This window comes from Allobosea sp. 05L423 (genome assembly GCF_056397745.1).
On the sequence record NZ_JBFTOA010000001.1, the window covers coordinates 442,192 to 496,935 of the forward strand.

The window sequence follows — 54,744 nt, forward strand, 5'->3', positions numbered from 1 at the left end:
GTTCGGTGAGACGCGGCGCGGCTGGCTCGGCGTGCGCATCCAGACCGTCGATGACGCGACCGCCGAAGCGCTCGGCCTGGGCACGGCGCGTGGCGCGCTCGTCGCTGGCGTCGACGACAAGGGCCCGGCCAAGCCCGCCGGGATCGAGACCGGCGACGTCATCGTCAAGTTCGACGGCAAGGACGTGAAGGATTCGCGCGACCTGCCGCGCATCGTCGCGGCGACGCCGGTGGGCAAGGATGTGCCGATCGCAGTGATCCGCAAGGGCAAGGAAGAGGTCAGGACGGTCAAGCTGGGCCGCCTCGAGGATGGCGAGAAGGTCCAGGCGGCGTCGGCGAACAAGCCGGCCGCCGAGGCGCCCAAGCCGGCAGTGACGAGCGCGCTCGGCCTCGAGCTCTCGGCGCAGACCGATGAGCTGCGCAAGCGCTACTCGATCAAGGACGGCCTCAAGGGCGTGCTCATCACCAAGGTCGACGCCAACTCGAACGCCGCCGACAAGCGCATCCTCGTCGGCGAACTGATCGTCGAGGTCGGCCAGGAGCCGGTGAACGCTCCGCAGGACGTGACCAAGCGACTCGACACCCTCAAGAAGGAGGGCAAAAAGTCCGCCCTCCTGCTCGTCTCCAACGGCCAGGGCGAGGTCCGCTTCGTTGCCGTCTCGATGAACTGAGATACCTCGTCGGTCGTCTCTGCCGACATGGCGATCTGCTGGTTGGAAAGGAGCCCTTCACAGGGCTCCTTTTTTGTTGACGTAAGGGCGGTTGACAGATCGATCGGTTGCATTAATCATCTATAGGTTGCATTTCTTGCCTGGATGTGCTGCATGCCCGATGAGCGGCCCCCAGCAGAAACTCCTGTGCCGCCGTCGGAGCCATCGTCTTGGCACCCAGGCGGAAGGGGGACGAGCGCAGCTCAAACAGTTCCAGGCGAAGTCGCCATCTGGAAGCGTATCAAGACGCTTGCCTCGGCGCAGGTGAGCCTCGTGGGCGTCGCCCTTTTTGCGGCAGGCATCGCAATCTGGCAGTACCTGACGTTTCGAGAGGAAGAGCCGGTTACGGCGGCGTCGATTGCTGCGTCGTGGAACAGCAGCATCGCCAAGCTGGGGATCACCCCTGTGTTTCCGCCGGAGGAAGATCTCCATGTCGGCGATGTCTGGGCGGTGATCGAAGATGCCGATGAAAGCCAAGCGATTTTAGGCAAGGCGGTCAGAATCGCGCATATCAGCCTCCGCGAAGACCTGAAGCGGGAGGCAAATCTCAAGCGGCCGACATTCAGCAGAACGGTCGAGCTTGAGAACGGAAAAAAGATCAGGAAACAAAGCAATTATGAGGTCGATGCCGGCGATGTCAGCGATAAAATCAAGCTGTCTCTGGCATTGTTTCCGGGCATTACGATAAATAAATCCGTCAAGGCTTCTAGCCTTATCGATAGTGTCGGTCTGACATTCGGCCTTTCCAGCGGCCGAAACGACGCCGAAGAAATCAAGATCCCGATATCGGAAACCTATGGCGTTTCCGCAGGTATTGCAGCGGCCCGCCTTGATATCTGGTGTAAGGACCCCCCGACGCAGCTATATTGCCGCGATGAATTTCTTCGACGCGTCATGGCGTTCGCTGTCAACGAACGTGTTCTCGCGACAAAGGATGGCGCTTACACGGCCAAGATTCAGCTCAGGCTGGTCAACCGCGTCTTCATGACCCGCGAGATCGAGCATCGCAAAACCCGTGACTTCGCGCTCGGCGCATCCGCCCGCGCTGCAGTTCCGCCTGCTGAGGCCGAACCTGTCGGAGCCGGAGCTGCATCCTCGAGCGAGGCGCGCATCAAAAGCCTCGAGGATCGCGTGTCGGCGCTGCTGAGCGGCGGGCCAGGGGGAACTTACAGCCGGGCCGACAGCAACGAGTTCGCCCTCAAACAGCTTCTGGAGCGACCGGTGGTGTTCGGCTTCAGGGCCGTCTCGACGTCGATCGTACCGTCAACACCTGGAGAGGGACGAAAATGATGATGCGTTTTCTGTCGATCGCGTTGTTGACGATCTCTGCCGGTCCGATGGCGATGGCGGAGGACAAGCCCGCTGCTCCGCGGCCCTGCGAACCGCACCCGGAATGTGTGCTGTCATCGTCCAGACTTGTTCCTGCTGCTCCGAACAGCGGTATCCGCACGCAACAACAGCCGAGCATCGCAACCGACAAGGGGCTGGTCGTTCAAGGCATATCTCCTCTCGATCGGAGCACATTCCGAGTCCCGTCGCTCGGGAAGGGTGGCATTCCGTAATCGTGAGGTCGAGGCGGACCTGGATACGAGGGCAGTCCGGCCCGTGCTTCGCATGTCGTGATTGCAGACCGGCGACGAGGGGAGCGCGCTGGCGCAGGGCGCTGGAACATGGCTAGAGCTTCGCGACGCTGCTCCGGAAATCCGGAAGCGCCGGGAGAGGCCAGATGAAGATCAGCGCGATTCCCTTCGTCACCACGGACTGGTCGACGATCCCGCCCGAGCACCATGCCGGCGACAGCGGGGAAGCGATCTGGCGCGTCCAGTATTTCGGGCCGGAGGAGAACCGTATCCGCGTGCGCATGGTCGAGTACTCGCCCGGCTATGTCGCCGACCACTGGTGCTCCAAGGGCCACATCATCCTGTGCCTGGAGGGCGAGATGGAGACCACGCTCGCGGACGGGCGCGTGATGCCGCTCAGAGCCGGCATGAGCTATCAGGTCGCCGACGGCGCCGAAGCCCATCGCTCGGCGACCAAGACCGGCGCGAAGCTCTTCATCGTCGACTGAGCGGGTTTTCTGACGGGCAGGCCGTCCCGGGCGACCGGAGGGAGAGCCGGGATGACACGCGCTTTCCGATGTGTGGATCAGGCCCGGACGAACTCGCGGCCGGCATAGCCCTGGGCGTAGAGCAGGGCGGTGAGATCGGCATGGTCGAGCCTGGCGTCGGCCGCCGCGGCAACCGCCGGCTTGGCGCGGAAGGCTGCACCCAGCCCGGCTTCGCCGAGCATGGCAAGATCGTTGGCGCCGTCGCCGACAGCCAGCGTCGCTTCAGGCGTCAAGCCGAACCGCGCGCGCAACTCGATGAGGGCGTCGAGCTTGGCCTGCTTGCCGAGGATGGGATCGGCGACCTCGCCGCGCAGGATGCCGCTATCGGCCAGCAGCAGATTGGAGCGATGCTCGTCAAAGCCGATCGTCGCGCTGATCGGGCCGGTAAACACGGTGAAGCCGCCCGAGACGAGGGCGGCGTAGGCGCCGTTGGCGCGCATGGTGCGGACGAGCTCGCGCCCGCCGGGCGTCAGGGTGATGCGGTCGCGGATGATCTCGTCGACGACCGAGAGCGGCACGCCCTTGAGCAGCGCAACGCGCTCGCGCAGTGCCGGTTCGAAATCGATCTCGCCGCGCATCGCCCGTTCGGTGATCGCGGCGACATGCTCCTTGAGCCCGACGACGGCGGCGAGTTCGTCGATGCATTCCTGGCCGATCATGGTCGAATCCATATCGGCGAGAAACAGCGCCTTGCGGCGTGTCGCTACCGGCTGGACGATGACGTCGATCGCGGCGCCTTCCAATGCCGTCCGGATATCGGCTTCGAGCTTGCGCGCGTCGGCGGCTTCCGCGAAGAGGTCGGCGGCGATCGTGCCGTCGAGCGCGGCGGTGCGGACGGCTCCCGGAATGGTGCGGGTGAGGCGGGCGAGAAGGGCCTCGTCGACCAGCGCCTGGCCGTGGGCGGATACGAGTGTGGCGACAAGCATGCGAGGACCAGTGGGACAGGCGGAAGGACAGGTCAGGGCGGTGCTCATCGCAGGTCCGACCGCCAGCGGCAAGTCCGCGCTGGCGATCGAGATCGCGCGCCGCACCGGCGGCACCGTCGTCAACGCGGATTCCATGCAGGTCTATGCCGATCTGCGCATCCTGACGGCACGGCCGGGCGAGGCGGAGGAGGCGATGGTGCCGCACCGCCTGTACGGACATGTCGACGGCGCCGTGAACTATTCCGCGATGCGCTATGCCGAGGATCTGGCGAAGCTGCTGGAGGATCTGCAGGCGCGGGGCTCGCTGCCGATCCTGGTCGGCGGCACGGGGCTCTATTTCAAGGCCGTGACCGAGGGGTTCTCGGCGATGCCGGCGGTTCCCGAGGGCGTGCGGGCCGCGTTTCGCGCTCACGCCGATGGGCTGGATACGTCCGCGCTCCATGCCGAGCTTGCTGCCTGCGATCCGCTGATGGCGGAGCGGCTAAGGCCGACCGACCGGATGCGGGTCATGCGGGCGCTCGAAATCTTCCGCGCGACCGGGCGCTCGCTCGCAAGCTTTCAGGGCGAGCGCGAGCCCGGTCCGCTTGGCGAGGAGGGGCTGCTGCGGCTGTTCATCCATCCGGAGCGGGAGACGGTCCGGCGACAGATCGACCGGCGCTTCGAGTCGATGATCGCGGCAGGTGCGCTCGACGAGGTCGCGCGGCTGAAGGCGCGCGGGCTCGATCCGCTGCTGCCGATCATGCGCGCCCATGGCGTGCCGGGGCTGATTGCCCATCTCGGTGGCGAGATCACGCTGGAGGAGGCGATCAGGCGCGGGCAGGCCGATACGCGCGCCTATGCCAAGCGGCAGGTGACCTGGTTCCGCCATCAGATGACGGGCTGGCGGGCGGTCGCGCCGGCCGCGGCGCTGGAGATCGCTTGCGAGGAGCTGGCGATCTGATCAGGCGGCCGCCACGATGGTCTCCGGCGGAGCCGCCAGGCCCAACCGGTTGCGGCCTTCGTTCTTGGCCCGGTAGAGCGCCTGGTCCGCCCGCGCCGTCAGGGATGCTAGGGCTTCGCCGGGATGACGCGCGGCGATGCCGAGGCTGGCAGTGACGCAGAGCGCCAGCGTCTCCGAAACGGGCATGGAGCGGGTGAGCAGGGTGTCCTGGATCTGGCGTGCGCTCGAAGCAGCGGAGGCCAGGTCGCAGTCCTGCAGCAGGATGGCGAACTCTTCGCCGCCGAAGCGTCCGACGAGATTGTGCTCGTTGCGAAACTGCCCGAGCAGAAGATCGGCGAAGGCGCGGATCACGGCATCGCCGGCCGGATGACCATAGCTGTCGTTGACCTGCTTGAAATGATCGAGATCGACGATGATGAGCGCGACAGCGGAGCCGTCCGCCTCGCTTGCCGCGATGGCGGCATTGGCCTTCTCGGTGAAGGAGCGGCGGTTGAGCAGCGCCGTGAGCGGGTCGGTCTCGGCCAGGCGCCTGAGCTCGCGCTCGCGCTCCTCGCGCTGGCCGATCTCCTCCGAAAGCGCGCGCCGAGTCGCCCGCTCGCGGCCGATCTCCAGCGCGAGCGTGGCGGCCCGCAATTGCAGCGTCTGGTTGGCGACGGTGAGGTCGGTGATGTCGGTGAGGGTCAGCAGCAGCCCGTCCCCCAGCGGGGCGATGGCGATGCGCAGCCAGAGGGTCTTGCCCTGCTGGGTGAAGGAGGTTTCCAGCACGTCGGCGCGCTGGAGGTTCATCGCATAGACGCAGCGCTGCCAGATCGACGGGTCGGAGAGGAAGGGCAGGCTCTCTCGGCCGTCCGTATCCAGGAGATCGACGTCCGGCCGCCCGCTGAGTTCGGCTGCGCGCCGGTTGGCGGTGACGATGACGGTCTGTTCGATTCCACCGATATTGTCGCGGATGGCCCTCAGCGCCACGATGCCGCTCGGCGAGGTTTCCAGCACGGCGTTCAGCAGATCCTCGCGGAACTGCAGCGGCCGGCTGAAGGCGATGACGAAGCGGCGCCCATCCTGCGCGATCGTCGGGAGGAGCAACCGTTCCCAGAGCGCGACGCGCACCGTGCCGCTTGAGCGATGCACGGTGTAGAGCGGCCGGTTTTCGGCCAGAGCCTGGTCAAGGCTGTCGATGGTGAAGCGGGCAACCTGCGGGCGCATGCCGGAGACGCGCTGTCCCAGACGCGTGGCGCCGGAATAGCGTACGATCTCGCGCCCGAAATGCAGCCACCGGTAATCGCCGTCGCCCGTGGGTTCCAAGATCATGAGATCCTTCCCGAACAGGGGCAGGATCTCTTCGGAGAACGCTTCATAGGCGACCGGGCCATCGCCATGGCCGTGCAATGCGAACCGCTGCAGGATCTCTGCGATCTGCGCCGCATGGCTGCGTGCTGCGATATTCTCGCTGTGGACTTCGTAGTACATGTCCGTCCCGGTTCGAGCTCGCGGATACTACGAGGGACGCATTGAGAAATCGTTCCGTAACGGCACCTGATTTTTGTGTGTGCCGCAGATCGGCCGGTAACCATGTTGTTGGCGCTTGACCGACACGACGCTCTCCGCTAGCGTTTCCGCAACTTCCGCTAAGGACCGTGAGCGCGATGCGCAAGCTTATTATCGTAGAGGTGCGCTGGTAGGGGCCGGTTTCACAACCGGGCGTCCCCGACGCCAGCGCACGCCCAGGCCCCTCCGAGGGCCTTTTTTATTGCCTAAATTCCCAGACAGACCAGAAGATCAGCCTCAGGAGAGCGTAATGAGCGAGATGATGACCGGCGCCGAGATGGTCGTCCGCGCGCTTCAGGACCAGGGTGTCGAGCACCTGTTCGGTTATCCGGGCGGCGCCGTACTCCCGATCTACGATGCGATCTTCCAGCAGGACAAGGTCAAGCACGTGCTCGTCCGCCACGAGCAGGGAGCGGTCCATGCCGCCGAGGGCTATGCGCGCTCCGGCGCCGGCAAGGTCGGCTGCGTGCTCGTCACTTCCGGCCCCGGCGCGACCAACGCTGTCACCGGCCTGACCGACGCGCTGCTCGACTCGATCCCGCTCGTCGTCATCACCGGCCAGGTTCCGACGCATCTGATTGGCTCAGACGCCTTCCAGGAATGCGACACGGTCGGCATCACCCGCTCCTGCACCAAGCACAACTATCTGGTGAAGAGCATCCACGATCTGCCGCGCGTGCTGCACGAGGCGTTCTATGTCGCGGCGAATGGTCGTCCGGGCCCGGTCGTCATCGACATCCCTAAGGACATCCAGTTCGCGACCGGCACCTATAGCCGCCCGCGCGACAACCAGCACAAGACCTACCGCCCGGTGGTCAAGGGCGACCTCGCCAAGATCAAGGCGGCGGTCGAGTTGATGGCAGGCGCCAAGAAACCGGTCTTCTATACCGGCGGCGGCGTCATCAATTCCGGCCCGCACGCCTCGGCGCTGCTGCGCGAGCTCGCTCGGCTGACGGGCTTCCCGGTTACCTCGACGCTGATGGGGCTCGGCGCCTTTCCGGCCGCAGACAAGCAGTGGCTCGGCATGCTCGGCATGCACGGCACTTACGAGGCCAATCTGGCGATGCATGACTGCGACGTCATGATCAATATCGGCGCGCGCTTCGACGACCGCATCACCGGCCGGATCGACGGCTTCTCGCCGCGCTCGAAGAAGATCCATATCGACATCGACCCGTCCTCGATCAACAAGACGGTCAAGGCCGATATCGGCATCGTCGGCGATTGCGCCCATGTGCTCGAGGATATGGTGCGGATCTGGCGCGAGAGCAGCCCGCAGGTCGACAAGACCGCGCTCGCCACCTGGTGGACGCAGATCGAAGGCTGGCGCGGTCGCAAGAGCCTCGCCTACAAGCAATCCGATACGATCATCAAGCCGCAATATGCGCTGGAGCGCCTCCATGCGCTGACCAAGGATCGCGACACCTACATCACGACCGAGGTCGGTCAGCACCAGATGTGGGCGGCGCAGTACCTGCAGTTCCAGGAGCCGAACCGCTGGATGACCTCGGGCGGCCTTGGCACGATGGGCTACGGCCTGCCGGCGGCCATTGGCGTGCAGATGAAGCATCCCAAGGCGCTGGTCATCGACGTCGCCGGCGAGGCCTCGATCCTGATGAACATGCAGGAGATGTCGACGGCGGTGCAGTACCGGCTGCCGGTCAAGGTCTTCATCCTCAACAACGAGTATATGGGCATGGTGCGCCAATGGCAGGAACTGCTGCATGGCGGGCGCTATTCGGAGAGCTATTCGCAGTCGCTGCCGGACTTCGTGAAGCTCGCCGAGGCCTATGGCGGCCACGGCATCCGCTGCGACGACCCGGCCAAGCTCGACGCCGCGATCATGGAGATGATCGAGACGCCCGGCCCGGTGATCTTCGACTGCCATGTCGCCAAGGAAGAGAACTGCTTCCCGATGATCCCGTCGGGCAAGGCGCATAACGAGATGATCCTGCCCGATTTCGAAGGCGATACCGGCCAGATCATCGACGCCAAGGGCAAGCAGCTCGTTTGACGAAGCATCGTCATGCTCGGGCTTGACCCGCGCATCTCAGGCCGACGGGGCGTTCCGCCCTCGAAGAGATTCTCGGGCGAAACTTCGCTCCGCCCGAGAATGACGCTGGCGGCATGGCAAAGGAAACGACATGGCTACGATCGGTCTGATCGGCGGAATGAGCTGGGAGTCGACCGCGGTCTACTACCGGCTGCTCAACGAGGGCGTGCGCGCGCGTGCGGGCGGACTGCACTCGGCCGATGTATTGCTGCATTCGGTCGACTTCGCTGGTATCGCCGAGATGCAGGCTCAGGGTGACTGGGCGGCGGCAGGCGCGGCGCTGGCCGAGAGCGCACGCCGGCTGGAGCGCGGCGGCGCTTCCTGCCTCGTGCTCTGCACCAACACCATGCACAAGGTGGCCGACCGGATCACGAGCGCGACCAAGCTGCCCTTCCTGCATCTGGCCGATGTGACGGCGCGGGCGATCCGCGCCACGCCGTCGCGCCGACCGCTGCTGCTGGCGACGCGCTTCACCATGGAACAGAACTTCTATCGCGACCGGCTGAAGGCCTTCGGCGTCGAGGCGCTGGTGCCGCAGCCGCAGGAGCGCGACGAGATTCACCGCGTCATCTATGACGAGCTGTGCCGCGGCCGCGTCGAGCCGGCGTCGCGCGAGTGCTATCGCGCGGTCGTCGAACGCGCGGTGCGGGAGGAGGGCGCCGATGGCGTGATCCTCGGCTGCACGGAGATCACGCTTTTGGTCTCTCAGGCGGATTTCACGGTTCCCGTCTTCGACACCACCGCGCTCCATGTCGCGGCGGCGCTCGATTTCGCCGGCGAAGTGGAGAGCGTGGCCGCATGAAGCTGCTCATCGGCAACAAGTGCTACTCGTCCTGGTCGCTGCGGGCCTGGCTGCTGCTACGCGCCAAGGGGATCGCCTTCACCGAGCAGCTCGTGCCGCTCGACGAGCCCGGTTTCAAGGAGACCGTCTTCGCCGCGGCGCCCGGCAGCGGCGGTACCCTGCCGATGGTGGTCGATGGCGATATCGCCGTCTGGGAGACGCTGGCAATCTGCGAGTATCTCCATGACACGCATCCGCAGGCCGGGATTTGGCCGCGCGACATCGCGGCCCGCGCCCATGCGCGTGCCGTCTCCAGTGAGATGCATGCGGGCTTCATGGCGCTACGCAGTACCTGCCCGATGAATCTGGGCAAGCGCTTTGCGGGCCGCGACCGCGGTCCGGGCGTCGCCCGCGACGTCGAGAGGGTCACCGGGTTGTGGCGGCAGGCGCGCGAGCGCTTCGGTGCTGCTGGCGATGGGCCGTTCCTGTACGGCGCCTTCTCGGCGGCGGATGCGATGTTCGCGCCGGTCGTCACCCGCCTCGATACCTATGGCATCGCCGTCGACCCCGTTTCGCAGGATTACATGCGGGCGATCCTCGCGCTTCCCGCCTATCGCGAGTGGCTTGCCGCCGCGCTGGCCGAGCCCTGGATCGTAACGCAGGACGAGGTGGACGAGCCCGCCCTCGTCGACCTCCGTCTCTCCTGAGCTTTCCCTTTCGCCAATCGTCTGCTCCAACCCGCCTACAGGTCCGTCATGTCGAAGCCCGCCACCCATTATCCGAATGCCCCGAAGGCCCAGCCGAGCGCGCGCCATACCCTGGCGGTGATCGTTGACAACGAACCGGGCGTTCTTGCCCGCATCGCCGGGCTATTCTCGGGGCGCGGGTACAATATCGAGAGCCTCACCGTCTCCGAGACCGAGCATGAGAAACACCTTTCGCGCATCACGGTCGTGACCTCCGGCACCGCCAGCGTCATCGACCAGATCAAGGCGCATCTCGACCGGCTCGTCCCGGTCCACCGCGTCGTCGACCTGACCGAGCAGGGCGAGGCGCTGGAGCGCGAGCTCGCCCTGGTCAAGGTCGTCGGCAAGGGCGAGCACCGCGTCGAGGCGATGCGGCTGGCCTCCGCCTTCGGTGCACGCACGCTCGATGCTTCGCTCACCTCCTTCGTCTTCGAACTCACCGGCTCGACCGAAGAGATCGAGCGCTTCATCAAGCTGATGACCGTGGTGGGACTCACCGAGGTCTCGCGCACCGGCATCGCCGCGATGAGCCGCGGCCCCGAGGCTATGTGAGCATGGCGCTTACGCCAGAGGTTCTCAGCCTGATCGCGCTCGGGCTCGGCCTCGTCGGCTTTGCCTGCCTCGCCATGCCGGTGCTGATGCGCCTGTCCGGCCGGGCGCCGGCCGAACCGATGGGGAGCGGCAGGAGCTTGCGCTCCCCGCTCTGGTGGGCGGGGTTCATTCTGACGATCGCCGCGATCTTCGTGCAGCGGATGGCGAGCCAGCAGGGCGGCTGAGGCTCCTATCCTCACTCTTCGCGGAAACGCGAGGTCATCCCGGATCGCCGCTTCGCGCCGTCCGGGATGACCGTGCTTCGTTTGCAGATCGAGGCTCTAATCAGCCGGCGAAGCCGCCTTCCATCAGGAAGCGCTTTTCCTCCGCCGTCGTGTCGCGCTCCAGCACCTCGTTGCGATGGGGGAAGCGGCCGAAGTCGCGGATGATGTTGCGGTGGACCTCGGCGTATTTCACGCCTTCGGGGTCCTCGGCCGCGGCGCAGAGCGCAATGCAGCGCTCCTGATCGGCCAGCTCTTCGGAATGCATGAAGGGCATGTAGAAGACGCGCCTCTCCGGCGCCTCGTAGGCGTCGTCGAAGCCGCGTGCGATCGCGCGTTCCGCAACGGCGAGGGCCTGCGCATCGGTCGCGAAGGCGCGCGGGCTGCCGCGGAACATGTTGCGCGGGAACTGATCGAGCAGGATCAGCAGCGCGTAGACGCCTTCCGGGGTTTCCTCCCAAGCGTCGAGCTTGCCGGCTGCCGCGGCCTCATGAATGGGCAGGAAGCGCCGGGTGATCTCCGCATCGAAGGCTTCGTCCTTGGCAAACCATTTCTCGGGGCCGGCCTCGCGCCAGAAGGCGAGAATCTCGGGGGCGCTCGGCAGGGTCATGGGCGGTTCCGTTCTTCAGGCGACAGGGCCTCAGAGATAATTCCTCTCCGGCTTGCCGCCAGCCCCGAAAAACGCTTGCCCGCATGCGGCGGCTGCGCTAGACGACTGAACCGTAACGTACGGTACTGGATTTCTCCGAACCCATGACGCAGGCTCAGGCAGAGGCACAAGGCGAGGCGCTGACGGTGCGCCAGCAGGCCGTGCTTGATGCCGTGCTCAGCCTGATGGTGGAGAAGGGCAGCGGATTGACCATGACCGCCGTGGCGCGGCGCGCCAGCTGCTCCAAGGAAACGCTGTACAAGTGGTTCGGCGACCGCGAGGGCTTGCTGACGGCGACGGTGCAGTGGCAAGCCTCAAAGGTGAGGGCAGGCAATTACGACCGGCAGAATCTCGACGCCGGCACCCTGCGCGAGAGCCTGAAGGGCTTCGCTGCGAACTGGCTGGACGTGATTTCAAGCCCGACTTCGATCGCGCTCAACCGCGTCGCCGTCAGCCAGGCGGCGTCCCGCGACGGGAATCTCGGCTCGATCGTGCTGGCCAATGGCCGCTTCGCCATCGGCGAGCGCCTCAAGCCGGTGCTCGATGCCGGCCGCGAAGCGGGTCTCATCGCCTTCGACGATACAGAGACGGCCTTCCGCACCTTCTTCGGTCTCGCGGGCCGCGACGTCCAGATCCGGCTGCTGCTCGGCGATACGCTGACCTTGAGCAGGGCCGAAATCGCGCGCGACGCGGAGCGCGCAACCGAGCAGTTTCTCACCCTCTACGGCACGGCGCAGAACGATCCGGGCCGGAAGACGAACAACGCGTGACAAAGGAGACACCCATGCGCGTCTATTACGATCGTGATGCCGACATCAACCTGATCAAGGGCAAGAAGGTCTGCATCGTCGGCTACGGCTCGCAGGGCCATGCCCATGCGCTGAACCTGCGCGATTCCGGCGTCAAGGACGTCATCATCGCTCTGAAGGCCGGTTCGGCCACGCGCAAGAAGGCTGAGGATGCCGGCTTCAAGGTGATGACGCCGTCCGAGGCGGCCAAGGTGTCGGACATCATGATGATGCTGACCCCCGACGAGCTGCAGGGCGACATCTATCGCGACGAGCTGCACGCCAACATGAAGGAGGGCGCCGCCCTTCTGTTCGCGCACGGTCTCAACGTCCACTTCAACCTGATCGAGCCGCGCAAGGACCTCGACGTGCTGATGGTCGCCCCAAAGGGCCCCGGCCACACCGTCCGCTCCGAGTATCAGCGCGGCGGCGGCGTGCCGACCCTGATCGCGATCCATCAGGACGCCACCGGCAACGCCCATGACCTCGGCCTCTCCTACGCCTCGGCCAATGGCGGCGGCCGCGCCGGCATCATCGAGACCACCTTCAAGGAAGAGTGCGAGACCGACCTGTTCGGCGAGCAGGTCGTGCTCTGCGGCGGCCTGGTCGAGCTGATCAAGGCCGGCTACGAGACGCTGACCGAGGCCGGCTACGCCCCCGAGATGGCCTATTTCGAGTGCCTCCACGAGGTGAAGCTGATCGTGGACCTGATCTACGAAGGCGGCATCGCCAACATGAATTACTCGATCTCGAACACCGCCGAGTACGGCGAGTACGTCACCGGCCCGCGTATCATCACGGCCGAGACCAAGGCGGAGATGAAGCGCGTGCTGACCGACATCCAGTCGGGCAAGTTCACGCGCGACTGGATGCTGGAGAACAAGGTCAACCAGACCTCGTTCAAGGCGACCCGCGCCCGCTACGCCGCCCACCCGATCGAGGAAGTCGGCGCCAAGCTCCGCGACATGATGCCGTGGATCAAGGCCAAGGCTCTCGTCGACAAGTCGAAGAACTGAGCCCTTTCGATCTCCGTCAAGCTCGGGTCGCCGCTCCGCGGCGCCCGGGAATGACGTGAGAGGCACAGGCTTGAGAGTTTGATTCAAGTGGTTGCGGGTTTGATTCCGCTTGTTCTCGTAACTGCTTGATACCGAACGTCTTCGGATCTTTGCGGGCGGCGGCCGGAAGGCTGCCGCCCGCTGCGTTTAGGCGGACGCAGGAACACCGCGGGCCGACAGGAGTTTCACTTCCGGTGCAGGGCCGAAAGGCCAGGGAAACATCATGGGAGACGGTCATGACGGTCGACGTTCGACCCAGAGTGCCCGAACAGGATTTGGAGAGGCTGCGCGGGGGTAACCCGCTGCCACCGTTGCGGGCCGCCGATCACAGCGATGCCCACCCGGCGGTGGAGACGCCCGTCGAGGCGAGGCAGGGTTTCCTGGGGCGGCCGGTCCTGACTGTGCTGGTCGCGGGGCTCGCCTTGGCCGTGATTGCGTGGATCGCGGTCGATCTGCTCGTCTACTGAATTTCTTGCGTGAGACGGATCGTGTTTGCCTGCTGCCTGGGGAGGCTGCGATGGAACTTTTGCGGATCTTCGAAGCGCCGGCCGTGATCCGGACGGTGCTGGCGCTGTCTCTGGCGATGATGCTGGCGATCGTTCTCGGCCTGCTGTAAGCGCCGGCAGAGCCGCGATCGATGCCGAAATCGGCGAAGGCCTCCGGCGCAGGGCGCCGGAGGCCTTTTCGTCGGTCAGAAGGTGACCTTGTCCTTGATCTCGGCCTCGACGTTCGAGGGCAGGGTTCCGCGTTTCACCAGATCGGCGAAATCCTTGAACTTCGCCTTGCCGCGTTCCTCGATGATCTTCTTGGCGCGGACCTCGCCAATGCCCTTGAGGGTGTCGAGCTCGGCGGCGGTCGCCGTGTTGATATTGATCTTTTTGGCCTGGGCAGCCGCGGGCTGGGCGGCGGGTGTCGCCGGCTTGGTTGCGGGGGCTCCCTGCGTTGCCGGGGCGGCGGGCGCCGTGACAGGTGCGGCGGGCTTCGCGGCGGGAGCTGGCTGCGTCACGGTCTGGGCGAAAGCCTGGCCGCCCATGGCGGCGAGCGCGACGAGGGGGAGCAGGAAACGGGACATCGTCATGGCAAGACCTCACTGGGTCGGCCCGGATCATCGCGTTCGACAGGGGCCGGGTCCCTCTGCCGGACGACGCTGGCGGCGCGGGGCCGTTCAGCGCGCCGCGCGGGGCTCGCCGATGATGGTGGCGCGCCGCGATGCGACGATGCGAATAGACGCCTTTCGAATTGAACAGATGCCGAATGCTGCGTTCACCGGGCAGTCAGGTTCGGGGCGCGTTCAGCGGGCGAGAAACTCGCTGACGCGGCCGACGCCGTAGAGCAGCCCGAAGCCCCAGGCGAAGGAGGCACCCCAGTTCGCGAGCTGGAACGCCCAGAACGGCATGGCGACGATGCCCGCCACGATCGCGATCACCGCCCTCAACGGCCCGAAGAAGTGACCGATCAGGATGCTGGCGATGCCCCACTTCTCGAAGAAGGCGTGGCCGCGGTCCAGGAGTTCAGGGTTCTTGGTGAAGGGCCAGTAGTCGTGGACGCGCGGGCCGAGGACGAGCCCGGCCCAGTAGGACACCCAGAAGCCGGCACCGGCGCCGAGCGAAGCCGCCAGCGCCAGCGGGACGAGGTTGAGGCCCGAAGCGCCTGCGACGGCGCCGAAGGTGGTGAAGAATACTGTGGCCGGGACGAGCCAGGAGAGAATCGCGACGCATTCGGCGAAGGCGACCGCGAAGACGATCGGGATCGCCCATTGCTGATTGGCCTGCATGAACTCGACGAGCGCCTTCATGGCTTGTTCGATGTCGGCCATGGCGTTCGGCTCGGCTCCTGCGGGGTCGGGTCGGCTCAGGCATATGGCTGTGTCGGCGGAACGATGCAAGCGACGGGCAGCCGCAGTGCGTGGCGGCGTTGCCTTCCCGGAACGATCGCCTATTAATTTCGGCAATACAGAAAAGCTGCCGGCACGGCGCAAGGCTGCCGACGAGGAAACGGATTTCATGGAGTTGCAGGATCGCCCGCATGCTCATGCGGGGAAAGCGCCGGTTTCGTCGGGGGATCCGGCGGTTGCGCTCGGTGGTGTCGACATCACCTTCCATCTCGCCGATGGCGGTCGCTATCAGGCGGTCAAGGGCATCGATCTCAAGGTCCATCCCGGCGAGTTCGTCTCGATCGTCGGGCCGACAGGCTGCGGCAAGTCCACGCTGCTCAACGCGGCGGCTGGACTGCTCTCGCCCTCGGCCGGCTCGGTCGGCATCTTCGGCAAGCCGCTTGCGGGCCTGAACCGCCGCGCCGGCTATCTCTTCCAGCAGGACGCGCTGATGCCGTGGAAGACGGCACTGGACAACGTCAAGGTCGCGCTGGAGCCGATGGGCGTGCCCGAGCGCGAGGCGGATCAGCGCGCCCGCGAATGGCTGGGCCGCGTGGGCCTGCGGACCTTCGTCGACCGCTATCCGCACATGCTCTCGGGCGGCCAGCGCAAGCGCGTCAGCCTCGCCCAGATGCTGATCCGCAATCCCGAGATCCTGCTGATGGACGAGCCCTTCGGGCCACTCGACGCGCAGACCCGGCAGATCATGGGCAACCTCCTGCTCGATCTCTGGTCGCGCGACCGCAAGGCGCTGATGTTCGTCACCCACGACCTCGAAGAGGCGATCGCGCTCTCCGACCGGGTGGTGGTGATGTCGGCCGGCCCGGCGGCGGGGATCGTCGCCGACTACAAGGTCGACCTGCCGCGCCCGCGCGACATCGCCGACATCCGGCTGGAAAAGGCCTTCCACGAGATCCATCGCGACATCTGGACCTCGCTGCGCGTCGAGGTGCAGAAGGCCTATGCGATGGGCGAGGGACGCGAGCTGGTCGGAGGAGACGCATCATGAAGCGCATGAAGCTCATCTCGCTCCAGATCCTGGTGATGATCGCATTTCTGCTGTTCTGGCATGTCGCGACGACCACGAGCCTGTTCGGCGACGTCAAGACGATCCAGTTCTTCTTCTCGACGCCGGTCGCGGTGCTGACGCGCACTTTCAAGCAGCTCACCAGCGCCGACATCTACTGGCATCTCGGCATCACCCTGACCGAGACGGTGCTCGCCTTTGTCATCGGCTCGCTCGCGGGCATCCTGTTCGGCTTCGCCTTCGCGCGGCGCGAGCTGCTTTCTCAGGTGTTCGACCCCTATATCAAGGCGGCTAATGCGCTGCCGCGCGTCGTGCTGGCGCCGATCTTCGCGCTCTGGTTCGGGCTGGGCATCTGGTCGAAGGTGGCGCTCGGCTTCACGCTCGTCTTCTTCATCGTGTTCTTCAACGTCTACCAGGGCGTGCGCGAGGTCTCGCCGACGATCCTGGCCAATGCGCGCATGCTCGGCATGAACGAGCGCCAGCTCTTCAAGCATGTCTACTGGCCCTCGGCACTGACCTGGATGTTCTCCTCGCTGCACACCTCGGTCGGCTTCGCGCTGGTCGGCGCGGTGGTCGGCGAATATCTCGGCTCCTCGGCGGGGCTCGGCTACAAGATCCATGAGGCGGAGAGCGTCTTCGACGTCACCGGCGTGTTCTCGGGCATGCTGATCCTGGCGATCTTCGTCATCGCCATCGACGCGCTGGTCACGTTGGTCGAGAAGCGGCTGCTGGTCTGGCGGCCGGGGCAGAGCTCGACGACGGTGGCCTGATGGCGGCCGAGGCCGTGGCGGAAACCATGGCTTCCTCAACGTCAGCTCGCTAGGATCGGAGCATCGCGCTCAAGAGTGGGAGGTTCCGGTGGCCGAAACGATCAGCATCGGTGGGCTGCTCCTGGAGTTCCTGCACGACAAGGACGAAACCGAAGGCAGCGTCGACGTCTTTCGGATGACCGTGGCTCCTAAGGGAAAGGTTCCCGTGCCTCACCATCACGAGAGCTGGGACGAGACGGTCTACGGTCTCGACGGAACCTTGACGTTCACGATCGACGGCCGCGACGTCGCCTTGAGGCCCGGTCAGTCGGCCTTCATCCGGCGCGGCGTCATCCACGGCTTCCGGAACGACAGCGACCAGGCGGCGAGTTGCCTCTGCATCCTGTCGCCCGGCGTGCTGGGGCCGGGATATTTTCGTGAGATCGCCGGCTTGCTGGTCGGTGGCGGGCCGCCCGATCCCGCCGCGGTCAGGGAGGTCATGGTCCGTCACGGCCTCGTTCCCGCAGTGCCGGCGGGCTGAGCTACGGACGGCCAGGGCCATGCGGGTCGGCGGGGCGGGCACCCCGCCGCTCCGGCCGGTGGGCTTTTTTGGCTGTTCTACCGGCGCATTTCCGTCAGCGCCCTCTGCAGGGGAGCGGGCGAGACCTGGATCGGCCCTTCGAAGGGTCCGTCCATGTCCACGATCAGGTAGATCGCTCCGCCGATCAGCGCCGCAGCCGCGATGAAGCAGGTCACGACCACGGCGTTCCGCGGGGCGCGGAAGCCGAAGGTCGCGAAGATCAGGACCAGCCAGGCGACGACCATCAGCATCAGCGGCCGCGGCAGCGAACCCTCGGCCTGTTCCACAAGGCTCCAGCGCAGCTCCAGCACCTTGCGATATTGTTCGCGCATGTCGTTCCAGATCGAGAGCTGAGAGGCGCGGTTCGGTTCGAAGGCGCGCAGGCGGGTTCCGACATTCTCGAGCAACCGTTCGGATGTTGTGTCCGACAGCCCGCCTTCAGCAGTCCAATGGCCGTTCGCGGCGCGCTCGGTATAGGCGACAAGCCCCTGGCGGGTTTCGCCGGCCTCCGGGCCATAGAGGAACAACATCCGATCGAGCAGGATCAGCTCGGTGGCGTAGCTGTGAACGTCCCGGTTGACCCCGTCGAATCTGCTCTTCGCCGAGGTGATCATCAGGCCGAGCACCAGAGACGTCATCACGACGAAAATATTTGCGATTAGATGCAAGACCTTCTGCGTGTCGTCCAGCCGTTGATGCTCCGGAAGCCGCTCGTAGGAGAACAGTGCGCCCAGAGAGGCTGCCATCAGGCAGACAAACACGAATATGGCGATGCGCATCTCGTTCACGGTCGGCCCTCGTCTTGCAGATGCAACGGGTAGACATGCGTGGACATGCCAGGCGGCGGCGCTTTGCCGGCTGGCTCGGGATTCTTGCTCCCGCCGTTCAATCTAGCCTATGTTCGACGCAAATGCGCGCCCGTCAGAAGCGCCAGCAGGATCCAAACCGGAGGAACGCCTATGCTCTTGTCCCGCCGCAGCGCGCTGGCTGCGCTTGCTCTTTCGACCGCGCTCGGCGCGGCATCCCATGCGCTCGCCCAGAACGCGGAGAAGCCGAAGCTTACACTCGGCGTTGGCGGCAAGCAGCTGCTCTACTACCTGCCGCTCACCGTCGCGGAGAAGAAGGGCTTCTTCAAGGAGCAGGGGCTCGACGTCGAGATCAACGATTTCGGCGGCGGCGCGAAGTCGCTGCAGGCGCTCGTCGGCGGCTCGGTCGATGTCGTGACCGGCGCCTATGAGCACACCATCCGCATGCAGGCCAAAGGGCAGGACATCCGCGCGGTGATCGAGCTCGGCCGCTTCCCGGCGATCACCATCGCAGTGCGCAAGGACCTCGCCGACAAGGTCAAATCGGCGGCCGATTTCAAGGGACTCAAGATCGGCGTGACGGCGCCGGGCTCCTCGACGGCGCTGACCGCGCAATACGCCATGGTCAAGGCCGGACTGAAGGCGACGGACGCGCCGATCATTGGTGTCGGGGCCGGCGCGAGCGCGGTCGCGGCGATCAAGCAGAAGCAGGTCGACGTGATCTCGCATCTCGATCCGGTGACCTCGAAGCTCGAGGCCGACGGCGACATCGTCTCCTTGATCGACACCCGCACCGAGGCCGGCACCAAGGCGCTGTTCGGCGGCTCGAACCCGGCGGCGGTGCTCTATCTCAAGAACGACTTCGCCGAGAAGAACCCGATCACGACGCAGAAGCTGGTCAACGCCTTCATGAAGTCGCTGAAATGGCTGGAAACCGCGAAGCCTGAAGAGGTTGCCGACCTCGTGCCGGAAGAGTTCCTGCTCGGCGACAAGCCGCTCTACATCCGCGCGGTGAAGAACTCGCAGGAGAGCTATTCGCGCACTGGCATCTCCACGCCCGACGCCATGAAGAGCATGTATGACTCGCTGAAGCTGCTCGACCCGGAGCTGACCAACTCCAATGTCGACCTGTCGAAGACCTTCATCGACAGCTTCGCCAAGAAGGCAGCCTCCGGCTCCTGAGCCATGCATTTGGCTTAGAGCTGTCATTTGATGTCGCGTGCAATCTGCATCCAGTGCATGCTGCGCGGATTCGCGCTGGGGGGATCAGGTGAGCAGCGATACGGCATTTCTGGATGGCGGCGGCGAGATGGCCGCCGCCATCCGCGACTATGACTGGAGCACGACCCCGCTTGGGCCGATCGGCCAGTGGCCGGTGGCCCTGAAGACGGCGGTCGGCATGATGGTCAACTCGCACTTCCCCAAATGCATCGCTTGGGGCGCGGATTTGATCACCATCCACAATGATGCCTTCCGGTCTATCCTCGGCGACAAGCCGCCCGCCCTCGGCCGCTCCTTTCATGAGGTCTGGTCCGAGGTCTGGGAAGAGATCGGCCCGATGACGGCCAAAGCGCTGGCCGGCGAGGCGACCTTCATCGAAGACTTCCCGCTCACCATTAATCGATACGGCCATCCCGAAGAGGTGTGGTTCACCTTCTGCTACAGTCCGATCCGGGACGAGGCCGGCCGGGTTCTCGGCATGATCGACACGGTGATGGAGACGACCGGCAAGATGCTCGCCGAGCGCAACGGCCGCCTGCTCAACGCCGAACTTGCCCACCGCATGAAGAACACGCTCGCGATGATCGCGGCGATCGCCAGCCAGACCTTCCGCTCGGCGGAAACGCTCGAAGAGGCGCAATCAGTCCTGAGCGAGCGCATCGCCACGCTCGGCGAGGCCCATTCGATCCTGACGCAGTCGAGCTGGAGCAGCGCGCCGATCCGCACGGTGGTCGAAGGGGCGCTGGCGCCGCATCGCTCGGGCCTCGGCACGATCCGCATCGAGGGGCCGCTGCTGCGATTGCCGGCCGATCAGGCGATGACGCTGGCCCTCGCGGTCAACGAACTCGCGACAAATGCAGTGAAGTACGGTGCGCTCTCGGTGGAGGCCGGAGAGGTCTCGATCGGCTGGTCGATCGGGCGTCCGCAGAGCGAGGACGCCTTCCGCTTCGAATGGCGTGAAAGCGGTGGCCCTCCCGTCGTGAAGCCGCGCCGCCAGGGTTTTGGCTCGCGGCTGGTGGAGCGCGTCATGTCGCAGAAGTTCCATGGCGAGGTTGAGCTGGACTATCGGCCGGAAGGGCTGCGTTATCTGCTGGCCACCACGATGGTGAATGTCGCGCCGCGCGAGTGACTGTCCCGCAGGCCATGCGCTGCTTTCTGTCCCAGCGATGACAAGGGACCTGCGCTTCGTCGCGGTGGGTCCTTTTCCTTTTTGCACGCCTTTCAACTGCACGCTGGACTTGCCGGGGCGGCGGCGCGACAGTGCGGCGCTGACGTAAGGAGAGGCGACATGACAGGACGCGCCGCCGTCGAAGCCCTGATCCGCGATGCCTACGCTGCCCGCCATCGGGGCGATCTCGATGCCCTGATGGAATACCTCCATCCCGATTGCAGCTACCGGCTCGCCGGCGGACCGCAGGCGGCCGAGGTCTTTGCCGAGCCGGACGGGCATTCCGCCGTGCGCGAGCAGATGGCCGGGCTGATCGCGACCTATGTGTTCCGTAACATCGAAGAGCTGGCGCTGACGGTCGATGGGGACCGGGCGATGCTGCATTGGCGCGCCGATGTCGAGTGCAGGCCGACTGGCCGCACCGGCTCCTTCGAGGTCATGGACATCTTCACCATCGCCGACGGCAAGGTGAAAAGCCTCACCCAGTTCACGGACACGGCCGGCGTGGCCCGGCTGTCGATGCCCCAGCCTTCGCGCTGATCGCGGACATCACCGCTTTCGATTTGCGCCTTGCGCGAGAGCCGTTAGGTTCGCGGGCTCATCGTGAACGGGGTATCGCTTCGGACCATGAATATTCTCTCGATCCAGTCCCATGTCGCCTATGGCCATGTGGGCAACGCCTCGGCGACCTTCCCGATGCAGAGGCTCGGCGTCGAAGTCTGGCCGATCCACACGGTGCAGTTCTCGAATCATACCGGCTACGGCAACTGGAAGGGCCGCGTCTTCGATGGCGGCATGATCGATGAGGTGATGGAGGGCATCGCCGAGCGCGGCGTGCTCGCCAGCTGCGATGGCGTGATCTCCGGTTACATGGGCTCTGCCGATATCGGCCACGCCATCCTGTCCGCAGTCGAAAAGGTGCGGGCAGCGAATCCGAAGGCGCTCTATTGCTGCGACCCGGTGATCGGCGATGTCGGCCGCGGCATCTTCGTGCGCCCCGGCATCCCGGAGTTCATGCGCGAGCAGGCAGTGCCTGCCGCGGATATCGTGACGCCCAACCAGTTCGAGCTGGAGTTGCTGACGGATATCGAGGTGAAGACCGTCGCCGATGCGCACCGCGCCGTCGAGGCTCTGCGCGACGCCGGGCCGAAGGTGGTGATGGTGACCTCGCTCGTGACCGAGGAAACGCCGGCCGGTTCGATCGACCTCATGGCGGCGGACGCCAAGGGGACCTGGCGGGTGCGCACGCCGAAGCTCGACGTCAGCGTCAACGGCGCAGGCGATGCGATCGCGGCGCTGTTCTTCACCCATTACCTGCGCGAGGAATCGGCCGCGGCCGCGCTGTCGAAGGCGTCGTCCTCGATCTACGGGCTGCTGAAGCGCACAAAGGAGGCGGGCTCGCGCGAGATCCTGACCGTGGCGGCGCAGGACGAGTTCGTCACGCCCTCGCAGGTCTTCGAGCCCCAGGCGATCTGACGTCGATGCGGCGGACTTCCCTCAGCCCTCATCCCGAGGAGCGCCGCAAGGCACGTCTCGAAGGATGTCCCAGGAGGTTCAGGAACCATCTGGACCATCCTGCGAGATGCCGCTTCGCGGCTCCTCAGGGTGAGAGCTCGAAGAGTGTCCTTCGATGAGGCTGCGTGTCGGCACCTTCAACGTCGAGAACCTGCTGACGCGCCACCGCTTCGAGCCGGGCGGGCGCACGGAGACGGCGGCAGCGATGTCGCTGTTCCATTTCCCCCGCTCCGACGAGCGCGACGCGGTGGAGCGCTCTCTCGCCGTGGCGCTGGAGGACGACAAGCGCCAGATGACCGCGCTCGCCATCGCCGAGGCGCAGGCCGATCTCTGGATGCTGCAGGAGGTCGACTCGCTCGCGAGTTTGCAGGCCTTCTTCGCCAACTACGTCCATCGCATCGCCGACCATCGCTACGGCCATTTCACGCTGATCGACGGCAACGACCGCCGCAGCATCGACATCGGCTTCGCGGCGCGGCGCGACCTGTTCGGCCCGGGGCAGCTCAAGGTGCGCTCGCACAAGGACCTGACCTTCGCAGAAGCCGGCGTGCATGACCGTGAGCTCGCCAGGCTCGGCATCGGGCCGCATGGCAAGGTCTTCGCGCGCGACTGCCTTGAGGTGGAGCTGACCCTAGGCGGAAGGCGGCTCAGCCTGTTCGGCTGCCACTTCAAGTCGATGAATAACGGCCGCGAGGATGGCCGGGAAATGACGCTGCCCGTCCGCCGCGCCGAGGCGCGGGCGGTGAAATGGCTGATCCAGCAACGCTTCGGCGGCGGCTGGCGCGAGACGAACTGGATCGTACTGGGCGATCTCAACGGCTATCGCTACAGCCTTGGGCCGCGCGCCGAGCGGGCCGACGAGGGCGCGAGCGGCATCGAACCTTTGCTGGACGATTTTGCCGTCGATCCGATGGAGACGTTGCCGGCGCATGAACGCTGGACGCATTTCCGGCGCTACTGGTCTGAGGACCAGGAGAAGCTGATCGACAGCCATATGCCGCTCGACCACATCCTGCTTTCGCCGGCACTGGCGGCGGCCAATCCGCAGCCCGCCATGCAGATGATCCGGAGCGGTCTGCCGTATCGCGTGCCGCTCGATCCGCGTGCGCCTGACCGCTCGATGGCGCGGCTGGCGACCTGCGCCGACCGCTACCCGCGTGTCGGCTGGGACCGTCCGAAGGCTTCCGACCACTGTCCGCTCACGATCGACCTCGAAATTCCCGCAGGGTGACCCCGATGAAACGCCGCTTCGTCACGCTCGACGTCTTCACCACGCGCCGCCATGCCGGCAATCCGCTGGCGGTGGTGCTCCAGTCGGAAGGGCTCGATACGGAGGCGATGCAGGCCATCGCGCGCGAGTTCAATCTGTCGGAGACGGTCTTCGTCTCGCCGCCTGAGAAGCAGGGGCATCGCGCTTCTGTCCGCATCTTCACGCCGGGCGCCGAACTCCCCTTCGCCGGCCATCCGACTGTTGGCACCGCCGTCTGGCTCGCGCTCACCGACCATGCCGCGGGCGCGCCCGCCGATATGCTGGTGCTGGAGGAGACGATCGGGCCGGTTTCCTGCGCCGTCGAGATCACCGGCAGCCATGCCGGGCATGCGATCTTCACCTTGCCGCGTCTGCCGGAGCAGGTGGGGGAGGCGGCGACTGCCGGCGCGATCGCGGCAGCGCTCGGGCTTCAGTCCAGCGATCTCGGCTTTGCAGCGCACAGGCCGACGGTCTTTTCTGCCGGCGTGCCGTTCCTCTGCGTGCCCGTGGCGACGCGGGAGGCCGTGGGCCGCGCAAGGCCGGAGGCCGCGCATTGGCAAGCGGCGATCGGCGCGGGCGGTGCCTTCCTCTACAGCGCCGAGACTGCAGAGGCCGGGAACGCCTTTCATGCCCGAATGTTCTGGCCCGGGACCGGAATCGGTGAGGATCCGGCGACGGGCGGCGCGGTCGCGGCCTTCGCTGGTGCCGTCATGGCCTATGACAAGCCGGATGACGGCGACCATCGCTTCGTCGTCGAACAAGGCTACGAGATGGGCCGGCCTTCGCAGATCGCGCTGGAACTGAGCGTGCGGAACGGCGCACTCGTCTCGGCGCGCATCGGCGGTTCGGCCATCGTGGTCAGCGAGGGCGTGTTGCTGTGAGCGACGGCGTCGAGAACGGCACGATCGTCCGGCTGTCGCAGGTCGATGCCAAGATCGAGTCCTATGACTGGCGTTTTGCGCGCGAGAGCGCCGCAGACATCGAAGCGCATTGGGCCAGGATCAGTGCTGGCAAGCCGGCCATGTTCAACGGTCGCGTCATGCTGCAGCACCGCGCCGCGATCCGCGACGGCGTGTTCGAGGCCGGCTATTTCGAGACCGACTATGCCGCCTTCATGACCTGGCGCGACGTCGGCCATCCCGGCCCGGTGATCCGCAACGGTTTCGCCATGGCGGCGCTTCGGGCCAAGGACGGCGCCTTCCTCTGCGGCAAGATGGGCGAGCACACGGCCAATGCAGGCAAGGTCTATTTCGCCGCCGGCACGCCCGACCGCGAGGATGCCCGCCCCGACGGCAGGCTCGACCTGGCCGGAAGCGTCACGCGCGAGCTCGCGGAGGAGACGGGCCTGCACGTCGAGGAACTCGATGTGGGCGAGGGCTGGACGGCGGTGATCGAGCAGGGGCGCATCGCCTTCATGCGCGAGGTCCACATCGACCTGCCGGCGGAGGCGGCGCGCGTACTAATGCTGGAGCGGATGAAGCATCTCGAAGAGGAGGAACTCTCCGACATCGTGATCGTGCGCGACCTCGCCGAGACGGAAAAGCACGACATGCCGCCCTTCATGCGCCGCTATCTCGCACATATGTTCGGCGGTGCCTGAACTTGTTCGGTCATTCGTAAAGCCCTCATCCTGAGGAGGCCCATAGGGCCGTCTCGAAGGATGCTTCAGGAGGCTCCGGAATCATCTGGAGCATCCTTCGAGACGCCGCTTCGCGGCTCCTCAGGATGAGGGCTGACAATCCAAACGGTTCAGAGCTGCCTTGTCCGCCTGCCTCACGAAAGTGATCCGATGACCTCTACTGAATCCGCTTATCCCGAGGCTCTCGCGCTGCCGGCTGAGAACCCCTTCGCCACGCGCTGGGAAACGCCGTTCCGCCTGCCGCCCTTCGCTGCGATCAAGCCGGAGCACATCCGACCGGCCTTCGACGCGGCGCTCGCCAAGCACAGGGCCGAGATCGCCGCGATCGTCGGCGACAAGGCTGCGCCCGATTTCGCCAATACGATCGAAGCGCTGGAGCGGGCAGGGCGTGCGCTCAGCCGCGTCGGCGGCGTGTTCTACAACCTGACCGGCGCCGACACGAACGAGGCGCTGCAGGCGATCGAGCGCGAGATGTCGCCGATCTCCTCGCGGCACTGGTCGGCGATCATGATGGATGAGGGGCTCTTCGCCCGCGTCGACGCGGTCAATGCCGCGCGCGATATGCTCGGCCTCGATGCCGAGCAGGCGCGCCTGCTGGAGCGGACCTATAAGGGCTTCATCCGCTCGGGTGCGAAGCTGAACCCCGAGGGCAAGAAGCGACTTGCTGCGATCAACGAGCGGCTGGCCGCGCTCGGTACCCAGTTCAGCCAGAACGTGCTGAAGGATGAATCCTCCTATGCCCTGTTCATCGAAGCCGAGGCCGGGCTCGCCGGTCTTCCAGAGTTCCTGAAGGCGGCGATGGCGCGCGCTGCGGCCGATCGCGGCAAGCCGGGCCAGCATGCGGTGACGCTGTCGCGCTCGATCATCGAGCCTTTCCTGACTTTCTCGACCCGCCGCGATCTGCGTGAGGAAGCCTTCATCGCCTGGAGCAAGCGCGGCGAGAATGGCGGCGAGAGCGACAACCGTGCGATCGTCGCGGAGATGGTGACGCTGCGGGCCGAAAAGGCGAAGCTGCTGGGATATCCGACCTTCGCGCATTTCAAGCTCGACGACGCCATGGCGAAGACGCCGGAGCATGTGCGCGGGCTGCTGGAGCTGGTCTGGAAGCCGGCCAAGGCGCGGGCGGCGCGCGAGGCGGCCGATCTCGCGGCGCTCGCCCAGGACGAGGGCGAGAACGGGCCGATCCGCCCCTGGGACTGGCGCCATTATGCCGAGAAGGTCAGGCAGAAGACCTTTGCGCTCGATGAAGCCGTGCTGAAGCCCTATCTGCAGCTCGACCGCGTCAGGCAGGCCGCCTTCGACGTCGCCGGCAAGCTCTTTGGGCTTTCCTTCGCCGAGCAGCCGGAGCTCGCGGGCTATCACCCGGATGTCCGCATTTTCGAGGTGACGGAGACCGGCTCCGGGCGCCATATCGGCCTGTTCATCGGCGACTACTTCGCCCGCTCCTCGAAGCGCTCGGGCGCCTGGATGAGTGCCTTCCGCGGCCAGCGCAAGCTCGACGGCGAGACCCGGCCGATCATCGTCAATGTCTGCAATTTCGCGAAGCCGGCGGAGGGCAAGCCCGCGCTGCTCTCGCTCGACGATGCGCGCACGCTCTTCCACGAGTTCGGCCATGCGCTGCATGGGCTGCTTTCGGACGTGACCTATGGCTCGCTCGCCGGCACGGCAGTGGCGCGCGATTTCGTGGAGCTGCCCTCGCAGCTTTACGAGCACTGGTTCCTGACGCGCGAGGTGATGCGCGAATATTGCCTGCATGCCGAGACGGCCGAGCCGATCCCGGAGGCGCTGATCGACAAGATCGAGAAGGCGCAGACCTTCAACCAGGGCTTCGCCACCGTGGAGTACACCTCCTCGGCGTTGGTCGATCTCGCCTTCCATTCGCTGGAGGAGCCGGCGGAGGTCGATCCGCTCGCCTTCGAGGCGGCGGAACTCGCGCGCATCGGCATGCCCAGTGAGATCATCATGCGCCACCGCACGCCGCACTTCACCCATGTCTTCTCGGGCGACGGCTATTCGGCCGGCTACTACAGCTATCTCTGGTCGGAGGTGATGGACGCCGACGCTTTCAACGCCTTCATCGAGACGGGCGACGTGTTCTCAGCTCAGCTCGCCGAAAAGCTGAAGCGCTACATCTACTCGGCCGGCGACACGCGCGACGCTGCCGAGGCCTATACGCTCTTCCGCGGCCGGTTGCCGACCCCGGATGCGCTGCTCGAGAAGCGGGGGCTGGCCGCCTGAGCGGGAGCATGGCGAACCGCCGCGCTCAGGGCGGAAACGAGCCCTGAGCCTCGGTCTGGACAAGGACGGCACCGCTTTTGTCGAGCGCCTCGATCGTCCAGATATAGCGATGTCTCTGCCCCGTCGGAGGGCAGGGGCCGACATAGCTGATTGCCCCCTGCGCCACTCGCCCCTTGCCGTCATAGGCGACTGTCGAGCCGCCATGCCGGAAATTGGGCGCGTCGTAGTCGCGCATGGCAAAGCGCAGTCTCTCCGTGCCTTTCGGAGCGTTTCGGACCACGAAGGCGGGCGAGATTCCGCCGCAAGCGCCTATTCCCTTCCAGGAAAATGAGGCGGAGAAGGCGAATGCGGATGCCGGGATGCCGAGCCCTAGTACGGCTGCTGCGACGGTGGCAGTGGCTATCAGGCGTTTCATCGGCGTGTTCCCTCAACCGGTCCCGAGCGGCTGTCTCAGCCCGGATAACCGAACCTCGCCTTGGTCGCGTGGAGCTGGCTGATCGCGCCCGCGTCGTTGCCGGCCGCGCAGGTCGAGCGGGCGCGCGAAATCTCGCCGCTGACCCGGTCATGCACGCCCTTGGTGGTGTGGCCGGTGGCAAGATCGTTGTCGATCACCGCCTGGAAGCGCTCGACCTCTCCGGAGCAGCCCGTGCCCGTCGGCATGCGGAAGGTGCTGGGCGTCACGCCCGGCGCAGCCTGTTCCGGCGGCGGGGCGGAGGGCGTGCTGACGGTCGAAGTCTGGCAGGCCGATAGCAGGATGGCGCAGAGTGCAAGGACGGGCAGATGGCGCATCGGAAAGCTCCGCGGAGACAAGACCGCCCGACGATGTCTGATTCTCGGGATCGGTGAAATCGCGCTGTCCGACCGGCCGCCTATTGCGGCATGTTGACGGCGAGATATGGCGCGGTCGCCTTTTCGTTGGGGCCGACGATCGCCGGGACCCGGTTCGTAACCGGCTTGAGACTCTTGAGATAGGCGGCCAGCGCGAAAGCATCGGCATCGGTCAGCTTGCCATAGCCATTGTAGGGCATGGCAGGTGCCAGGACGCGGCCGTCGGGCCGGGTCCCCAGACGGATTGCCTTGACGATGTCAGCCTCCGACCAGGAGCCGAGCCCCGTCTCCTTGTCCGGCGTGAGATTGGGCGGAAAGAAGGTGCCGAGGCCCGGAATGTGAAAGCCCACCTCGGATCCCGCGAGCCGCCGTTGCATATCGGGCTTCCCGAGAAAGATGCCCGGCGTATGGCAGCCGGCGCAATCCATGATGCTCGCGAGGTACTCGCCGCGACGCAGCTTCTCCTGCGACGGTGCCGTTTGCGCCGTGAGCGCCGTGGGCACCGAGAGGCCGATGACGATGAGCGCGCCGAAGATCGTCTGCTGCATGATTGCCCCCTGGCGTCTCGTGCAGTCGTTTCCGCTGCACCGATCTGTTCGAGCAGTTGGACATCGTTTGACGGGATGACGTTAGGGAATGTTCTAGCATTGCTCTCATGTCGGGGAAAGAACCAAAGACCCGACGAGGTCGGGCCTATCCGCGCTCCGGCATGAAGAACGCCAGCACCGTGAACACGGCAGCCGCAGCGGCGGCCAGCCAGATCGCGTCGAGGCCGATACGGCTGTGCGAGAAGGCTCCAACGACGGCGCCGCTGAGCAGGCCGAGCCAGAGCACGAGATGGCGCAGGAAAGCGAGCTTCGGCCCGCCGAGCAGGGCGCCGGCGAGGCGCTGCCCCATCTTCACCAGCGTGCCGGTCATGTAGGTCAGGCCGATCGTGACCTCGCCGTCGCGCTGGAAGACCGAGTTCTCCGCGCCCATCGCCAAGGCGAGCATGCCGGCCGCGGCCGTGCTGAGCCCGATGGTGTCGAGGCTGGCTGCGAAGATCAGCACCGCGGTGACGAAGGCGAGTACCGCCGCCTTCCGCTGTTGCCTGCCGAAATGGCCGATGAGCGACCCGCAGACCACGCCGAGGACGAAAAGGCCGAGGATCGTCGCGGCCAGAACGATGCCGCCGGCATGGCGCCCGGCCAGTTCGATGCCAAGGCGGGTGGTGTTGCCGGTCATGAAGGAGACGAAGAAGCCGCTGAGGCTGATGAAGCCGAGCGCATCGACGAAGCCGGCGAGGCCGGTGAGGCAGAAGGCGAGTCCAATGGCGGGGCGGTCATAGCGCATCATCGGCGCGGGTCTCCGGCAGCACGCGGCCGGCTTCCAGCATGGCGCGACCGCCGGCCGAATCGCACCGCGCCAGCATAATCCACAGATCGTCTCTGTCATTTGATGCGCGCGCATGAGACACATGCTTGCGCTCGGCACCTGCTTTCGGTTACATCCTGTCCCGTCGATTTGAGGAACGCCCGTGGTTTCGACCGCCCGCCATGACCTGACGAAGGACTGCGCCGCTGCGCAGGCCGTCAGCATGTGCGCTCGCGCTCCCCTCGCACGCGCTTCGTTCTCGCTTCTTGGCCTTCTTCTCCTTAGCTGCCCCTGAGGGCCGGCCGGGCATGCTGCCTGGGCGCTCAGGGGAGTGACGAGAACCGCCGACAGCAAACCCAGCGCCCGCCTTTTCCGATCTCGCGGCGCACCGAAACCGGAAGCAGACCATGACCAATCCGACCCAGAACAGCTCCTCCAAAGAGCGCGTGCTGATTTTCGACACCACCTTGCGCGACGGCGAGCAGTGCCCCGGCGCCACCATGACCTTCGAGGAGAAGCTGGAGATCGCCGAGGCGCTCGACGTAATGGGCGTCGACATCATCGAGGCCGGCTTCCCGATCGCCTCCGAAGGCGATTTCGAGGCCGTCTCGGAGATCGCGCGCCGGCTGAAGCGCGCCACGGTCGCCGGCCTCGCCCGCGCCATCAGCGCCGACATCGCCCGTGCCGGCGAGGCGGTGCGCCATGCGGTAAAGCCGCGCATCCACACCTTCGTCTCGACCTCGCCGATCCATCTGGAGCACCAGATGCGCAAGAGCCAGGAGCAGGTGCTGGAGATCATCACCGCGACCGTGACGCAGGCGCGCAACCTGGTCGAGGATGTCGAGTGGTCGGCGATGGACGCCACTCGCACGCCGATCGACTATCTCTGCCGCACGGTCGAGGCCGCTATCAGGGCCGGCGCCACGACGATCAACCTGCCGGATACCGTCGGCTACGCCACGCCTGACGAGTATCGCGCCATGTTCAAGGCGGTGCGCGAGCGCGTACCGAATGCCGACAAGGCGATCTTCTCGGTGCATTGCCACAACGACCTGGGCCTGGCCGTCGCCAATTCGCTGGCCGGCATCGAAGGTGGCGCGCGGCAGGTCGAATGCACCCTCAACGGCATCGGCGAGCGCGCGGGCAATGCCGCGCTGGAAGAGGTGGTGATGGCGCTGCGCGTGCGCGGGGACGTGCTGCCCTACGACACCGGCATCGACGCGACACAATTGATGCGCGCTTCAAAGGCGGTCTCGAGCGCCTGCTCCTTCCCTGTGCAGTACAACAAGGCGATCGTCGGCCGGAACGCCTTCGCCCATGAGAGCGGCATCCACCAGGACGGCATGCTGAAGAACAACACCACCTACGAGATCATGACCCCGGCCTCGGTCGGCGTGACCAAGACCTCGCTGGTGATGGGCAAGCATTCCGGCCGCGCCGCCTTCCGCTCCAAGCTGAAGGAGATGGGCTACGATCTGGGCGACAACCAGCTCGAGGACGCCTTCACCCGGTTCAAGGCGCTGGCCGACCGCAAGAAGCATGTCTACGACGAGGATATCGAGGCGCTGGTCGACGAGAACATCGCCACCGCCCATGACCGCATCAAGCTGGAATCGCTGACCGTGATCGCCGGCACGCGCGGGCCGCAGCGCGCGACCATGAAGCTCGATGTCGAAGGTCGGCACGTCACCGAGGAGGTCGAGGGCAACGGGCCGATCGACGCCATCTTCAATGCGATCAAGACGATCGTGCCGCATGAGGTGACGCTGGAACTCTATGACGTCCATGCCGTGACCGAGGGCACGGACGCCCAGGCCGAGGTGACGGTGCGTCTCTCGCGCGACGGCTCCTCCGTCACCGGCCGCGGCGCCGATCCGGACACACTGGTCGCCTCGGCCAAGGCCTATCTGGTGGCGCTCAACAAGCTGATCGCGCGCGGCGGGCGCCTGCACGCGCAGGCGGCGGAGTAAGTTCAAGAGCGTCGTTCTCGGGCGGTACGAAGTGCCGACCCGAGAATCTCCGGACGCGAAGAATACCGGAGCCTCGCTCCGCTCGAGATGCTCGGGCCAAGCCCGAGCATGACGCGTTCAGGTCCGTGATTCCGGTGGATGACGCCGGCGCGATCTGGCGCTGGCCTGTCTCTTGCCTTCATCTGCTCTTCCGGTGCGGTCGCCCCCCGGCGACCCTGGGGAGCGATCGCGATGGGCTATTTTCCGAACTGGACCCTGAAAACTTCCGGCGCGGTGATGCCGGACGAGCGGCTGCCTACGGGGCAGACGATCATCGCCGGCTTGCAGCATGTCGTCGCCATGTTCGGCTCGACGGTGCTGGCGCCGGTGCTGATGGGCTTCGACCCGAATGTCGCGATCTTCTTCTCGGGCATCGCGACGCTGCTGTTCTTCGTCATCACGCGCGGGCAGCTGCCGAGCTATCTCGGCTCCTCCTTTGCCTTCATCGGCGTGGTCATCGCGGCGACGGGCTATGCCGGCTCCGGTCCCAATCCGAACATCGGCGTGGCGCTCGGCGGCATCATCGCCTGCGGCGCGGTCTATGCGCTGATCGGCCTGATCGTGCAGGGCGTCGGTACGGCCTGGATCGAGAAGCTGCTGCCGCCGGTGGTTACCGGCGCTGTCGTGGCGGCGATCGGCCTCAACCTGACCTCGGTCGCGATCAGCATGATCTCGGCGAGCCCCTACACCAAGTGGATCGCACTGTTCACGGTCGTCGCGGTGGCGCTGGTCGCGGTCTACGGGCGGGGATTGCCGCAGCGCCTGCCCATCCTCATCGGTGGGCTCGCGGCCTACATCCTCTATGCGATCTCGGCCCCGACCTTCGGCGCGCCGCCGATCGATTTCGGCAAGATCGGCGCAGCCTCCTGGTTCGGCCTGCCGCATTTCGTGTCGCCGGTCTTCGACATGAAGGCGATCACGCTGATCGTGCCCGTCGCGATCATCCTGGTCGCGGAGAATCTCGGCCACATCAAGGGCATCTCGGTGATGACCGGGCGCAACTTCGACCACCTGATCGGCCGCGGCTTCCTCGCCGACGGGCTGGGCACCATGATCGCCGGCTCTGGCGGTGGCACCGGCGTGACCACCTATGCCGAGAACATGGGCGTGATGGCGGTGACGCGGGTCTATTCGACACTGGTCTTCGTCGCCGCCGGCATCATTGCGCTCGCGCTCGGCTTCTCGCCGAAGTTCGGCGCGGTGATCGGCACGATCCCCGTCGCGGTGCTCGGCGGGCTCGCCGTCGTGGTCTTCGGCCTTATCGCTGCCACGGCTGGCCGGATCTGGGTGGAGAACAGGGTCGACTTCTCCGAGCCGAAGAATCTGATCACCGTCGCGACGGCGCTGATTCTCGGAGCGGGCGATCTGAAGTTGCCGATCTTCGGTTACGAGCTCGGCGGAATCGGCACTGCGACCTTCGGCGCGATCGTGCTCTATCACCTGTTGAACCGCCGCGCGGCGTGACTATCCACAGCTCGGCAGGGCCTTTCCCGCCGAGTTTGAAAAATCTGTCATGGATGGGTGGACAGGGGGCGGGGGCTTTGCTACACGCCCCCTGCCTGACGCGGCTGACGCCGCTGACCGGCGACGCTTCGTGGCGTATGGGTGATTAGCTCAGTTGGTAGAGCAGCTGACTCTTAATCAGCGGGTCGTAGGTTCGAGCCCTACATCACCCACCACGGTTTTCCTGAACATCGCTGGATAAACACTTCGCTGATCGAGCGGCCGTCGCGGTCGCTTCGGCGGCTTCGCAGCTGTGCAATCGTCGCTTCCTGGCGACGGCGGAGCGAACGGCATCGTGGACGAACTCGAATTGATGCTTCGGCTGCTGGCCGGCCTCGTCGCAGGCGTGGCGGTCGGCTGGCAAAGGACCCTTCACCGCAAGAGTGCGGGCCTGCGCACCTTTGGTCTGGTGGGAATCGGCACGGCGGCGGCTGCGGGCCTGTTCAGCGAGACGCTCCATCCCGATGCGGCGAGCCGCGTGGTGCAGGGCGTGCTGACCGGGATCGGCTTTCTCGGCGCCGGCCTGATCATCCATCGCGATCGCGAGATGGCGCCGCACGGGCTGACCACGGCGGCAGCGATCTGGGTGACGGCTGCGCTGGGTTGTTCCGCGGGGCTGGGGAAGTGGCTGGTGACGCTGACCGCGACCGCTCTGGCGCTCGCCCTGCTGGCCCTCGATCATTCGCTGGAACGTCGGCTCCAGGAGCGCCTCCCGCTGCCTGCGCGTGACGATGAGGCAGGTTCCTCGCCGGACTGAGGATGCGGTTGCCTCTTACCAGCGCCAGCCAGGTTGGAGCCTTTTTCCGGTTGAGGCGTTTCTGTCCGAAAGGACAGATTTCGCATGATGCAGCTCAAATACGGCCTTGAGGCCGCGCCCGGCAACACACCGGCTATTCCCGATCCGCCGCCCGAGGCCCCGCCGCTGACCCCAGGCAATGTTCCGCCGGCTCCCCCGGTCGAGTCGCCGCCGGACGAGGAGCCGCAGGGCATCCCGACCGAGCCTCCGCCGGAACTGCCTCCCAACGCTCCGCCGGAAGCGCCTCCGGCGACGCCGATCGACCTGCCGCCGGGGCGCGATCCGCGTCAGCCGCAGGAATAGCCTTCAAGCGGTCGCCAGACCGCCGCGCGTGCTCTCGGAGACGAGGTGGCGATCTGGCTCATTGTTCGAGCGTCGCACTTTGTCGAAAAGTGGATCCCACTTTTCGGTCCGCTGTTTCAGACCGGCGGCGCCTCGCCCGAGCCGATGTCCCAGTAGAGACCGGCCATGGCGGTCAGGCCCTCGCGGGCGATGCTGACCGGCAGGTGCTCGTCCGGCGCATGCTGCGAGCAGCCCGGATAGGAATGCGGCACCCAGATCGTGCGCAGCTCCAGTATGTCCGCGAAGATGTCGTTCGGCAGCGATCCGCCGAGATTGGGCAGAAGCGCCGGCTTCTTGCCGGTGCTTTCGGCGATCGAGGCCAGGGCGAAGTCGACCCAGGGATCTTCCGGGTCGAGGCGCGTCGCGCCGAAGATCTCGGAGCGGCTGAGCGAAACCTCGACCATGGGGAAGTTGTGGCGCTGCAGATGCCGCTTCAGCGCCGGCACGACATCATTCTGGTCGATGCCGACGACGAAGCGCAATTGGCAGCGCGCCCAAGCGCTGGGCGGCACGGCGTTGACCGGCGTCTCGGGCACGCCCGACTTCATCGCCAGCACGTCGAAGGAGCACCAGCCGAAGACCTGCTCGGCCGGCGTCAGGCCAGGCTCGCCCCAGTTCGGATCGATCGCCGGGCCGTCCGGCCCACCGTCGATCTCGCAGCCGATCAGCGCCTTGCGCACCGCCGGCGGAAGCTCCTTGGGCACCCATTCATGGATGCGGATCTGGCCGGTCGGCGAGGTGATCGAGGCGATGGCATGGGCGAGCTGGATCGCCGGGTCGGAGAGGATGCCGCCCCAGTTGCCGGAGTGATGGCCGCCCTCACGGGCGTTGATCGAGAGGTCAAAGGTGACGCCGCCGCGCGCGCCGAGAAACACGGTGGGGCGCTCGGCGTTGAGGCGCGGCCCGTCCGAGGCGATCAGGATGTCGGCCTTGAACAGTTCCTTCTGCTCGCTGCAGAGCTCGCGCAGGCCCGGCGAACCCGATTCCTCGCCCATCTCGATCAGGTACTTGGCGTTGAAGCCGAGCTTGCCGCGGGTCTCCAGCACGGCGCGCAGTGCGCTCAGATTGATCAGGTGCTGCCCCTTGTTGTCAACGACGCCGCGGCCATACCAGCGACCGTCGCGCTCGATCAGCTTCCAGGGCGAGAGGCCCTCGCTCCACTGGGCATCAAGCCCGCGGATCACGTCGCCATGGCCGTAGCCGAGGATGGTCGGAAGGCCTTCGTCCTCGATGCGCTCGGCATAAAGGAAGGGGCCGCGCGCCTTCGGATGGGTGAGCGTGCGGCAGGTGAAGCCGAGCGATTCGAGCAGGGGCTGCATCTCCTGCTCCAGATATTCGCCGAGGACGGGGGCGCGATCCGGGTTCTGGCTCTCGGTGGGGATCGCGACGAGGCGGCCGAGGTCGCTCTTCATTCGGCCCGAATCGAAATAGTCCTGAGCTTTCGCGATCGCCTGCGCGCGGGTCATGGTCGTAAGGTCTCCCGGATTTACGGCCGGCACAGTGCCGGTGGACGCGCGGTTGCGCCAGTGCCAAGAGAGCCGGGCGCGCCATGCCCGCCGGGCAGGGCGGGCGGCCAGACATCGATCAGGATCTTCCCTTCCGCATGACGTTCACCCCGCATCCGCACCAGCTCGTTGCCCGCGATGCGATCCTGGCCGCGCGGGCGAAGGGGGCATCCGGCTTCCTGCTCGGCGACCTCACGGGGCTCGGCAAGACGCTCTCGGCCTGGCTCGCGCTCTCGGCCATGCCGGAGGAGGAGGTGCTGGTAATCTGCCCGAAAGGGGCGATCCCGCAATGGCGGCGCACGATGGCGTTGTCGGGCCTGCCGGCGAAGCGCGTGACGCTGATGAATTTTGAGAAGACGAAATCGTTGCTGGCCCCAGTCGCGGACAGCCGGAAGCGCTCGACGCGGGCGAAGAACAACGAACTCGCCAAGCATGGCCGGCCGAAGCGCGTCTGGCCGCTCGTGGTGATCGACGAAGCGCACCGCATCCGCAATCCGAACTCGCAGCAGGGGCTGGTCTGCCGGCAGATCGCGGAAGCGGCCGATTTCACCATCTATATGAGCGCGACGGCCGGCCAGTCGCCGCACGAGCTCTCCTATCTCGCGCCGCTGCTGGCGAAGGCGGCGGGCATGCCTACCGCCGATCTCGATGGCTTCCGCACGCTGATGAAGCGGCTGAAGATCGGCAGAGCCAAGGGCCGCTGGAAGAACTGGAGCTGGGAGCCGAACGAGGCCGACCGGAAGATCATGGCGGATCTGCTCTATCGCGGCGCGAACGCCATCGGCCTGCGCCGCCGACCGGAGGAAATTGCCGGCTGGCCGGAGGTGCAGCGCGAGCTTGCGCCCGTCGCGCTCGATGCCGCCGCGCGCAAGCTCTACGAGGCAACCTGGCGGGAGTTCCGCCGGGAGCTCGGGCTGGCGGGCGGCTCGACGCGCAAGCCGCAGGGTTGGGCCGCCGATCTGCGCTTCCGCCAGAAGGCCAGTTTGCTGCGCATCCCCGGCACGGCGGATTTCTGCGAGGATCTGCTCGGGAACGACGAGCAGGTGGCGATCTCCGTCGCCTTTCTCGAAACCAGCGCGATGTTGGCCGAGACACTGAGAGGCCGTGGCTGGCGTGTCGGCGAGATCAACGGTGAGCGCTCGGGCGCGCAGAACGAGGAGACGCGCATCGCCTTCCAGACCGGCGCGCTCGACGCGGTGATCTTCACCGTCACGGAGTCCATCTCTTTGCATCGCGGCGAAATGCCGGGCGGTGAGCGGGAGCGGTCGCTGGTGGTCCACGACATGCGCCACAGCGCAATCCAGCTGCAGCAGATCGAAGGTCGCTGCCATCGCGACGGCCAGCACGCGACGATCTTCTACACCTATGCCGAGGATACGGTTGAGGAAGCGATTGCTGGCACGGTGATCCAGCGCATGGCGGCGATGGAGGGGCTGGCGGGCGACGACACGCGCATGCTCGAGGCCATCGCGGGGATCGTCGAGGGGCGGGCGGCGGCCTGAAGAAACGCTCAGTTGCGGGGAGCGTTGGTGTCGTCCCGCGCGCGCTCGCCCAGCCCCTTAGCGCCCTCGATGGCCGAGCCGGTCAGCCGAGTCACGGCGTTCCAGGCTTCGCGCGTATAGGCGCCCTGATGTGCAACGGCATCATAGCCGATGACCAGCACGAGTATGATCAGTAACAGGCGGAACACGGACGCGCCTCCTTTCCCGGCTCATCAACGTGGCGGCAGGAGGGGAGGTTCCGGGAACGCGTCATTCTCCGCCGAAGAGCAGCGTAGACCCGAGCATCGCGAGGCCGGAGGGAGCTGGTTTCCGAGATGCTCGGGTCGAGCCCGAGCTTGACGGTGCTACGGCGGCCGGGCTCAGCCCGCCGGCAGCAATTCCTTCAGCCGCAGCAGCGTGATCTTCTCGACCTGAGCCAACGCCGTCGCGAATTCCTGCTCGGGCGTATTCTTCAGCCTCTCTTCGAAAGCCGCCAGAATCTGAGCCTTGGTCGCGCCCTTCACCGCCATGATGAAGGGGATGCCGAAGCGGGCCTTGTAGGCCTCGTTCAGCGCCGTGAACCGCACGCGTTCGTCACTGGTCAGCCGGTCCAGTCCGGCCGAGGACTGTTCCAGCGTCGATTCCTGCGTCATCTCACCGGCGGCGGCGAGCTTGCCGGCGAGGTCGGGATGGGCGTTGAGCAGGAACTTCTGCTGCTCGCGCGAGGCCTTGCGCATCGCGGCGACCATCGCCGCGTGCAGGACTTCGGCGGTATCCAGCGCAGCACCGATCCCAGCGTCGTAGGTCGCTTCGGCCACCCACGGAGAGTTCTCCCAGATGCGGCCGAAGACCTCGACGAAGAGCGCCTTCGGCAGCTTCGAGGGCACATAGCCGTCGGTAGGCGGATGCGTCCTGACCCAGTGACGGGCGATGTCGAGCCGCGTCGCGACCCAGACTCTGTCGTGGCTCTTTACATAGTCGAGGAAGCGGGCGAGCGCCGCGGCGCGGCCCGGCCTGCCGACGAGGCGGCAATGCAGGCCGATCGACATCATCTTCGGCGCGGTCTCGCCCTCGGCATAGAGCGTGTCGAACGAATCCTTCAGATAGGCGAAGAACTGGTCGCCGCTGTTGAAGCCCTGCGGCGTGGCGAAGCGCATGTCGTTGGCGTCGAGCGTATAGGGCACGGCGAGTTGCGGCCCCTTCGGGCCCGCAAGCCAGTAGGGCAATTCGTCGGCATAGACGTCGGCGGTGTAGAGGAAGCCGCCTTCCTCCATCGTCAGCGGGATCGTGTTTTCCGAGGTGCGGCCCTGATAGCAACCGAGCGGACGTTCACCGGTAAGCTCGGTCTGGATCCGGATGGCTTCGAGGATGTCGGCGCGCTCGCGCTCCCTCGGCGCGTCGCGATAGTCGATCCATTTCAGCCCGTGCGTCGCGATCTCCCAGCCGGCCTCCTGCATCGAGCCGACGATCTCGGGGTAGCGCGCCAGCGCGCTTGCCACCGCGAAGACCGTGACGGGCAGGTTGCGTTCGGTGAACATGCGCCACAGCCGCCAATAGCCGGCGCGCGAGCCGTATTCGTAGATCGACTCCATGTTCATGTGGCGCTGGCCCGGCCAGGGCGCGGCGCCGACTATCTCGGAAAGGAAGGCTTCCGAGGCGGCGTCACCGTGAAGAATGCAGTTCTCGCCGCCTTCCTCATAGTTGATCACGAACTGGACCGCGACGCGGGCCTCGCCCGGCCAGTGCGGGTGAGGGGCATTGCGGCCATAGCCCTTCATGTCGCGGGGGTAGGTCGTCTGGGTCATGGTCGTCTAGCTGCCGCGATAGGTGGAGTAGCTCCAGGGCGAGGCCAGGAGCGGGACGTGATAGTGCCCCTCCGGCTCGGCGATGCCGAAGCGGATCGGGACAAGATCGAGGAAGGCGGGTTTCGGCAGGGAGGTGCCGAGACTGCGGAAATAGGCGCCGATGGCGAAATTGAGCTCGTAGGTACCGGGCGCGAGCGTGCCGGTGAGCAGTGGAGCGTCGGTGCGGCCATCGGCATTGGTGACGGCCTGTGCCAGCCGCTCGCGCGAGCCATCTGGGTTCAGGCGTTCCAGCGTGATCGCGACGCCGGCGGCGGGATGGCCGTTGACCGTATCGAGCACATGCGTCGAGAGACGTCCCATTCCCTGCCGTTCTCCTGAAAGCACCGGTGTCCGGCGAGCGCCGATTCCCGGGCCACTTCGCTCTACGTGACTGTAAAGCGGCATCCGCGACAATGGATATCGGCTTTTGCGATAAGATCATGTTCCCGGATGTCAAATCTCCGAGGCATCCGGGCGATTTCGGGCGGGGCGAAAGCAGGTTAGCTTCGTGGTGCCGGAGCGGCATCCTCCGGATTCGGGATCACCACCAGCCCTCGCGGAGCCAGCGCCATGCTCGAAGCCTATCTGATGGAATGGGGCGGCATGATGCTGCGCTGGCTCCATGTCATCACGGCGATCGCCTGGATCGGTGCCTCCTTCTTCTTCATCCATCTCGATGCCTCGTTGAAGCCGGCGCAGGACATACCGCCCGGCACCGGCGGCCGGGCCTGGCAGGTTCATGGCGGCGGCTTCTACGAGATGCGCAAATACATGGTCGCGCCCCCCGTGATGCCGGCCGAACTGACCTGGCACAAATGGCAGAGCTACTGGACCTGGATCTCAGGTTTCTTCCTGCTGGTCTGGGTCTATTACGCCCAGTCGGAGCTCTACCTGATCGACCCGGCAGTGATGCAGCTCTCGCCTTTTGCGGCGGGCGCGATCGGCATCGCGGCGCTCGTCCTCGGCTGGCTGGTCTACGACCTGATGTGCCGGTCGCCGCTCGGCAAATACGACGTGCTGCTCGGGCTGGTCGGCTTCGGCTATGTCGTGGCGGCGAGCTGGGCCTTCGCCAACGTCTTCTCCGGGCGCGGCGCGCTGATCCATACCGGCGCGCTGATGGCCACCATCATGACCGCCAACGTCTTCTTCAACATCATGCCGGGGCAGCGGAAGGTGATCGCGGCGCTGGTCGCCGGCGAAAAGCCCGATCCGAAATACGGCAAGGCCGCCAAGCAGCGCTCGACGCACAACAACTACATCACCCTGCCGGTGCTGTTCCTGATGCTGTCGAACCACTACCCGGTGACCTATGCCAATTCGGCCGCGATTCCGCTCCTGGTGGCGCTGGTGATCGTGGCCGGTGCGCTGATCCGGCACTTCTTCAATGTCCGGCATGGCGACCATGCGAAATCGCCCTGGTGGTGCTGGGCGGTGGCGATCCTGGCTCTCTGGTTCGCCTTCTGGGTGGCGATGTCGTCCTCGCCGGGTGGGCGCGAGCAGCTCGGCCTGGTGCCGCGGAAGGTGCCGAAACCCGTCCTGATGGCCGGCATGACGCTGCCGCCGGCCGAGGTCTCCAACATCGTGACGGGGCGCTGCGCGATGTGCCATGCGCCGGAGCCTTCCTGGCCGGGCATCCAGATCGCGCCGAAGGGCGTGCTGCTGCACGAGCCAGAGCAGATCGCCATCCATGCCCGCGCCATCCGCACGCAGGCGGTGATGACCCATGCGATGCCGCCGAACAATCTTTCCGGCATGACGCCGGCGGAGCGTCAGGCGCTGGCCGGCTGGCTCGCCGCGGCGGCGCGCTGAGCCGCCACCGCCGTCATGCTCGCCCTTGTGGCGAGCATCCACGTCTTGAACACGGTCTTCGACCGGCGAAGACGTGGATGGTCGGGACAAGCCCGACCATGACGGGGATTGCGCTTTGGAGAGCCGTGACGGCGACATAGTCACCCGGATTTCCGCTTTCTTCAGCTTGTCCTCAGCTCCGCTCACGGATGCGGGATTGCGTTCAGATTCGGTTCAGGTGCGCGACAGCAAGGTCCGTCCCACTGACAGGCTGGAGACAGGATCCCAGAACGGGACCGTTCGTGCCGAGGACCGTGGGGGTCCATTTGAGACGCGTGGATGCAAGGGGCGCCGGCTACCTGCTGGCGGCCATAGGTTTCGTCGTGGCATGGGGCATCCTGTGCTGGCCCTGGCTTTCGGGGTCGGTGACGATTCCGTTCGACGCGAAGGCGCATTTCCAGGCGCAGGTTCAGTTCCTTGCGAACGCGCTCCATTCCGGCCAGTCGCCCTTCTGGAACCACAACGTTTTCGCCGGCTCGCCGCAGATCGCCGATCCGCAGTCGCTGATCTTCTCGCCCGCGATCCTGCTCGCCCTGCTAACGCCGACTCCAAGCTTCCGTGATGTTGACGCCTATGTGCTGGCGCATCTGCTCGCAGGTGGCCTCGCGCTCATCATGTTCTTCCGCGACCGCGGCTGGCACCCGGCCGGCGGGTTGATGGCGGCGCTGGTCTTCGCCTTCGGCGCCTCGGCCGCGTGGAGGGTGCAGCATGTCGGCCAGATCGCGAGCCTCGCCTTCTTCGCCATCGCCTTCTGGCTGACGGCGCGGATGCTGCAGCGTTCCTCGATTCTCTCCGGTGTCTTCGCTGGCCTTGCTGCCGGGCTGATGGTGCTGGAGCCGGATCAGGTCGCGCTGCTCGGCGGCTATGTGCTGTTCGGCATGGTCGTGGCGCACTGGATATCCGGTGGCTGGCCCGCCTTCCGCACCAGCCTGCTGCCCATCGCTGCCGCCAGCGTCGTCGGCCTCGCCGTCATCATCATGCCGCTGCTCTGGACCTGGCTCTTCGCCGAGGCGACGACGCGGCCCGAGATCGACTTCGGCGTGGCGGGGCGCGGCTCTCTGCACCCTGTGTCGCTGCTCACCGCTTTCATCGGAGACCTGTTCGGCGCCAAGGATCCGAACGTCGAGTTCTGGGGGCCCTACAACGACCCGCAGGTCCTCTACCTGTCGCAGAATATGGCGCAGGTCTATATGGGCGCGTTGCCGATGCTGCTGCTGCTCGCGCCGGGGCTGACGCGCGGCTGGCTCTGGGACAAGGCGGTGCGGCCGCTGACGCTGCTCTTCCTGTTCATGGTGCTCTATGCGCTCGGGCGCTACACGCCGCTGTTCCATTTCGCCTACGAGTACCTGCCGGGCGTGAAGCAGTTCCGCCGGCCGGCGGACGCGACCTTCCTCATCGGCGGGCTGGCGGCGGTGCTCTCCGGCTATGTGCTGCATCGCATCCTGACGGCGGAGGAGGGGACCTCGTTCCGCCGCGATCTCCTGATCGGCGCGGGGGTGGTTCTGGCCACGGTCGTCCTTGCGCTCGTCGTCTCGCGCGGCGCGGGCCATCTCGCCGATGCCTGGAAGCCGGTTGCGCTGGCGCTGGGCTGGTTCGTAGTCGCGGGCGGCGCCTTCCTCATCCTGCAGCGCTGGCGCAGCGCGCTCGGTCCGGTTGCCGCCGCCGTGCTGGTCACCGGCGTGGTCGCGGCGGATCTCGGCTTCAACAACGGCCCGAACGAATCCACGGCGCTGCCGCCGCAGATGTACGACGTGCTGGAGCCCGGCACGAAGAACGAGACGATTGCGGTGCTGAAGCATCTGACGTCCCAGCCGGCCGGCTCGCCGCGTCGCGACCGGGTCGAGCTGCTCGGCATGGGCTTCGAGTGGCCGAATGCCGGCATGGTCCACGGCTTCGACCACACGCTCGGCTACAACCCTCTGCGGCTGGAGGATTTCTCCGAGGCCGTGGGCACGGGCGACGGCATCGCGAAGCCGGCGGACCGCAAGTTCACGCCGCTCTTCCCATCCTATCGCTGCCGGCTCGCGAACCTGCTCGGGCTGCGCTACATCGCCTCGCCGGTGCCGATCGATCAGGTCGACCATTCGCTGCGGAGCGGCGATCTCAATCTGGTTGCGCGAACCAAGGAGGGCTATGTCTACGAAAACCCGCACGCGTTGCCGCGGGTGCAGTTCGTAGGCGGCTGGCAGTTCGCCGATTTCGAGAGCATGAAGCTCTCGGGCCGCTGGCCGGATACCGATCCGCAGCAGGCCGTGTTGCTCGATGTCGAGCCGCCCGTCGCGACGCCGGAGGGGCCTGTCGCGGTGCAGGCCGATGTCAAGCTCACGCAATATCGCAACGTGCTCGTCGAGATCGAGGTGACGACGCCAGCGGCCGGATTCGTCGTGCTCAACGACATCTGGCACCCCTGGTGGAAGGTGGAGGTCGATGGGGTCGAGACTGAGATCCTGAAGGCCAATGTGCTGTTCCGCGCGGTGCAGGTGCCAGCCGGCACGCACAAGATCCGGTTCACCTTCCAGCCGCTCTGGGGCGCGCTCGCTGAGCTCAAGGCGCGGATCGGACCGGACGAGCCGGAGGATCATTTGCCGCTGCCGCCGATGGATGAGCGCGACGCGCCGCAGATCGTCGCCGCCCCGCAAGGCAACGGGCCGGTGCTGGCCGGGCCTTCCGAGAGCGTGCGTAGTTCGCTCGGCCTCGTCTCGGCGCAGAGCGCGGCGCGCAGCGGCACAGCCGCTGCCCAGATTCAGCGCGAAACGATCGCTCATTGAAAAAGCCGCGGCCCTGGCCGCGGCTTTTTGCATTCAATTTATCCAGCGAGCCGTGCTTTCACGGCAATGCGGGTCATCCCGGCCGAAGCGAAGCGGAGAGCCATCAGAGAGCGCCGCGCCTTTCGGTGGGATCCCGGGTCACGCGGGGATGACGGCGTGGCTCCGCAGATCATCCGCAGCCTCCGGAAAGCGCCGCTCAGGCGACGCCGAGCTTCTTCTGCAGGCTGCTGGAGGAGGTCGTGTACTGGAAGGTCAGCCGCTTCTCCGGATAGACATAGCGGTGGACCTTCTGGGCGCAGAGCGCGGCTTCGTGGAAGCCCGAGAGGATGAGCTTGAGCTTGCCCGGATAGGTGTTGATGTCACCGACGGCGAAGATGCCGGGCACGCTGGTCTCGAACTTCTCGGTATCGACCGGGATCAAGTTCTCGTGGAGGTTCAGGCCCCAGTCGGCGATCGGGCCGAGCTTCATGGTCAGGCCGAAGAAGGGCAGCAGCGTATCGCAGGCGATGTCGAAGGGCTCGTTGTCGGTGCCGCGGCAGACGACTGCCTCGAGCTTGCCGTTCTCGCCCTTCAGGCCGGTAATCTGGCCGAGCTTCATGTCCATCTTGCCCTCGGCGACGAGCGTACGCATCTGCTCGACCGAGTGCGGCGCGGCGCGGAAATCGTCGCGGCGGTGCATCAGCGTGACGCGGTTCGCGATGGGCTGGAGGTTCAGCGTCCAGTCGAGGGCGGAGTCGCCGCCGCCGACGATCAGGATGTTGCGGCCGCGGAAGGTTTCCATCTTGCGCACGGCGTAGAAGACCGAGCCGTTCTCATAGGACTCGATGCCGGGGATGGGCGGCTTCTTCGGCTGGAAGGAGCCGCCGCCGGCTGCGATGACGACCGTCTTCGTATCGAAGACCGTGCCGGCGTCGGTGGTGACGCGGAAGCGCGGTGCCGCGGCCGTGCCGGTCGGCTCGACCGACTCGATCATCTGGTTGAGGTGGAAGGTCGGCCCGAACGGCTTGATCTGCTCGAGCAGGTTGTCGACCAGCGCCTGACCGGTGACCAGCGGGAAGCCGGGGATGTCGTAGATCGGCTTTTCCGGATAGAGCTCCGCGCACTGCCCGCCGACCTTCGGCAGGATGTCGACGAGATGCGCGCGGATGTCGAGCAGGCCGAGCTCAAAGACCGCGAAGAGACCACAGGGGCCGGCGCCGATGATGACGACGTCGGTGGTGATGACTTCGTTTTCGTTGGCCGCTGCCGCTTCGCTCATGGTCCTACCTTCGATCCGGTCCAAACTGTACGGTATAACGAACTCAGATTCCGGGAGGAAATGAGCCTTCGGGGGCCGAATGGCAAGTGCAAAAACGGGGGATTAGGCCCCGGTGTCCGCGTTGAGGCCCGCCGCAGCGATGCCGGCACAGGCCGCGGCTTCGTCGTTGTCGGAGGTGTCGCCGGAGATGCCGATGGCGCCGAGCACCGCGCCTTCGGACGAGCGGATCAGCACGCCGCCGGGAACCGGCACCAGCGAGCCGCCGACTGCATGGGTGGCCGCCTCGACGAAATAGGGGCGGTCAAGCGCCATCTTGTGCAGTGCGCGCGAGCCGACGCCGAGCGCGACGACGCCATGCGCCTTGCCGAGCGCGATCTCGCCGCGCTTCAGGCTGGTGCCGTCCTGGGCCGCAAAGGCCTTCTGCGCGCCGCGCGCGTCGAGGACGGCGATGGCGAGCGGCTTGAAGCCGTTGGCTTCGGCATGGGCGAGCGCGACCTGGAGGATGGTCTGTGCCTGGGCGAGACTGAGCATGGGGAACTCCGGTTTGAATACCGCGTTCTTGCCAGCCGCGCGGCGAGCAGGAAAGGGCTCTTGGAGCCCTTTCCGCGCAATCGATGGTCGGGTCGGAAGAAAACACCTTTTCCGCCACGGCTTGCGCAGGGCGCCGCGACAGGGCTTGATAGCCACCCGAGACAAGGAGGGCATTCCATGGGTTTGTTCAGTTTCATCAAGGACGCGGGCGCCAAGATCTTCGGTTCCGGTTCGGCCAAGGCCGCGACGGCCGATGACCTGCAGAAGGAACTGGCAGGGCACGGCCTGCCTTCCGACGTCGCCATCCAGATCGACGGCGACAAGGTCAAGGTCTCCGGCAACGCCGTCTCGACCGAGCAGGCCGAGAAGATCATCCTCGCGCTCGGCAACACCACAGGCGTGGCACAGGTTGAATCGGACCTCGCGGTCACCAAGGAGGCGCCGGCCGCCGTCTTCTACACGGTGAAGAAGGGCGACACGCTCTGGAAGATCGCCGAGGAGCATTACGGCAAGGGCCAGGGCGCGAAATACACCGAGATCGTCAAGGCCAATACGCCGCCGGTGAAGAACCCCGACCTGATCCTGCCGGGCTGGGTGCTGCGCATCCCGCCGCAGGGCTGAACCTTCAACCATCACGCAGCCGCGGACCGTCCGTCCGCGGCTGCTGCCTTTTCGACCGACACCGCCATCCTCCTGCTGGCATACCCTGCCGCGCCGCCCTATCTGGACGGATTAACGGGACCGAGCGGGAGATGCTGGCCATGATCGTGAACGACCTCGATATCGACGCCATCAAGGCGGGGCTGAGCGACGGCTCCATCCAGATCGTCGATGTGCGCGAACCGCATGAATTCGCGGCTGGGCATATCCCGGGCTCGGTCTCGCGGCCGCTCTCGCAGTTCGATCCGGCCGACCTGCCGAACGAGCCGGGCAAGCGCGTCGTGCTTTCCTGCGCCGCCGGCGTCCGCTCACGGCGGGCGCTGGAGTTCGCGCAATCGGCCGGTCTCGACATCGACAGCCATTATGCCGGCGGCTTCAAGGACTGGCTGATGCATGGCGAGCCGATCGCTGAAGACTGACGGCGAGTGCCTGATCCGCGCGACATGCCGCAGACGACGGAACTGGATACATGACGACCCGAGCATTTCTCCGGGGTGCGGCTTGCGCCGCCGCCCTGGTCCTCGCCGCGCCAGCGGGCGCCTGGGCACAAGGGGCGGCGACCGTTCCGGCGGGCAGCGCGAGCAAGGCGCAGGATGACGACCTCCAGGCCGCGATCACCAAGTCGAACGCTTATACGGCGCTGATGAACCGCACGCTGCGCGCCATCCAGTCCTGGGAGCGCTACGGCAGCTGGGTCGACATGAAGAAGGGCCCGACCGGCAAGGAGCGCTACATCACCTACGGGCTCTACAGCCTCTATGACGTGACCGGCGAGATCAACAAGGCAGAGGAGGCGATGGCGCGCGAGCCGAAGCTGCCGGCGATCGACGAGACCATGGGCCGCTACATCAAGGCCTATCAGGAGCTGGCGCCGCTGATCACCCGCGCCGACCGCTATTACGACCGCAAGGACTATCGCGACGACAACCTCACCGAGGGGCAGAAGCTGCACGCGGCGATGGTACCGGCGGCCAAGACCTTCCTGGAGGAGCGCGCCAAGCTCGACGCGCTGATGCGCGTCTACAAGCGCGGGCTCGATCAGCGCGAACTCGCCTCGGTGGAGCAGCGCGAGGGGCGTTCCGTCCGCTGGCAGGTGCGCAACATCATGATCAACGCGCGCGCCGCGATGGACCTGATGCCGAGCAACGAGCAGCCGATCGTCGATCTCAAGGCCTTCAACGCCGCCATCGCCGACTATGCCGAGGCGATCCGCGAGATGGACGCCTTCAAGGAGAAGAACCCGGGCGGCGTGCCCTTCATCGAGAGTAGGGCGAGCTCCTGGCTCGGCAAGCTGCGCGACTTCAGCGAGAAGCTCGCCAAGAGCAAGGGCGATGTCCGCCGCGGGGCGGCCAATGACGCCAACTGGATCGTCAACAACTACAATACCATGGTTTCACTCTCGGAGACGGCGGTCCGCATGCCGCGCTGAGATCGATGCGTGCGACGCACCCCGGCGCGGCACATGCCGGGGCTGACGTCGCGCGATTTCTGCTTCACTCTTTCATTAGACCTAACTGAGGATATGCCTCATGCGTCCCATGAAATTCGGGTTTGGCCAGCCGGTGCGGCGGGTCGAAGATCAACGCCTGACGACCGGCACTGGCCGATATACCGATGACATCGCCGCGGAGGGTGCGCTGCACGCCTTCGTGCTGCGCTCGCCCTATGCCCATGCCCGCTTCAGCATCGGCGACATCGAGACCGCCCGGAAGCTGAAGGGCGTGAAGCTGATCCTGACCGGCAAGGATGTCGCTGAGTATGGCGACCTGCCTTGCAAGGGGCACGTCACGACCGTCTCGGGCGAGATGTCTAAATCCCTCCCGGTCCCCGTGCTGCCGACCGATACCGTCCGCCATGTCGGCGAGGCCGTGGCCTTCATCGTCGCCGAAACGCTGGCGCAGGCGCGCGACGCGGCCGAAGCGATCGAGATCGACTGGGCCCCGCTGCCGGCGGTGACCGGGATTGCGGAGGCGCTGGAGGACGGCGCGCCGCAGGTCTGGGCCGATCGGGCGGGCAATGTCGCCTTCGAGGCCGAGCAGGGCGATCGCGAGAGGACCGAGAAGGCCTTCGCGAAGGCCGCGCGCACGGTTTCGCTGACCGTCGTCAATAACCGGCTCGCCTCCAACTACATGGAGACACGCGCCTGCATCGCCGAGTACGACAAGGCCGAGAAGCGCTGGACGCTGACGCTGGGCAGCCAGGGCAGCCACGGCATGCGCGACCTGATCGCCAACTACGTGCTCAAGGTCGACCCGAAGCGCATCCGCGTGGTGACCCCGGATGTCGGCGGCGGCTTCGGCACCAAGATCTTCCTCTACCGCGAATATCCGCTGGCGATGATCGCCGCCGAGAAGCTGAAGCGCCCGGTGCGCTGGGTCTCTGACCGCAACGAGCATTTCCTCGCCGATACCCATGGCCGCGCCAATCTGACGACGGCGACGATGGCGCTCGACGCCAAGGGCAGGTTCATCGGGCTCAAGGTCGATCTCTCGGCCGAGATGGGCGCCTATCTCTCGCAGTATGGGCCCTTCATCCCTTGGGTCGGCACCACCATGACGCCGGGCTGCTACAACATTCCGGCCGTGCACGTCGTCTTCCGCGGCGTTCTGACCAACACGACACCGGTCGATGCCTATCGCGGCGCGGGGCGCCCGGAGGCTGCCTATCTGATCGAGCGGCTGGTCGACGCCATCGCCCGCGAGACCGGCAAGACGCCGGATGCGGTGCGTGCGCAGAACTTCGTCAAGCCGTCGGAGATGCCGCACAAGACGCAGACCGGCCCGGTCTACGATTCCGGCGAGTTCGAGGGCCATATGCGCCGGGCCATGGACGTGGCCGACTGGAAGGGCTTCAAGGCCCGCCAGAAGGCTTCGGCCAAGGCTGGCAAGATCCGCGGCATCGGCATGGCCAGCTATATCGAGGCCTGCGGCGGTGGCGGCCCGGAAAGTTCGACCGTGATTCTGGAGAAGGACGGGACCGTCACCGTGCTGATCGGCACGCAGTCGAACGGGCAGGGGCATGAGACGGCTTATTCGCAGCTCGTCTCGCAGCATCTCGACATTCCGATGGACCGCATCCGCGTGGTGCAGGGCGATACCGACCGGGTCGAGACAGGCTCCGGCACCGGCGGCTCACGCTCCATCCCCGTGGGAGGCGCGGCGTTGAACAAGGCGACCGAGATCCTGACCGACAACCTCAAGCAGCTCGCCTCCGAGAAGCTCGAGGCGGCGGTGGGCGATCTCGAGGTCGCCAATGGTGCGGTCCGCATCGTCGGCACCGACAAGTCGCTCGACCTCGCCGCCATCGCGGCGTTGCCGGGCGCGACGCCGACCATGCTCAAGGTCCATCAGAGCTGGACACCGCCGGAGGCGACCTATCCCAACGGCACCCATGTCTGCGAACTGGAGATCGACCCCGGCACCGGGGCGACCGAGATCCTGAACTATGTCGTGGTCGATGATTTCGGCGTGACGCTGAACCCACTGATGCTGCAGGGCCAGGTCCATGGCGGCTCGGCCCAGGGCATCGGCCAGGCGCTGATGGAAGAGATCCGCTTCGATCCCGACGGGCAGATGCTGACCGCGACCTTCATGGACTACGCCTTGCCGCGCGCGGTCGACATCCCGAACTTCCATTTCGAGACGCGCAATGTCCGCTGCATCACCAACGCCATCGGCGTGAAGGGCGCGGGCGAGGCGGGGGCGATCGGCGCCTGCCCGGCGGTGATGAACGCGATGGTCGATGCCCTCGACCGTGCCGCCAGCATCAAGGCGATGGACATGCCGGCGACGCCGCTCAAGGTGTTCACCGCGCTGAAGGAGGCGGGTTATCGGCTTTGATGCAAGGGGCGACTTGCGGTTTTGCAAGCTCGCTCACGCAAAAGCTATTTGGATGTGTTGTGATCATCGTTTGATTTGGACGCGTTCTAAGCCGTGCCATTCGGAGCGGCTGGTCTCAAAGGGAAACTGAATGATCCGCACCGCTTTCGTGCTCGCCGGCCTCGGGCTTGGCATCACCGCCGTCCTGGCGCAGTCAAACCCCATCGCGGAGCGCCAGCAGGCGATGAAGGCGCTCGGCGCTGCCACCCGCGAAGGCGCAGCCATGGCCAAGGGCGAAGCTCCCTTTGACGCCACCAAGGCGCAGGCGGTCTTCAAGACCTATGCCGACACCGCCAAGAAGGTGCCGGCCCTGTTCCCCGACAGTTCCAAGACCGGCGACGAGACCACTGCCTCGCCGAAGATCTGGGAAGATCAGGCCGGCTTCAAGGCGGCCTTCGTGAAGTTCGAGAGCGATGCCGCAGCCGGCGCGAACGTGGCCAGCCTTGACGGTTTCCGCACCGCCTTCGGCGCGGCCACCAAGAACTGCGGCGCCTGCCATGAGGCCTATCGCATCAAGAAGTGAGGCGGTCCGCCTAGGCGGAGAGCCGAAAGCGGGCGCCAACATTGGCCGCCCGCTTTTTCATGACCTCGTTTTCCCGACTTGCGGGAGCCCTTGCGGCTGCGCCACGTTAGAACTGCCGCGGTTCGAAGCTGGCGGCCTGCCCAGGCCAACTGAACCGCCCTGCTGATTACGCCTTGGAGATGCCGATGCTGTTGCTGCGCCGCCTGTTCGTGACCCTCGTCGTACTGGCGGCTCTTGCTTTCGCCGGCTTCTATGTCCTCACCGATCCGCGCGTCGTCTCGCCATCCCCAGAAATCGGTGCGCTGCCGGCGGCCGATATCGAGAACGGCAAGCTGCTGTTCTCGGCGGGGGGCTGTGCCTCGTGCCACGCGACGCCCGGCCAGGACGACAAACTGAGGCTCGGCGGCGGATTGGCGCTGGCCTCCCCCTTCGGCACCTTCCATGCGCCCAACATCTCGCCGCATACGCGCGACGGAATCGGCAACTGGGGCGTGCAGGACTTCGTCGATGCGATGGCGGCCGGTGTCTCGCCGCGCGGCCAGCATCTCTACCCGGCCTTTCCCTACACCTCCTACCGGATGATGCCGCCCAGGGCGCTGGCCGATCTCTTCGCCTATATCCGCACGCTGGCGCCGGTGGAGGGCAGGGCCCCGCCGCATGACCTGCCATTCCCCTTCAACATCCGGCGCATCGTCGGCGGCTGGAAGCTGCTGTTCTTCGAGGGCGCGCCATTCCGGCCCGATCCGACGAAGAGCGAGGCCTGGAACCGCGGCGCCTATCTCGTCAACGGCCCCGGCCACTGCGCCGAGTGCCATTCGGCCCGCAACGCGCTCGGCGCGATCATTCCGGCGACCCGCCTCGCCGGCGGTCCGGACCCGGAAGGCAAGGGCTGGGTGCCGAACATCACCCAGTCCGAGAAAGGCCTGGCGAAGTGGTCGAAGGAGGAGATCGCCGAACTCCTCAAGACCGGCTTCACCCCGACCTTCGACAGCGTCGGCGGTTCCATGGGGGCGGTGGTGCGCAACATGGCGCAACTCCCCGATGCCGACCGGATGGCGATGGCGGAGTATCTGAAGTCGCTGCCGGCGGTGGATGGCCCGCCGCGACCGCAGACGAAGTAGCGACGTCCGAATCGGGGCCGGCGGTGCGCTTAACGTCGCCTGATGCGCTTCAAGGCCCTGATGGTCCACGTGAGGAGCGGTGGAGCGCTCAGAGCGAGCACAAGACCCTTAGGCGGCCTTGGCGACCTGCCCGGGCTTGGCGCTCTCGATGCGGTTGCGGCCCAGTGTCTTGGCTCGGTAGAGGGCGTGATCAGCCGCCGCGAGCAAGGCGACCAGATCAGCTTCCTGCGCCTTGGCCTCGGCGAGGCCGATGCTGATCGTCGCCGGAATCGCGAGCCCGTCGCGCCGTGCCGCCGTCTCGGTAAAGCGCCGGGCGATGCTCTGCCCGATGGCGCGGGCGTCCTCGCCGTTCGTATTCGGGAGCAGGATCGCGAATTCCTCGCCGCCGAGACGCGCGCTCGTCGCCTCGGCCCCGGCGATTTCGTTGGCGATGCTGGCGAAGAGCTTCAGCACGTGGTCGCCGGCCTCGTGTCCGTAGCGGTCGTTGATGGCCTTGAAGTGGTCGAGGTCGATGGCGAGCAGCGAGTGTGCGGTGCCCTTGCCGTGTCGGCTGAGGCTTCTGGGGGCGAGTTCGAAGAAGCCCTGGCGGTTGTTGAGCCCGGTGAGGAAGTCGGTGCGGGTCGTCGCAAGAAGGCGCGCCCGATCCTCCTCACGGATGAGAGCCAGCATCGACATCGACATCGCGACAGTGAACAGCACGGCCTCGTACATCGTGATCTCGGCCACGGTGCTCAGCACGTCGCTGCCGTAGATCGAGGTCATGACGGGGACCGCGAAGGTGCGGCCGGCATAGAACAGGGCGTGGCAGGCGAAGACGGTGATCGCGACCGGGCGAGAGCGCAGCCGTCTCGCGGTGCGGCTGCGAAGAAGTGCTAACGCGGTCAGCGCGGAGATAACCGCGATCGGAAATGAGCTGACATGGTTCCAGAACAGGCCCACCGCTCCGGCTCCGGCCAGGAGCCAGGCGGCGCCGATGGCCACCAGCAGGCCGGTCATGAGGGCGGGATGCAGTTTCCGGCCATCGAGAGCCAAGATTCCCTGAAGCACCAGCAGATAGCCGAGCATCATGACGACATTGGTGAGGGCAGGGCCGGATACGCCGGGAAGGACGCTCCGGTTCATCGCCAGGATGCAGCCTAGGGCGAACGCGGCGTAGGCCGAGGCCCAGAGTCCGAGCTCGCGCGAGCGCTGCGTCTGCGCGTTGCGCTCCCAGAGAGTCATAGCGGTGGCGACAAGCAGCGTGCCGGTCGTCAAATACCAGAGGGTAGCAAGGTCCATCGGTACCGTCGTCAGCAGCCCCTGCGTCCGGTTCCAGACATGATCGAACGCTCCCAGCTCCCCAGCGCGGGCAATCTGGGGCAGATAGGTTAATTACAGCTTGTGGGACCAAGCTGTGCGCCGATCAGGCAATGCGCCGACGCTTCTGCCCAGCGATGCTGATGGCAGACGGGGCGGTTGGCTCGGGATACGAGCCTTCCGATGCCGCGCGCCGACCGCCAGCCCGGCCGAGCCGGGGCGGCAGCGGGCTACTCCATCACCGCAGCCTTGAGGATGCAGACCATCAGGGCGTGGCCGGGTTCGTTGCCGACGCAGCGAACGACGTGGCGGCGGTCGCAGCGATAGCGCAGCGTCTCGCCGGCCTTGGCGCGCTGGATGATGTCGCCGACCTCGACCTCGAATTCGCCGGCCGTGACCGAGAGCGACTCGATCGAGCCGCGCTGGTGGCCTTCGGAGTCGAGCTCGCCGCCGGGCTCGGCGGAGACGTCGTACCATTGCAGCCATTCGACGGTCTTGATCCAGCCGATGATAGCGAGGCGCAGCTTGCCGTCCTCGGAGACCAGGATCGGCGTGTCGGCACGCGTGGTCTTCTCGATGAAGGGCTCTTCCTCGCCGCTGGAGAGGACTCGCTCGATCGAAATGTCGAGCGCCTGCGAAAGCCGCCAGATCGTCGCCAGTGTCGGGTTGGTCTCGTTGCGTTCGATCTGGCTGATGATCGACTTGGCGACGCCCGACTGTTCGGCGAGGTCCGAGAGCGAGAAATTATACGCCTTGCGCAGGCGCTGGATCGTCTTGCCGAGCTGGCCCGAGATCACCTGAGCCCCGGATTCAAGCTCCCGCCCGCCGCGCTCTTTCGTCTCGATTCCCATGAATTCGGCCCCTTTCGACTGTGAGGCCGTTTGTAACGGCGGACGATCGTTTGAACAAGCGAACAATGCCGAAGCCCGGCGCTGGACCGCCGTGCGTTCGATGGGACGCGGCAACGGTGACCCATGCTTTCGACATCGCATCGGACTGCGGGCTGCCGAAGCGCGCGCCTGACGCTCAGGTGATGCGGCTGGGGCCGACTTCGCGCTGCTCGCGCCGGGCGAGGCCGAGCTGGCGCTCGCGCAGGATCACATAGATGCCGGAACTGATGACGATGAAGGCGCCTATCAGGATCGCGGTGGCCGGCCATTCGCCGAACCAGAGCCAGCCGATCGCCACCGCCCAGAGCATGGTCGAGTATTCGAAGGGCGCGATCAGCGAGGCGTCGCCATAGCGGTAGGCCTGCACGATCAGGATCTGGCCGAGCCCGCCGAGGATGCCGATGACGACCATCAGCGCCGCGTCCTTGAGATCCGGCATGTTCCAGCCGAGCAGGATGGTCGAGAGACCGAGCAGGCTGGTCAGCAGCATGAAGTAGAACACGATGGCGCCCGTGCGCTCGGTCTGGGTGAGAAGCCGGACTTCGACCGAGGCAAAGGCCGAGCAGAACGCGCCGGCCAGACCCAGCGCCGCGCCGATCGCGGCATTGCCGCCGACCGGGTGGCTGCCAGCGCCGAGATGCGGCGAGAGCATGATCAGCACGCCGACGAAGCCGATCGTCACGGCCGTCCAGCGATAGATGCGCACCTTTTCCTTGAGCACGAGTGCGGCGAGCACCACCACGGCGAGCGGCGCGGCATAGCCGATGGCGACAGCCTCCGAGAGCGGCAGGAACTGCAGGGCCGCGAAGCCGCAGAACATGCCGGTCGAGCCCATGATGCCGCGCTTGAGATGGCCGCGCAGATTGCTGGTCTTCAGCGCCGCCGGCAGCTCGGAACGCCAGGCGAGCCAGATGAGCAGCGGAATCATCGCGAAGAAGGAACGGATGAAGACGATTTCGCCCGTCGGATAGCGCGTCGAGATCGATTTGATCGCGGCCGACATCAGCGTGAAGGCGAGCGCCGAGATCAGCTTGAGGGTGATGCCGAGAAGAGGGGACAACGGAGCGCGCGACGGGAGGGCGGGAACGGTTTCGGGCGAAACCGTTCCTCCTTAGACCACGTCGAAGCAGGGAG

General features: G+C 66.1%; 55 protein-coding genes and 1 tRNA gene (1 of these 56 only partly in view). 37 read left to right on the forward strand and 19 right to left on the reverse strand.

The window, feature by feature from the left end:
* The 3 genes from AC1DNE_RS02150 to AC1DNE_RS02160 form a co-directional block, all read left to right on the forward strand.
* Positions 1-670, forward strand: partial view of a DegQ family serine endoprotease gene (locus AC1DNE_RS02150; protein ID WP_441469622.1) — the end only. It extends 848 nt beyond the left edge of the window; 670 of the gene's 1,518 nt are visible here — the last part of the coding sequence; its start codon lies beyond the left edge, outside the window; the stop codon is at positions 668-670.
* A 312-nt stretch (positions 671-982) separates the two neighbouring features.
* Positions 983-1,999 carry a hypothetical protein gene (locus tag AC1DNE_RS02155; RefSeq protein ID WP_441469621.1) on the forward strand — a complete coding sequence of 339 codons (1,017 nt, stop codon included), beginning with the start codon at positions 983-985 and terminating at the stop codon, positions 1,997-1,999.
* A 436-nt stretch (positions 2,000-2,435) separates the two neighbouring features.
* Positions 2,436-2,777 carry a DHCW motif cupin fold protein gene (locus AC1DNE_RS02160; protein ID WP_441469620.1) on the forward strand — a complete coding sequence of 114 codons (342 nt, stop codon included), beginning with the start codon at positions 2,436-2,438 and terminating at the stop codon, positions 2,775-2,777.
* A gap of 77 nt (positions 2,778-2,854) precedes the next feature.
* Here the strand turns inward: AC1DNE_RS02160 and serB are convergent, their stop codons facing one another.
* Positions 2,855-3,742 (reverse strand): phosphoserine phosphatase SerB, encoded by an 888-nt coding sequence (gene serB / locus AC1DNE_RS02165; protein WP_441469619.1) that lies wholly within the window; start codon positions 3,740-3,742, stop codon positions 2,855-2,857.
* Here serB and miaA point away from each other — a divergent pair.
* Positions 3,741-4,682, forward strand: a complete 942-nt coding sequence (gene miaA, locus AC1DNE_RS02170; protein WP_476765523.1) for a tRNA (adenosine(37)-N6)-dimethylallyltransferase MiaA — start codon at positions 3,741-3,743, stop codon at positions 4,680-4,682. The two genes, serB and miaA, sit on opposite strands and share 2 nt — an antisense overlap.
* Here the strand turns inward: miaA and AC1DNE_RS02175 are convergent, their stop codons facing one another.
* Positions 4,683-6,149, reverse strand: a complete 1,467-nt coding sequence (locus AC1DNE_RS02175) for a GGDEF domain-containing protein (protein WP_441469617.1) — start codon at positions 6,147-6,149, stop codon at positions 4,683-4,685.
* A 328-nt stretch (positions 6,150-6,477) separates the two neighbouring features.
* On the opposite strand from AC1DNE_RS02175, the gene AC1DNE_RS02180 reads away from it, so the two are divergent.
* The 5 genes from AC1DNE_RS02180 (at position 6,478) to AC1DNE_RS02200 (ending at position 10,583) form a co-directional block, all read left to right on the forward strand.
* A complete protein-coding gene (locus AC1DNE_RS02180) occupies positions 6,478-8,241 on the forward strand; it encodes an acetolactate synthase 3 large subunit (protein WP_441469616.1) in 1,764 nt (587 codons plus the stop codon).
* Positions 8,242-8,371: 130 nt separating this feature from the next.
* Positions 8,372-9,082, forward strand: coding sequence for an aspartate/glutamate racemase family protein (locus AC1DNE_RS02185; RefSeq protein ID WP_441469615.1), 711 nt, complete (start codon positions 8,372-8,374; stop codon positions 9,080-9,082).
* Positions 9,079-9,768, forward strand: coding sequence for a glutathione S-transferase family protein (locus AC1DNE_RS02190; RefSeq protein ID WP_441469614.1), 690 nt, complete (start codon positions 9,079-9,081; stop codon positions 9,766-9,768). The genes AC1DNE_RS02185 and AC1DNE_RS02190 overlap by 4 nt, the downstream gene beginning before the upstream one ends.
* A 48-nt stretch (positions 9,769-9,816) precedes the next feature.
* Complete coding sequence (gene ilvN, locus AC1DNE_RS02195; RefSeq protein WP_441469613.1) at positions 9,817-10,359, forward strand: acetolactate synthase small subunit; 543 nt, start codon at positions 9,817-9,819, stop codon at positions 10,357-10,359.
* A gap of 2 nt (positions 10,360-10,361) precedes the next feature.
* Entirely contained in the window at positions 10,362-10,583 is a 222-nt protein-coding gene (locus tag AC1DNE_RS02200; protein ID WP_441469612.1) for a hypothetical protein, read from the forward strand.
* Positions 10,584-10,683: 100 nt separating this feature from the next.
* Here AC1DNE_RS02200 and AC1DNE_RS02205 read toward each other — a convergent pair whose 3' ends face one another.
* Complete coding sequence (locus AC1DNE_RS02205) at positions 10,684-11,229, reverse strand: DUF924 family protein (RefSeq protein WP_476765522.1); 546 nt, start codon at positions 11,227-11,229, stop codon at positions 10,684-10,686.
* Between the two features lie 143 nt (positions 11,230-11,372).
* Between AC1DNE_RS02205 and AC1DNE_RS02210 the strand changes: the two genes are divergently transcribed.
* The 3 genes from AC1DNE_RS02210 to AC1DNE_RS02220 all read left to right on the forward strand — a co-directional run bounded on the left by AC1DNE_RS02210 (position 11,373) and on the right by AC1DNE_RS02220 (position 13,578).
* Positions 11,373-12,038: a TetR/AcrR family transcriptional regulator C-terminal domain-containing protein gene (locus AC1DNE_RS02210; RefSeq protein WP_441469610.1), complete on the forward strand. Its 666-nt coding sequence runs from the start codon at positions 11,373-11,375 to the stop codon at positions 12,036-12,038.
* 14 nt (positions 12,039-12,052) lie between these two features.
* A complete protein-coding gene (gene ilvC, locus AC1DNE_RS02215; protein ID WP_441469609.1) occupies positions 12,053-13,072 on the forward strand; it encodes a ketol-acid reductoisomerase in 1,020 nt (339 codons plus the stop codon).
* A gap of 275 nt (positions 13,073-13,347) precedes the next feature.
* Positions 13,348-13,578 carry a hypothetical protein gene (locus tag AC1DNE_RS02220; RefSeq protein ID WP_441469608.1) on the forward strand — a complete coding sequence of 77 codons (231 nt, stop codon included), beginning with the start codon at positions 13,348-13,350 and terminating at the stop codon, positions 13,576-13,578.
* A gap of 224 nt (positions 13,579-13,802) precedes the next feature.
* On the opposite strand, the gene AC1DNE_RS02225 is transcribed toward AC1DNE_RS02220, so the two are convergent.
* Together AC1DNE_RS02225 and AC1DNE_RS02230 are read right to left on the reverse strand one after the other, a co-directional pair.
* Positions 13,803-14,189: a ComEA family DNA-binding protein gene (locus AC1DNE_RS02225; protein ID WP_441469607.1), complete on the reverse strand. Its 387-nt coding sequence runs from the start codon at positions 14,187-14,189 to the stop codon at positions 13,803-13,805.
* A gap of 213 nt (positions 14,190-14,402) precedes the next feature.
* Positions 14,403-14,927: a DedA family protein gene (locus tag AC1DNE_RS02230; RefSeq protein ID WP_441469606.1), complete on the reverse strand. Its 525-nt coding sequence runs from the start codon at positions 14,925-14,927 to the stop codon at positions 14,403-14,405.
* 187 nt (positions 14,928-15,114) lie between these two features.
* Between AC1DNE_RS02230 and AC1DNE_RS02235 the strand changes: the two genes are divergently transcribed.
* The 3 genes from AC1DNE_RS02235 (at position 15,115) to AC1DNE_RS02245 (ending at position 17,301) form a co-directional block, all read left to right on the forward strand.
* Positions 15,115-15,993 carry an ABC transporter ATP-binding protein gene (locus tag AC1DNE_RS02235; RefSeq protein WP_441469605.1) on the forward strand — a complete coding sequence of 293 codons (879 nt, stop codon included), beginning with the start codon at positions 15,115-15,117 and terminating at the stop codon, positions 15,991-15,993.
* The gene (locus tag AC1DNE_RS02240) at positions 15,990-16,781 is read left to right on the forward strand and encodes an ABC transporter permease (protein WP_441469604.1); all 792 of its coding nucleotides are present in this window, start codon (positions 15,990-15,992) and stop codon (positions 16,779-16,781) included. Before AC1DNE_RS02235 ends, AC1DNE_RS02240 begins: the two co-directional genes overlap by 4 nt.
* An 88-nt stretch (positions 16,782-16,869) precedes the next feature.
* Entirely contained in the window at positions 16,870-17,301 is a 432-nt protein-coding gene (locus AC1DNE_RS02245; RefSeq protein WP_441469603.1) for a cupin domain-containing protein, read from the forward strand.
* A gap of 77 nt (positions 17,302-17,378) precedes the next feature.
* Here AC1DNE_RS02245 and AC1DNE_RS02250 read toward each other — a convergent pair whose 3' ends face one another.
* The gene (locus tag AC1DNE_RS02250) at positions 17,379-18,119 is read right to left on the reverse strand and encodes a bestrophin-like domain (RefSeq protein WP_441470027.1); all 741 of its coding nucleotides are present in this window, start codon (positions 18,117-18,119) and stop codon (positions 17,379-17,381) included.
* Between the two features lie 186 nt (positions 18,120-18,305).
* Between AC1DNE_RS02250 and AC1DNE_RS02255 the strand changes: the two genes are divergently transcribed.
* The 8 genes from AC1DNE_RS02255 (at position 18,306) to AC1DNE_RS02290 (ending at position 27,176) form a co-directional block, all read left to right on the forward strand.
* Positions 18,306-19,328 (forward strand): ABC transporter substrate-binding protein, encoded by a 1,023-nt coding sequence (locus AC1DNE_RS02255; protein ID WP_441470026.1) that lies wholly within the window; start codon positions 18,306-18,308, stop codon positions 19,326-19,328.
* 88 nt (positions 19,329-19,416) lie between these two features.
* A complete protein-coding gene (locus AC1DNE_RS02260; RefSeq protein ID WP_441469602.1) occupies positions 19,417-20,496 on the forward strand; it encodes a sensor histidine kinase in 1,080 nt (359 codons plus the stop codon).
* Positions 20,497-20,655: 159 nt separating this feature from the next.
* On the forward strand, positions 20,656-21,075 hold the full coding sequence (locus AC1DNE_RS02265; RefSeq protein WP_441469601.1) for a nuclear transport factor 2 family protein: 420 nt from the start codon (positions 20,656-20,658) through the stop codon (positions 21,073-21,075).
* An 87-nt stretch (positions 21,076-21,162) separates the two neighbouring features.
* Positions 21,163-22,011 (forward strand): pyridoxal kinase PdxY, encoded by an 849-nt coding sequence (pdxY, locus tag AC1DNE_RS02270; RefSeq protein ID WP_441469600.1) that lies wholly within the window; start codon positions 21,163-21,165, stop codon positions 22,009-22,011.
* A 154-nt stretch (positions 22,012-22,165) separates the two neighbouring features.
* Entirely contained in the window at positions 22,166-23,281 is a 1,116-nt protein-coding gene (locus AC1DNE_RS02275; protein WP_441469599.1) for an endonuclease/exonuclease/phosphatase family protein, read from the forward strand.
* A 5-nt stretch (positions 23,282-23,286) separates the two neighbouring features.
* Positions 23,287-24,180, forward strand: coding sequence for a PhzF family phenazine biosynthesis protein (locus AC1DNE_RS02280; protein ID WP_476765520.1), 894 nt, complete (start codon positions 23,287-23,289; stop codon positions 24,178-24,180).
* Positions 24,177-24,899 carry an NUDIX hydrolase gene (locus tag AC1DNE_RS02285; protein WP_441469597.1) on the forward strand — a complete coding sequence of 241 codons (723 nt, stop codon included), beginning with the start codon at positions 24,177-24,179 and terminating at the stop codon, positions 24,897-24,899. Before AC1DNE_RS02280 ends, AC1DNE_RS02285 begins: the two co-directional genes overlap by 4 nt.
* A 189-nt stretch (positions 24,900-25,088) precedes the next feature.
* Positions 25,089-27,176 (forward strand): M3 family metallopeptidase, encoded by a 2,088-nt coding sequence (locus AC1DNE_RS02290; RefSeq protein WP_441469596.1) that lies wholly within the window; start codon positions 25,089-25,091, stop codon positions 27,174-27,176.
* 25 nt (positions 27,177-27,201) lie between these two features.
* On the opposite strand, the gene AC1DNE_RS02295 is transcribed toward AC1DNE_RS02290, so the two are convergent.
* The 4 genes from AC1DNE_RS02295 to AC1DNE_RS02310 form a co-directional block, all read right to left on the reverse strand.
* Positions 27,202-27,591 (reverse strand): YbhB/YbcL family Raf kinase inhibitor-like protein, encoded by a 390-nt coding sequence (locus AC1DNE_RS02295; RefSeq protein ID WP_476765518.1) that lies wholly within the window; start codon positions 27,589-27,591, stop codon positions 27,202-27,204.
* Positions 27,592-27,626: 35 nt separating this feature from the next.
* A complete protein-coding gene (locus AC1DNE_RS02300; protein ID WP_441469594.1) occupies positions 27,627-27,965 on the reverse strand; it encodes a hypothetical protein in 339 nt (112 codons plus the stop codon).
* An 80-nt stretch (positions 27,966-28,045) separates the two neighbouring features.
* Entirely contained in the window at positions 28,046-28,552 is a 507-nt protein-coding gene (locus AC1DNE_RS02305; protein ID WP_441469593.1) for a c-type cytochrome, read from the reverse strand.
* 145 nt (positions 28,553-28,697) lie between these two features.
* Positions 28,698-29,339: a YoaK family protein gene (locus AC1DNE_RS02310; protein WP_441469592.1), complete on the reverse strand. Its 642-nt coding sequence runs from the start codon at positions 29,337-29,339 to the stop codon at positions 28,698-28,700.
* Positions 29,340-29,764: 425 nt separating this feature from the next.
* Between AC1DNE_RS02310 and AC1DNE_RS02315 the strand changes: the two genes are divergently transcribed.
* The 5 genes from AC1DNE_RS02315 to AC1DNE_RS02335 all read left to right on the forward strand — a co-directional run bounded on the left by AC1DNE_RS02315 (position 29,765) and on the right by AC1DNE_RS02335 (position 33,968).
* Positions 29,765-31,327, forward strand: coding sequence for a 2-isopropylmalate synthase (locus AC1DNE_RS02315; RefSeq protein ID WP_441469591.1), 1,563 nt, complete (start codon positions 29,765-29,767; stop codon positions 31,325-31,327).
* Between the two features lie 231 nt (positions 31,328-31,558).
* Positions 31,559-32,830 (forward strand): solute carrier family 23 protein, encoded by a 1,272-nt coding sequence (locus AC1DNE_RS02320; protein ID WP_441469590.1) that lies wholly within the window; start codon positions 31,559-31,561, stop codon positions 32,828-32,830.
* 139 nt (positions 32,831-32,969) lie between these two features.
* Positions 32,970-33,045, forward strand: a tRNA-Lys gene (locus AC1DNE_RS02325).
* A gap of 119 nt (positions 33,046-33,164) precedes the next feature.
* Positions 33,165-33,626, forward strand: coding sequence for an MgtC/SapB family protein (locus AC1DNE_RS02330; RefSeq protein ID WP_441469589.1), 462 nt, complete (start codon positions 33,165-33,167; stop codon positions 33,624-33,626).
* Between the two features lie 84 nt (positions 33,627-33,710).
* Positions 33,711-33,968, forward strand: a complete 258-nt coding sequence (locus tag AC1DNE_RS02335) for a hypothetical protein (RefSeq protein ID WP_441469588.1) — start codon at positions 33,711-33,713, stop codon at positions 33,966-33,968.
* 116 nt (positions 33,969-34,084) lie between these two features.
* Here AC1DNE_RS02335 and AC1DNE_RS02340 read toward each other — a convergent pair whose 3' ends face one another.
* Positions 34,085-35,473, reverse strand: a complete 1,389-nt coding sequence (locus AC1DNE_RS02340) for a M20 family metallopeptidase (RefSeq protein WP_441469587.1) — start codon at positions 35,471-35,473, stop codon at positions 34,085-34,087.
* Positions 35,474-35,610: 137 nt separating this feature from the next.
* On the opposite strand from AC1DNE_RS02340, the gene AC1DNE_RS02345 reads away from it, so the two are divergent.
* Positions 35,611-37,014 (forward strand): SNF2-related protein, encoded by a 1,404-nt coding sequence (locus AC1DNE_RS02345; protein ID WP_441469586.1) that lies wholly within the window; start codon positions 35,611-35,613, stop codon positions 37,012-37,014.
* A gap of 8 nt (positions 37,015-37,022) precedes the next feature.
* Here the strand turns inward: AC1DNE_RS02345 and AC1DNE_RS02350 are convergent, their stop codons facing one another.
* The 3 genes from AC1DNE_RS02350 to uraH form a co-directional block, all read right to left on the reverse strand.
* Positions 37,023-37,202, reverse strand: a complete 180-nt coding sequence (locus AC1DNE_RS02350; RefSeq protein WP_441469585.1) for a hypothetical protein — start codon at positions 37,200-37,202, stop codon at positions 37,023-37,025.
* Between the two features lie 171 nt (positions 37,203-37,373).
* The gene (puuE, locus tag AC1DNE_RS02355) at positions 37,374-38,798 is read right to left on the reverse strand and encodes an allantoinase PuuE (protein WP_441469584.1); all 1,425 of its coding nucleotides are present in this window, start codon (positions 38,796-38,798) and stop codon (positions 37,374-37,376) included.
* 6 nt (positions 38,799-38,804) lie between these two features.
* On the reverse strand, positions 38,805-39,158 hold the full coding sequence (uraH, locus tag AC1DNE_RS02360; protein ID WP_441469583.1) for a hydroxyisourate hydrolase: 354 nt from the start codon (positions 39,156-39,158) through the stop codon (positions 38,805-38,807).
* A 249-nt stretch (positions 39,159-39,407) separates the two neighbouring features.
* On the opposite strand from uraH, the gene AC1DNE_RS02365 reads away from it, so the two are divergent.
* Positions 39,408-40,646, forward strand: coding sequence for a urate hydroxylase PuuD (locus tag AC1DNE_RS02365; protein ID WP_476765516.1), 1,239 nt, complete (start codon positions 39,408-39,410; stop codon positions 40,644-40,646).
* Positions 40,647-40,960: 314 nt separating this feature from the next.
* Positions 40,961-43,453 (forward strand): hypothetical protein, encoded by a 2,493-nt coding sequence (locus AC1DNE_RS02370; RefSeq protein ID WP_441469581.1) that lies wholly within the window; start codon positions 40,961-40,963, stop codon positions 43,451-43,453.
* Positions 43,454-43,649: 196 nt separating this feature from the next.
* Here the strand turns inward: AC1DNE_RS02370 and AC1DNE_RS02375 are convergent, their stop codons facing one another.
* Together AC1DNE_RS02375 and AC1DNE_RS02380 are read right to left on the reverse strand one after the other, a co-directional pair.
* The gene (locus tag AC1DNE_RS02375) at positions 43,650-44,711 is read right to left on the reverse strand and encodes an NAD(P)/FAD-dependent oxidoreductase (protein ID WP_441469580.1); all 1,062 of its coding nucleotides are present in this window, start codon (positions 44,709-44,711) and stop codon (positions 43,650-43,652) included.
* Positions 44,712-44,813: 102 nt separating this feature from the next.
* Positions 44,814-45,242 (reverse strand): GlcG/HbpS family heme-binding protein, encoded by a 429-nt coding sequence (locus tag AC1DNE_RS02380; protein WP_441469579.1) that lies wholly within the window; start codon positions 45,240-45,242, stop codon positions 44,814-44,816.
* 177 nt (positions 45,243-45,419) lie between these two features.
* Here AC1DNE_RS02380 and lysM point away from each other — a divergent pair, with 177 nt between their 5' ends.
* The 6 genes from lysM (at position 45,420) to AC1DNE_RS02410 (ending at position 51,424) form a co-directional block, all read left to right on the forward strand.
* Positions 45,420-45,863, forward strand: a complete 444-nt coding sequence (gene lysM, locus AC1DNE_RS02385; RefSeq protein WP_441469578.1) for a peptidoglycan-binding protein LysM — start codon at positions 45,420-45,422, stop codon at positions 45,861-45,863.
* Between the two features lie 140 nt (positions 45,864-46,003).
* Positions 46,004-46,321 (forward strand): rhodanese-like domain-containing protein, encoded by a 318-nt coding sequence (locus AC1DNE_RS02390; protein WP_476765514.1) that lies wholly within the window; start codon positions 46,004-46,006, stop codon positions 46,319-46,321.
* Between the two features lie 50 nt (positions 46,322-46,371).
* The gene (locus AC1DNE_RS02395; RefSeq protein ID WP_476765513.1) at positions 46,372-47,331 is read left to right on the forward strand and encodes a YiiG family protein; all 960 of its coding nucleotides are present in this window, start codon (positions 46,372-46,374) and stop codon (positions 47,329-47,331) included.
* Between the two features lie 100 nt (positions 47,332-47,431).
* A complete protein-coding gene (locus AC1DNE_RS02400) occupies positions 47,432-49,741 on the forward strand; it encodes a xanthine dehydrogenase family protein molybdopterin-binding subunit (RefSeq protein ID WP_476765512.1) in 2,310 nt (769 codons plus the stop codon).
* A gap of 130 nt (positions 49,742-49,871) precedes the next feature.
* Positions 49,872-50,303 (forward strand): c-type cytochrome, encoded by a 432-nt coding sequence (locus tag AC1DNE_RS02405; RefSeq protein WP_476765511.1) that lies wholly within the window; start codon positions 49,872-49,874, stop codon positions 50,301-50,303.
* Positions 50,304-50,494: 191 nt separating this feature from the next.
* On the forward strand, positions 50,495-51,424 hold the full coding sequence (locus tag AC1DNE_RS02410; RefSeq protein ID WP_441470025.1) for a c-type cytochrome: 930 nt from the start codon (positions 50,495-50,497) through the stop codon (positions 51,422-51,424).
* A gap of 108 nt (positions 51,425-51,532) precedes the next feature.
* On the opposite strand, the gene AC1DNE_RS02415 is transcribed toward AC1DNE_RS02410, so the two are convergent.
* The 3 genes from AC1DNE_RS02415 to AC1DNE_RS02425 all read right to left on the reverse strand — a co-directional run bounded on the left by AC1DNE_RS02415 (position 51,533) and on the right by AC1DNE_RS02425 (position 54,670).
* The gene (locus AC1DNE_RS02415; RefSeq protein WP_441469574.1) at positions 51,533-52,702 is read right to left on the reverse strand and encodes a GGDEF domain-containing protein; all 1,170 of its coding nucleotides are present in this window, start codon (positions 52,700-52,702) and stop codon (positions 51,533-51,535) included.
* Between the two features lie 248 nt (positions 52,703-52,950).
* Positions 52,951-53,571 carry a helix-turn-helix domain-containing protein gene (locus tag AC1DNE_RS02420; protein WP_441469573.1) on the reverse strand — a complete coding sequence of 207 codons (621 nt, stop codon included), beginning with the start codon at positions 53,569-53,571 and terminating at the stop codon, positions 52,951-52,953.
* Between the two features lie 175 nt (positions 53,572-53,746).
* Positions 53,747-54,670, reverse strand: a complete 924-nt coding sequence (locus AC1DNE_RS02425) for a DMT family transporter (protein ID WP_441469572.1) — start codon at positions 54,668-54,670, stop codon at positions 53,747-53,749.
* Positions 54,671-54,744: the final 74 nt, after the last annotated feature.

Excerpts from the sequence above, each read along its gene's own strand:
- AC1DNE_RS02315 (WP_441469591.1), top strand. The coding sequence starts at position 29,765 with ATGACCAATCCGACCCAGAACAGCTCCTCCAAAGAGCGCGTGCTGATT.
- AC1DNE_RS02295 (WP_476765518.1), bottom strand. The coding sequence starts at position 27,591 with ATGAAACGCCTGATAGCCACTGCCACCGTCGCAGCAGCCGTACTAGGG.
- AC1DNE_RS02375 (WP_441469580.1), bottom strand. The coding sequence starts at position 44,711 with ATGAGCGAAGCGGCAGCGGCCAACGAAAACGAAGTCATCACCACCGAC.
- AC1DNE_RS02305 (WP_441469593.1), bottom strand. The coding sequence starts at position 28,552 with ATGCAGCAGACGATCTTCGGCGCGCTCATCGTCATCGGCCTCTCGGTG.
- AC1DNE_RS02280 (WP_476765520.1), top strand. The coding sequence starts at position 23,287 with ATGAAACGCCGCTTCGTCACGCTCGACGTCTTCACCACGCGCCGCCAT.
- uraH (WP_441469583.1), bottom strand. The coding sequence starts at position 39,158 with ATGGGACGTCTCTCGACGCATGTGCTCGATACGGTCAACGGCCATCCC.
- AC1DNE_RS02290 (WP_441469596.1), top strand. The coding sequence starts at position 25,089 with ATGACCTCTACTGAATCCGCTTATCCCGAGGCTCTCGCGCTGCCGGCT.
- AC1DNE_RS02210 (WP_441469610.1), top strand. The coding sequence starts at position 11,373 with ATGACGCAGGCTCAGGCAGAGGCACAAGGCGAGGCGCTGACGGTGCGC.
- AC1DNE_RS02250 (WP_441470027.1), bottom strand. The coding sequence starts at position 18,119 with ATGCGCATCGCCATATTCGTGTTTGTCTGCCTGATGGCAGCCTCTCTG.
- AC1DNE_RS02345 (WP_441469586.1), top strand. The coding sequence starts at position 35,611 with ATGACGTTCACCCCGCATCCGCACCAGCTCGTTGCCCGCGATGCGATC.
- AC1DNE_RS02230 (WP_441469606.1), bottom strand. The coding sequence starts at position 14,927 with ATGGCCGACATCGAACAAGCCATGAAGGCGCTCGTCGAGTTCATGCAG.
- AC1DNE_RS02190 (WP_441469614.1), top strand. The coding sequence starts at position 9,079 with ATGAAGCTGCTCATCGGCAACAAGTGCTACTCGTCCTGGTCGCTGCGG.
- AC1DNE_RS02415 (WP_441469574.1), bottom strand. The coding sequence starts at position 52,702 with ATGGACCTTGCTACCCTCTGGTATTTGACGACCGGCACGCTGCTTGTC.
- AC1DNE_RS02175 (WP_441469617.1), bottom strand. The coding sequence starts at position 6,149 with ATGTACTACGAAGTCCACAGCGAGAATATCGCAGCACGCAGCCATGCG.
- AC1DNE_RS02225 (WP_441469607.1), bottom strand. The coding sequence starts at position 14,189 with ATGACGATGTCCCGTTTCCTGCTCCCCCTCGTCGCGCTCGCCGCCATG.
- AC1DNE_RS02390 (WP_476765514.1), top strand. The coding sequence starts at position 46,004 with ATGATCGTGAACGACCTCGATATCGACGCCATCAAGGCGGGGCTGAGC.
- AC1DNE_RS02200 (WP_441469612.1), top strand. The coding sequence starts at position 10,362 with ATGGCGCTTACGCCAGAGGTTCTCAGCCTGATCGCGCTCGGGCTCGGC.
- AC1DNE_RS02380 (WP_441469579.1), bottom strand. The coding sequence starts at position 45,242 with ATGCTCAGTCTCGCCCAGGCACAGACCATCCTCCAGGTCGCGCTCGCC.
- AC1DNE_RS02265 (WP_441469601.1), top strand. The coding sequence starts at position 20,656 with ATGACAGGACGCGCCGCCGTCGAAGCCCTGATCCGCGATGCCTACGCT.
- serB (WP_441469619.1), bottom strand. The coding sequence starts at position 3,742 with ATGCTTGTCGCCACACTCGTATCCGCCCACGGCCAGGCGCTGGTCGAC.
- AC1DNE_RS02405 (WP_476765511.1), top strand. The coding sequence starts at position 49,872 with ATGATCCGCACCGCTTTCGTGCTCGCCGGCCTCGGGCTTGGCATCACC.
- AC1DNE_RS02185 (WP_441469615.1), top strand. The coding sequence starts at position 8,372 with ATGGCTACGATCGGTCTGATCGGCGGAATGAGCTGGGAGTCGACCGCG.
- AC1DNE_RS02300 (WP_441469594.1), bottom strand. The coding sequence starts at position 27,965 with ATGCGCCATCTGCCCGTCCTTGCACTCTGCGCCATCCTGCTATCGGCC.
- ilvN (WP_441469613.1), top strand. The coding sequence starts at position 9,817 with ATGTCGAAGCCCGCCACCCATTATCCGAATGCCCCGAAGGCCCAGCCG.
- AC1DNE_RS02365 (WP_476765516.1), top strand. The coding sequence starts at position 39,408 with ATGCTCGAAGCCTATCTGATGGAATGGGGCGGCATGATGCTGCGCTGG.
- AC1DNE_RS02275 (WP_441469599.1), top strand. The coding sequence starts at position 22,166 with ATGAGGCTGCGTGTCGGCACCTTCAACGTCGAGAACCTGCTGACGCGC.
- AC1DNE_RS02335 (WP_441469588.1), top strand. The coding sequence starts at position 33,711 with ATGATGCAGCTCAAATACGGCCTTGAGGCCGCGCCCGGCAACACACCG.
- AC1DNE_RS02220 (WP_441469608.1), top strand. The coding sequence starts at position 13,348 with ATGACGGTCGACGTTCGACCCAGAGTGCCCGAACAGGATTTGGAGAGG.
- lysM (WP_441469578.1), top strand. The coding sequence starts at position 45,420 with ATGGGTTTGTTCAGTTTCATCAAGGACGCGGGCGCCAAGATCTTCGGT.
- AC1DNE_RS02320 (WP_441469590.1), top strand. The coding sequence starts at position 31,559 with ATGGGCTATTTTCCGAACTGGACCCTGAAAACTTCCGGCGCGGTGATG.
- AC1DNE_RS02180 (WP_441469616.1), top strand. The coding sequence starts at position 6,478 with ATGAGCGAGATGATGACCGGCGCCGAGATGGTCGTCCGCGCGCTTCAG.
- AC1DNE_RS02395 (WP_476765513.1), top strand. The coding sequence starts at position 46,372 with ATGACGACCCGAGCATTTCTCCGGGGTGCGGCTTGCGCCGCCGCCCTG.
- AC1DNE_RS02420 (WP_441469573.1), bottom strand. The coding sequence starts at position 53,571 with ATGGGAATCGAGACGAAAGAGCGCGGCGGGCGGGAGCTTGAATCCGGG.
- AC1DNE_RS02160 (WP_441469620.1), top strand. The coding sequence starts at position 2,436 with ATGAAGATCAGCGCGATTCCCTTCGTCACCACGGACTGGTCGACGATC.
- AC1DNE_RS02400 (WP_476765512.1), top strand. The coding sequence starts at position 47,432 with ATGCGTCCCATGAAATTCGGGTTTGGCCAGCCGGTGCGGCGGGTCGAA.
- miaA (WP_476765523.1), top strand. The coding sequence starts at position 3,741 with ATGCGAGGACCAGTGGGACAGGCGGAAGGACAGGTCAGGGCGGTGCTC.
- pdxY (WP_441469600.1), top strand. The coding sequence starts at position 21,163 with ATGAATATTCTCTCGATCCAGTCCCATGTCGCCTATGGCCATGTGGGC.
- AC1DNE_RS02205 (WP_476765522.1), bottom strand. The coding sequence starts at position 11,229 with ATGACCCTGCCGAGCGCCCCCGAGATTCTCGCCTTCTGGCGCGAGGCC.
- AC1DNE_RS02240 (WP_441469604.1), top strand. The coding sequence starts at position 15,990 with ATGAAGCGCATGAAGCTCATCTCGCTCCAGATCCTGGTGATGATCGCA.
- AC1DNE_RS02235 (WP_441469605.1), top strand. The coding sequence starts at position 15,115 with ATGGAGTTGCAGGATCGCCCGCATGCTCATGCGGGGAAAGCGCCGGTT.
- puuE (WP_441469584.1), bottom strand. The coding sequence starts at position 38,798 with ATGACCCAGACGACCTACCCCCGCGACATGAAGGGCTATGGCCGCAAT.
- AC1DNE_RS02340 (WP_441469587.1), bottom strand. The coding sequence starts at position 35,473 with ATGACCCGCGCGCAGGCGATCGCGAAAGCTCAGGACTATTTCGATTCG.
- AC1DNE_RS02310 (WP_441469592.1), bottom strand. The coding sequence starts at position 29,339 with ATGATGCGCTATGACCGCCCCGCCATTGGACTCGCCTTCTGCCTCACC.
- ilvC (WP_441469609.1), top strand. The coding sequence starts at position 12,053 with ATGCGCGTCTATTACGATCGTGATGCCGACATCAACCTGATCAAGGGC.